Annotated in this window: 50 protein-coding genes (1 of these 50 running past the window's edge); 43 read left to right on the top strand and 7 right to left on the bottom strand. The window is 53.9% G+C overall.

Annotation, left to right across the window (positions count from 1 at the left end; genetic code table 11):
- Window positions 1-762 carry the 5' portion of a phytanoyl-CoA dioxygenase family protein gene (locus CHH67_RS10975; RefSeq protein WP_095265219.1) on the bottom strand. It extends 54 nt beyond the left edge of the window, so only the first 762 of its 816 coding nucleotides appear in the window; the start codon lies at window positions 760-762; the stop codon falls past the left edge of the window.
- 147 nt (window positions 763-909) lie between these two features.
- Here CHH67_RS10975 and CHH67_RS10970 point away from each other — a divergent pair, with 147 nt between their 5' ends.
- The 8 genes from CHH67_RS10970 to CHH67_RS10935 all read left to right on the top strand — a co-directional run bounded on the left by CHH67_RS10970 (window position 910) and on the right by CHH67_RS10935 (window position 11,882).
- Window positions 910-1,725, top strand: coding sequence for an AraC family transcriptional regulator (locus tag CHH67_RS10970; RefSeq protein WP_095265218.1), 816 nt, complete (start codon window positions 910-912; stop codon window positions 1,723-1,725).
- Window positions 1,726-1,842: 117 nt separating this feature from the next.
- Complete coding sequence (locus tag CHH67_RS10965; RefSeq protein WP_244908153.1) at window positions 1,843-2,838, top strand: substrate-binding domain-containing protein; 996 nt, start codon at window positions 1,843-1,845, stop codon at window positions 2,836-2,838.
- Complete coding sequence (locus CHH67_RS10960; protein ID WP_230875717.1) at window positions 2,835-4,301, top strand: sensor histidine kinase; 1,467 nt, start codon at window positions 2,835-2,837, stop codon at window positions 4,299-4,301. Before CHH67_RS10965 ends, CHH67_RS10960 begins: the two co-directional genes overlap by 4 nt.
- Window positions 4,276-5,826 (top strand): response regulator, encoded by a 1,551-nt coding sequence (locus CHH67_RS10955; RefSeq protein ID WP_095265216.1) that lies wholly within the window; start codon window positions 4,276-4,278, stop codon window positions 5,824-5,826. Before CHH67_RS10960 ends, CHH67_RS10955 begins: the two co-directional genes overlap by 26 nt.
- 38 nt (window positions 5,827-5,864) lie before the next feature.
- Window positions 5,865-6,983 (top strand): sugar ABC transporter substrate-binding protein, encoded by a 1,119-nt coding sequence (locus CHH67_RS10950; RefSeq protein WP_244908152.1) that lies wholly within the window; start codon window positions 5,865-5,867, stop codon window positions 6,981-6,983.
- A gap of 975 nt (window positions 6,984-7,958) precedes the next feature.
- Entirely contained in the window at window positions 7,959-9,023 is a 1,065-nt protein-coding gene (locus CHH67_RS10945; RefSeq protein WP_413773613.1) for a sugar ABC transporter substrate-binding protein, read from the top strand.
- Window positions 9,024-9,123: 100 nt separating this feature from the next.
- Complete coding sequence (locus CHH67_RS10940; protein ID WP_095265214.1) at window positions 9,124-10,644, top strand: sugar ABC transporter ATP-binding protein; 1,521 nt, start codon at window positions 9,124-9,126, stop codon at window positions 10,642-10,644.
- 119 nt (window positions 10,645-10,763) lie between these two features.
- Window positions 10,764-11,882 (top strand): sugar ABC transporter permease, encoded by a 1,119-nt coding sequence (locus tag CHH67_RS10935; RefSeq protein WP_230875725.1) that lies wholly within the window; start codon window positions 10,764-10,766, stop codon window positions 11,880-11,882.
- 297 nt (window positions 11,883-12,179) lie between these two features.
- Here the strand turns inward: CHH67_RS10935 and CHH67_RS10930 are convergent, their stop codons facing one another.
- Complete coding sequence (locus tag CHH67_RS10930) at window positions 12,180-12,821, bottom strand: HAD family hydrolase (RefSeq protein ID WP_196426430.1); 642 nt, start codon at window positions 12,819-12,821, stop codon at window positions 12,180-12,182.
- A 251-nt stretch (window positions 12,822-13,072) separates the two neighbouring features.
- On the opposite strand from CHH67_RS10930, the gene CHH67_RS10925 reads away from it, so the two are divergent.
- The 16 genes from CHH67_RS10925 (at window position 13,073) to CHH67_RS27035 (ending at window position 31,063) form a co-directional block, all read left to right on the top strand.
- Window positions 13,073-13,633 (top strand): GNAT family N-acetyltransferase, encoded by a 561-nt coding sequence (locus tag CHH67_RS10925; protein WP_095265211.1) that lies wholly within the window; start codon window positions 13,073-13,075, stop codon window positions 13,631-13,633.
- 327 nt (window positions 13,634-13,960) lie between these two features.
- Complete coding sequence (locus CHH67_RS10920; RefSeq protein WP_095265210.1) at window positions 13,961-14,383, top strand: Fur family transcriptional regulator; 423 nt, start codon at window positions 13,961-13,963, stop codon at window positions 14,381-14,383.
- Window positions 14,384-14,655: 272 nt separating this feature from the next.
- On the top strand, window positions 14,656-14,805 hold the full coding sequence (rpmG, locus tag CHH67_RS10915; protein WP_095265209.1) for a 50S ribosomal protein L33: 150 nt from the start codon (window positions 14,656-14,658) through the stop codon (window positions 14,803-14,805).
- 170 nt (window positions 14,806-14,975) lie between these two features.
- The gene (locus tag CHH67_RS10910) at window positions 14,976-15,683 is read left to right on the top strand and encodes a metal ABC transporter ATP-binding protein (RefSeq protein ID WP_095265208.1); all 708 of its coding nucleotides are present in this window, start codon (window positions 14,976-14,978) and stop codon (window positions 15,681-15,683) included.
- Window positions 15,629-16,489 (top strand): metal ABC transporter permease, encoded by an 861-nt coding sequence (locus tag CHH67_RS10905; RefSeq protein ID WP_095265207.1) that lies wholly within the window; start codon window positions 15,629-15,631, stop codon window positions 16,487-16,489. Before CHH67_RS10910 ends, CHH67_RS10905 begins: the two co-directional genes overlap by 55 nt.
- Window positions 16,476-17,753 carry a metal ABC transporter substrate-binding protein gene (locus CHH67_RS10900; RefSeq protein WP_095265206.1) on the top strand — a complete coding sequence of 426 codons (1,278 nt, stop codon included), beginning with the start codon at window positions 16,476-16,478 and terminating at the stop codon, window positions 17,751-17,753. The genes CHH67_RS10905 and CHH67_RS10900 overlap by 14 nt, the downstream gene beginning before the upstream one ends.
- Window positions 17,754-17,784: 31 nt before the next feature.
- Complete coding sequence (gene rpsN, locus CHH67_RS10895) at window positions 17,785-18,054, top strand: 30S ribosomal protein S14 (protein ID WP_095265205.1); 270 nt, start codon at window positions 17,785-17,787, stop codon at window positions 18,052-18,054.
- A 98-nt stretch (window positions 18,055-18,152) separates the two neighbouring features.
- On the top strand, window positions 18,153-19,214 hold the full coding sequence (locus tag CHH67_RS10890; RefSeq protein ID WP_095265204.1) for an ABC transporter substrate-binding protein: 1,062 nt from the start codon (window positions 18,153-18,155) through the stop codon (window positions 19,212-19,214).
- Between the two features lie 19 nt (window positions 19,215-19,233).
- The gene (locus CHH67_RS10885; protein WP_244908151.1) at window positions 19,234-20,193 is read left to right on the top strand and encodes a FecCD family ABC transporter permease; all 960 of its coding nucleotides are present in this window, start codon (window positions 19,234-19,236) and stop codon (window positions 20,191-20,193) included.
- Window positions 20,190-20,975 (top strand): ABC transporter ATP-binding protein, encoded by a 786-nt coding sequence (locus CHH67_RS10880; RefSeq protein WP_095265202.1) that lies wholly within the window; start codon window positions 20,190-20,192, stop codon window positions 20,973-20,975. The genes CHH67_RS10885 and CHH67_RS10880 overlap by 4 nt, the downstream gene beginning before the upstream one ends.
- Before the next feature lie 13 nt (window positions 20,976-20,988).
- On the top strand, window positions 20,989-21,921 hold the full coding sequence (locus CHH67_RS10875; RefSeq protein ID WP_218832015.1) for a magnesium chelatase ATPase subunit I: 933 nt from the start codon (window positions 20,989-20,991) through the stop codon (window positions 21,919-21,921).
- Entirely contained in the window at window positions 21,918-23,876 is a 1,959-nt protein-coding gene (locus tag CHH67_RS10870) for a VWA domain-containing protein (RefSeq protein ID WP_095265201.1), read from the top strand. Before CHH67_RS10875 ends, CHH67_RS10870 begins: the two co-directional genes overlap by 4 nt.
- Window positions 23,877-23,923: 47 nt before the next feature.
- Entirely contained in the window at window positions 23,924-27,625 is a 3,702-nt protein-coding gene (locus CHH67_RS10865) for a cobaltochelatase subunit CobN (protein ID WP_244908157.1), read from the top strand.
- A 307-nt stretch (window positions 27,626-27,932) separates the two neighbouring features.
- The gene (locus CHH67_RS10860; RefSeq protein ID WP_095265199.1) at window positions 27,933-28,418 is read left to right on the top strand and encodes a hypothetical protein; all 486 of its coding nucleotides are present in this window, start codon (window positions 27,933-27,935) and stop codon (window positions 28,416-28,418) included.
- Window positions 28,419-28,502: 84 nt separating this feature from the next.
- Entirely contained in the window at window positions 28,503-30,902 is a 2,400-nt protein-coding gene (locus tag CHH67_RS10855; RefSeq protein ID WP_095265198.1) for a glycoside hydrolase family 95 protein, read from the top strand.
- A 26-nt stretch (window positions 30,903-30,928) separates the two neighbouring features.
- Window positions 30,929-31,063 carry a hypothetical protein gene (locus tag CHH67_RS27035; protein WP_255222930.1) on the top strand — a complete coding sequence of 45 codons (135 nt, stop codon included), beginning with the start codon at window positions 30,929-30,931 and terminating at the stop codon, window positions 31,061-31,063.
- 13 nt (window positions 31,064-31,076) lie between these two features.
- On the opposite strand, the gene CHH67_RS10850 is transcribed toward CHH67_RS27035, so the two are convergent.
- Complete coding sequence (locus tag CHH67_RS10850) at window positions 31,077-31,640, bottom strand: GNAT family N-acetyltransferase (RefSeq protein WP_095265197.1); 564 nt, start codon at window positions 31,638-31,640, stop codon at window positions 31,077-31,079.
- Window positions 31,641-31,852: 212 nt separating this feature from the next.
- Between CHH67_RS10850 and CHH67_RS10845 the strand changes: the two genes are divergently transcribed.
- From CHH67_RS10845 to CHH67_RS10835, 3 genes are read left to right on the top strand one after another with little or no spacing between them, the layout of a single operon-like run.
- A complete protein-coding gene (locus CHH67_RS10845; RefSeq protein ID WP_095265196.1) occupies window positions 31,853-32,278 on the top strand; it encodes a DMT family transporter in 426 nt (141 codons plus the stop codon).
- 55 nt (window positions 32,279-32,333) lie between these two features.
- Window positions 32,334-33,032 (top strand): Crp/Fnr family transcriptional regulator, encoded by a 699-nt coding sequence (locus CHH67_RS10840; RefSeq protein WP_095265195.1) that lies wholly within the window; start codon window positions 32,334-32,336, stop codon window positions 33,030-33,032.
- A gap of 16 nt (window positions 33,033-33,048) precedes the next feature.
- On the top strand, window positions 33,049-33,531 hold the full coding sequence (locus CHH67_RS10835; protein ID WP_095265194.1) for a DMT family transporter: 483 nt from the start codon (window positions 33,049-33,051) through the stop codon (window positions 33,529-33,531).
- A gap of 35 nt (window positions 33,532-33,566) precedes the next feature.
- On the opposite strand, the gene CHH67_RS10830 is transcribed toward CHH67_RS10835, so the two are convergent.
- Together CHH67_RS10830 and fabF are read right to left on the bottom strand one after the other, a co-directional pair.
- Window positions 33,567-35,579 (bottom strand): PTS fructose transporter subunit IIABC, encoded by a 2,013-nt coding sequence (locus CHH67_RS10830; RefSeq protein WP_095265193.1) that lies wholly within the window; start codon window positions 35,577-35,579, stop codon window positions 33,567-33,569.
- 328 nt (window positions 35,580-35,907) lie between these two features.
- Window positions 35,908-37,155: a beta-ketoacyl-ACP synthase II gene (gene fabF / locus CHH67_RS10825; protein WP_095265192.1), complete on the bottom strand. Its 1,248-nt coding sequence runs from the start codon at window positions 37,153-37,155 to the stop codon at window positions 35,908-35,910.
- A 191-nt stretch (window positions 37,156-37,346) separates the two neighbouring features.
- Between fabF and CHH67_RS10820 the strand changes: the two genes are divergently transcribed.
- The 7 genes from CHH67_RS10820 to CHH67_RS10790 all read left to right on the top strand — a co-directional run bounded on the left by CHH67_RS10820 (window position 37,347) and on the right by CHH67_RS10790 (window position 45,577).
- Window positions 37,347-38,210, top strand: coding sequence for a helix-turn-helix transcriptional regulator (locus CHH67_RS10820; protein WP_176475420.1), 864 nt, complete (start codon window positions 37,347-37,349; stop codon window positions 38,208-38,210).
- Between the two features lie 40 nt (window positions 38,211-38,250).
- On the top strand, window positions 38,251-38,601 hold the full coding sequence (locus tag CHH67_RS10815) for an alpha/beta fold hydrolase (RefSeq protein ID WP_095265191.1): 351 nt from the start codon (window positions 38,251-38,253) through the stop codon (window positions 38,599-38,601).
- Window positions 38,602-38,934: 333 nt separating this feature from the next.
- Window positions 38,935-40,734: a sensor histidine kinase gene (locus CHH67_RS10810; protein ID WP_244908150.1), complete on the top strand. Its 1,800-nt coding sequence runs from the start codon at window positions 38,935-38,937 to the stop codon at window positions 40,732-40,734.
- A gap of 17 nt (window positions 40,735-40,751) precedes the next feature.
- Window positions 40,752-42,080, top strand: a complete 1,329-nt coding sequence (locus tag CHH67_RS10805; protein WP_095265190.1) for a response regulator transcription factor — start codon at window positions 40,752-40,754, stop codon at window positions 42,078-42,080.
- A 106-nt stretch (window positions 42,081-42,186) separates the two neighbouring features.
- A complete protein-coding gene (locus CHH67_RS10800; RefSeq protein ID WP_095265189.1) occupies window positions 42,187-43,110 on the top strand; it encodes a carbohydrate ABC transporter permease in 924 nt (307 codons plus the stop codon).
- Window positions 43,107-43,982 (top strand): carbohydrate ABC transporter permease, encoded by an 876-nt coding sequence (locus CHH67_RS10795; protein ID WP_095265188.1) that lies wholly within the window; start codon window positions 43,107-43,109, stop codon window positions 43,980-43,982. The genes CHH67_RS10800 and CHH67_RS10795 overlap by 4 nt, the downstream gene beginning before the upstream one ends.
- Before the next feature lie 188 nt (window positions 43,983-44,170).
- Window positions 44,171-45,577: an ABC transporter substrate-binding protein gene (locus tag CHH67_RS10790; RefSeq protein ID WP_095265187.1), complete on the top strand. Its 1,407-nt coding sequence runs from the start codon at window positions 44,171-44,173 to the stop codon at window positions 45,575-45,577.
- 93 nt (window positions 45,578-45,670) lie between these two features.
- Here CHH67_RS10790 and CHH67_RS10785 read toward each other — a convergent pair whose 3' ends face one another.
- Entirely contained in the window at window positions 45,671-48,562 is a 2,892-nt protein-coding gene (locus CHH67_RS10785) for a carbohydrate-binding protein (RefSeq protein ID WP_095265186.1), read from the bottom strand.
- Between the two features lie 534 nt (window positions 48,563-49,096).
- Here CHH67_RS10785 and hxlA point away from each other — a divergent pair.
- The 3 genes from hxlA to CHH67_RS10770 all read left to right on the top strand — a co-directional run bounded on the left by hxlA (window position 49,097) and on the right by CHH67_RS10770 (window position 50,781).
- On the top strand, window positions 49,097-49,729 hold the full coding sequence (gene hxlA, locus CHH67_RS10780; protein WP_095265185.1) for a 3-hexulose-6-phosphate synthase: 633 nt from the start codon (window positions 49,097-49,099) through the stop codon (window positions 49,727-49,729).
- A 6-nt stretch (window positions 49,730-49,735) separates the two neighbouring features.
- The gene (gene hxlB, locus CHH67_RS10775; protein ID WP_095265184.1) at window positions 49,736-50,299 is read left to right on the top strand and encodes a 6-phospho-3-hexuloisomerase; all 564 of its coding nucleotides are present in this window, start codon (window positions 49,736-49,738) and stop codon (window positions 50,297-50,299) included.
- A 62-nt stretch (window positions 50,300-50,361) separates the two neighbouring features.
- Window positions 50,362-50,781 (top strand): winged helix-turn-helix transcriptional regulator, encoded by a 420-nt coding sequence (locus tag CHH67_RS10770; RefSeq protein ID WP_095265183.1) that lies wholly within the window; start codon window positions 50,362-50,364, stop codon window positions 50,779-50,781.
- A gap of 252 nt (window positions 50,782-51,033) precedes the next feature.
- Here CHH67_RS10770 and CHH67_RS10765 read toward each other — a convergent pair whose 3' ends face one another.
- Window positions 51,034-51,894: an AraC family transcriptional regulator gene (locus tag CHH67_RS10765; RefSeq protein ID WP_342351954.1), complete on the bottom strand. Its 861-nt coding sequence runs from the start codon at window positions 51,892-51,894 to the stop codon at window positions 51,034-51,036.
- A 216-nt stretch (window positions 51,895-52,110) separates the two neighbouring features.
- Between CHH67_RS10765 and CHH67_RS10760 the strand changes: the two genes are divergently transcribed.
- The 6 genes from CHH67_RS10760 to CHH67_RS10735 all read left to right on the top strand — a co-directional run bounded on the left by CHH67_RS10760 (window position 52,111) and on the right by CHH67_RS10735 (window position 57,669).
- Window positions 52,111-53,901: an L-fucose isomerase gene (locus tag CHH67_RS10760; protein WP_095265182.1), complete on the top strand. Its 1,791-nt coding sequence runs from the start codon at window positions 52,111-52,113 to the stop codon at window positions 53,899-53,901.
- Window positions 53,902-54,053: 152 nt separating this feature from the next.
- On the top strand, window positions 54,054-54,722 hold the full coding sequence (locus CHH67_RS10755; protein ID WP_095265181.1) for a class II aldolase/adducin family protein: 669 nt from the start codon (window positions 54,054-54,056) through the stop codon (window positions 54,720-54,722).
- A 22-nt stretch (window positions 54,723-54,744) separates the two neighbouring features.
- The gene (locus CHH67_RS10750) at window positions 54,745-56,403 is read left to right on the top strand and encodes a rhamnulokinase (RefSeq protein WP_342351953.1); all 1,659 of its coding nucleotides are present in this window, start codon (window positions 54,745-54,747) and stop codon (window positions 56,401-56,403) included.
- 46 nt (window positions 56,404-56,449) lie between these two features.
- Complete coding sequence (fucU, locus tag CHH67_RS10745) at window positions 56,450-56,878, top strand: L-fucose mutarotase (RefSeq protein ID WP_095265180.1); 429 nt, start codon at window positions 56,450-56,452, stop codon at window positions 56,876-56,878.
- Between the two features lie 148 nt (window positions 56,879-57,026).
- A complete protein-coding gene (locus tag CHH67_RS27175) occupies window positions 57,027-57,209 on the top strand; it encodes a DUF1963 domain-containing protein (RefSeq protein ID WP_341037398.1) in 183 nt (60 codons plus the stop codon).
- A gap of 88 nt (window positions 57,210-57,297) precedes the next feature.
- Window positions 57,298-57,669 (top strand): iron chaperone, encoded by a 372-nt coding sequence (locus tag CHH67_RS10735; protein WP_095265179.1) that lies wholly within the window; start codon window positions 57,298-57,300, stop codon window positions 57,667-57,669.
- Window positions 57,670-57,671 lie beyond the last annotated feature (2 nt).

Genomic DNA, 57,671 nt, shown 5'->3' with positions numbered 1-57,671 from the left:
GACCTCAAGATCGACTGCGGTGCCGTCAGCACGGAACAGCGGACGATAGTGGGCGTTAATGCGCATGGCCGAAGCATTGGCGTAATGGCAGATGAAGGCGCGGCGAAACTGGTCCTTTGTCTTATTCCGGTACGAGCCGTGGATAAGGTTCCCGTTGAAGAACAGGACATCTCCGCGATCCATGATTGCGGGTATCGGGCTTGAATCCTTGGGCGGCTTGACGTAATGAGTCGTGAACGACTCACTTGCATCCGCCAGCTCCGGGCACTCGATATCGTGCGCACTCGTTTTCGGGACGACCAGCAATCCGCCGTTCTCCTGCGTCGCAGGATCAATAGCGGTCCAGGCGGCAATGCAGTTGCCAGGCTCTACCTGTAGATAGAAATTGTCCTGATGCAGGGCTTGCCCCCGCGCCCCCGGCGGCTTGTAATAGAACATGCTTTGGGCGGCCAGCGCCTCCTCGCCGTACAGATCCTCCAACACCGCCATGATCGGCGTATGAAGCATGAACCGCTTGGCGGTGTCGTTGAAACGATGCGGATGCATCACCCGGGGATAGCGCTTCAGCGGATCCTCCACAGCAGCGGACCGATCAGGCTCGAAATGTCCGGGAATCGTCTGATGGCTGATCGCTTCAAAAGCAGCGTCGATTTCTTGAAGCTCCGCTTCGGTCATCAAGCCCTTCACAATGACATACCCCTCGGTCAGGAAATGCTCCAGCTGCTCCTTCGTCAGTCGCTTCAGCTCCGGTGTGGATTTCATCTTGATCAGCTCCCTTAACATTAGAATGTTGCCCAATGGATATTCGGGTTGACAACAGCTTACCGGGATTCATAATAAATGAGAAGTCACATTCCTGCTGAAAACGACATGGATTCTGCTATTTTCAACTGAACAGGAGGCTTGGAGATGGATGCGAAACTGCCGGTGGATCTATATGAGGCTGCCGATTACCGAGACATTATTAGCGGACATATCAGCGCTGACTCTTCCTATGGGGTGATCCGGCCGCAGGGCAGGGGGGATTTGCTGCTTGCTTATACATTGCAGGGGAGAGGATACTTCAAGACGCCAGCCGGCACGCGGGTTGCGGAGGCCCATGAGCTGATATTGCTGCGGGAAGACGTTCCCCATCAATACGGGACGATGGACGGAGAGCAGGGCTGGTCGTTTCTGTGGGTGCATTTCCCTAAACTACCCGAAATCAGCTACCTTCCCCAGGAAGAGCTGCTGAGCGCAAGCATCCCCGAGGGGTATGGAAGGGAGCGGGTGCTCGCCGCGTTTCATCATATTTTCTACCATGCGGGCGAACGTTCGGATTACTGGCATGCGCTGAGCGAGAATTCCATCCGGGAGTTATTGCTCTTGCTGGCCCGGCAGCTTTCGAGCAAGCGCGACCCTCGAATCACGCTCGTGCTTGGAATGTTGTCGCAATCGAAGCAGGAGATCCGGGTGGATCATCTGGCGAAGGCAGCAGGGCTGTCCGTATCGCGGCTGGCCCATCTGTTCAAGGAACAGGTAGGTGAGGGGATTGTGGAGCATGCGAACCGGCTGCGCATCCAGCAGGCTGCCCGCTTCATGGAGCATATGGACCGGACAGCGACGGAGGCCGCTCAGGATGTCGGGTTCAACAGCTACAATCATTTTGCCGCATTATTTCGCAAGCAGATGGGGGTCAGCCCGAGAACATACAAACAGATGAAGTCTGCGCAGCAGCAAGGGTGAATCCAGCCGCCAGAAGGGGAACCGAACAACTTATCTGACAGAACAGGCTGTCTTTATTAATCCGGGATTTAATATTATACTTGTAAAAAAATGCATATTGATCTGAAAATGAACATTTTGGGGGGCCAACATCAATTGCGCAAAACGGCCATCATAACCATCATTGCGATGACGCTGATGCTATGTTACTTTACTTCTGCGTCAATCGTGAAGCTGTACCGTGCCGGAAGTCCGATGCCGGCGGCATTGCAGGAGCAGGAGGTACCGTACCGGCTTGTGCTTATTACACAGGAGATGGATACGCCATTCTGGGATCTGGTCGGTGATTCCGCGCTTGCAGAAGCGGAGAAGCAGGGGATCAGCCTCCAGATTTGGGGGAGCTACGGCAGCAATGAGGATGATTTTCTGAAGAAGATGGAGATTGCGATTGCCTCGAAGGTGGACGGCATTATCGTGCAAGGGCTGGATACCGAGGAATTCAACGAGCTGACGAAGATCCAGGCCGGACGGCATGGCATCCCGGTCATCACGGTGGCAAGCGATGTGCCGATGCAGGACAGCCTGAGAAGAACCTATGTCGGCTCCGATCATAAGGAAGCGGGAAGATTGGTTGCCAGGGAACTGCTCTCGGATATGGGACAGGCTGGCACGGTCATTCTGATCGGCGGCAGCCGGCAGCGGTACGATCAGGATCTGCGTCTTGCGGGCATTCACGACATATTGCAGCATTATCCGGATATTCACACTGTGTTTGCCGAAGCGCCCGACGAGCGGGAAAGAGTCGTCAGCGCCGCGAGGGATGTCATGAATCGCTACCCTGAAGCGGATGCGCTAATTGCCGTAAATTCCAACATTACCGAGACGCTTGTCCGGGAGATTGGAAAGCGCTATCAGCAAAGTCCGTTTCGCATCTACTCTTTTGATGACAGCCCCGAGACGATGGAGCTGCTCAAGGCAGGCAAGCTGGAGGGCATGATCCTCCAGTCTCCGGAAGAGATGGGGAGAATCAGCGTGGATTTGATGGTGAAATGGCTGAAGAGTGAGGCCGGGCCGCTGGACATGAGCGGCTATTATACGAACATCCGGATGGTGAAGGCGGAGGAACTGCCATGAAGATGAGCATTCAGCATAAAATATGGCTTCTCGCTGCCGTCGTCCTGGTCATTATGGCTTCCATCTGGGCGGCGCTAACGTACTATAATCAGCAAACGCAAGATCAGTATAACAATATCCTACAGCGGTATATTCAGATGAATGACGCCAGCATAGCCAGCAAGGAGCTGGTTGCCGCCTTGAACAATTACCTGGTGACGCCAGCTCAGGAGCAGCGGGCACTGCTCCAGGAAGCGATCGACCATATCCGCCAGTCGAAGTATGAGATGTATCGGCTGCGCAATACGGATAATGACGCTGAACTGAGCAGTGTCGTCCATCTAATGGACAGTCTCGTTGAGACGACGGATCGAACACTGCTGCTAAGATCGGAGAATGATCCGGAGGCGACAAGCACCACTTTTGCCGAGGCGACCCGCCTGTCCCTGTACATTTCCGAGATGACCCTGACGCTGATCGACAAGGAACTGAACACCTACAATCCTTTTTACCGGGGGATTATCGAACGGACCGAAGCCTTGAAACAGCTGGGTGTCTGGCTGCTGCTGCTCATCACATTTTTGCTTGCGGTGTTCACCTATTGGTTCTCCCACAGCATTACAAGACCGCTGCTGTCGCTTAGCCGTGCGGCCAAGGAAATTTCCCGGGGAAGATTCGATTTGAGAATCGAGGTGAATTCGAATGACGAAATCTCTTTCCTGGCCAAAATGTTCGAGCGCATGCGCGTGAACATCAACAACCTCATCATGGAGATTCAAGAAAAGGCGCAGCTCGAAAAGGAGCTCCAGCAAAGTCGGCTGCTGCTACAAGAAAGCCAGCTCCGCAGCTTGCAGAGCCAGATCAATCCGCATTTTCTGTTTAATACACTGGACACCATCTCCAAAAAAGCCTATCTGGAAGGCTCTGAGGAAACGAGCGATCTGCTCGTTAATGTCGCGGAGCTGCTGCGCTACAATCTGAAACGGCTGAACCGGTCGGTTACGCTCTATGACGAAGTGCGTGTGCTGCATCAATACATCGAGATCCAGACTGCCCGATTTGCCGAACGTCTTCAGTTTCAGGCGGATATCGATGAACGCTGCCTGTACATCCAGCTGCCGGGACTTACGCTGCAGCCCCTCATTGAAAACGCTGTCATTCATGCGGTTGAGCCGAGGGAGGAAGGGGGCATCATACGGTTTATTGTCAAGGACGAAGCGGAGCATGTCCGGGTTGTCATTGAAGATGACGGCCCGGGCATTCCGGAAGCCAAGATCAGATCGATTGTTGCTGGAGTGGACACCGGCAGCGGCGGGCATTCCACCGGCATCGGATTTAGCAACGTCGTTCAGCGGCTGAAGCTTTTCTATCAGGGAGCGGATGTCATTCACATTAAGAGTGCGCAGGGCGCGGGTACAACCATCATCTTAACACTGCCAAAAAGGGGAAATGAGGAGCATGTACAAAGTTCTGATTGTGGATGATGAGCGGATTGAGCGTGAGGGGCTGCATGCCATTTTGCAGCATGGCATTGCTGAGATCGCCATTGAGGAAGCCGCCAACGGCAAGGCAGCGGTAGAAATGGCTCGAACCTTCGAGCCGGATTTAATCCTGATGGACATTAAAATGCCGGGCATGAACGGGCTGGAAGCGATTCGACACATTTCGGAACTACGTCCCGAAACCCGGTTCATGATGGTGACCGCATTTGATACGTTCGACTATGCGCGGCAAGCGATCAAGCTTGGTGTCAAGGATTATCTGCTTAAGCCAAGCAAAGCGCGGGAGATCGTCGCTTCGGTCACCCGAGTGCTGGAGCAGATCGGCGCAGAGCGGCAAACGCGCGAACTGCTAATCCGTCAACAGGCCGTACTGAACAAGGCGCTGCCGCTTGTTGAGACCGATGTCGTGACCCAGCTCCTGTTCGATCATGTGCATGATGTGCATCTGGAAGAGCTTCTGACGCTCCTGGGACGAAGTGCGAACGAGGAGATGTATGCGATGAAGGTCACGCTGCCTGAACAGGCCGAGCATCTGTATGCTGCTGTCAAGGACAGGATCAGGCAGGAGGGAATATGCTGGATCGGAGCGATGTGCGGGCTGCAGATTCCGGTGATTGTGTTCCGCGAACGAGACCGGTCGTATCGGAACCAGGCGGTGGCGCTGGCCCAGGCGATTATGGCAGCAGCAGGCAACGGAAATCGGGAAGGATGGTTTGTAGGCATTGGCAATGTGTACGGCTCGCTGCATGATATCCGGCAATCGTACCAGGAAGCGATGATGGCCACGATGGATATGTCGGCTCCGGTGAAATACCGGTTCTATGAGGATATGCCTGTCCAGGGCACCGTCAGAGACTGGATGGACCGGCAGCAGGAGCGGGCGTATCTCGAAGATGTCCGGCTGGGCCGATGGGAGAGCGTGCTGCGGAGCATGATGGATGTCATCGAGCGGCTGGAGCATGAGCAGGTGCATGTTATCCAGGCCCAGCAGCGCATGCTGGAAATGCTGTGGATCGCTTCTAGGCTCTTGACCGAGATGGGCATGGCAGCGGAGAAGCCGATGTATACGTTCCAGGCGAGGGATTACCGCCAGTTCAGGGCGGAGACGATACGCATGGTTCAGACGATGCAGCAGCACTACGAGGATTATTGTCAGCAGACATCGCCGGAGTTGATCTATCGCATCAAGCAGTTTATCGAAGAACACGCCCATGCGGATATATCACTGGAAGTGATCGCCGAATGGGCAGGACTCAATCCATATTACATCAGCAAATGGTTCAAGGATCAGACGGGAATGAACTATATTGATTTCCTGACGGAATGCCGGATTGAGAAAGCGAAGCAGCTGATGCGCGACCCGAATCGAAGTCTCAAGGAAATTACATATGAGGTCGGTTATCACGATCCGAATTATTTCAGCAAAGTGTTCAGAAAAACATGCGGAGTGTCGCCTACCGAATATAGAAAGCAGCTGCTTCAGAGACATTCTGGTGCGAAGAACTAAAGATTTGATCAAAGATCCGGTCCAAGGAGGGACGACAGTTGAAACGATATCTCGATGCGGCCAGGCGAATGCCTTGGCGACCAGGCCTGTGGCTGCTTGTGGTCTGCGTGCTGACCACCTTCCACCTGCCGGTAAAGTCCGGGCTGTTCGCCCCGGATGAGCCAGTGGAGAGCGGCATGTCCGGTCCGGGGACCGTTCAGGCTGCGGCGGGGAGTGAGAGGCTGAAGATCGGCTTTTCCATGGACACGCTGCTGGAGGAGCGATGGTTAAAGGATCGGGATTTATTCCGGGCGGAGGCCGAAAAGCTTGGTGCCGAGGTCGAGGTGATGGCGGCGAACGGAGACGACGCCCTTCAGCTTGTGCAAGCGGAAACGCTGATCAGCCGGGGAGTGGATGTGCTCGTGGTTGTTCCCCATAATGCCGATGCGATGGCTGCAATTGTCCACCGGGCTCATGCGGCAGGCATTAAGGTGCTCGCCTATGACCGGCTCATCCGCAATGCCAGCGTCGATTTGTACATCTCGTTTGATAATGAGCGCGTGGGTGAACTGCAGGCCCAGGCCATTACGGAGCTGGTTCCACGCGGGAAATATGTCTACATCGGCGGTGCCGAGACGGACAACAATGCGCATCTGTTGAAGAAGGGCGTATTCCACGTGCTGCAGCCGCTGATCGATCGCGGTGACATTACGGTCGTCTATGATGAGTGGACGCATAACTGGAAGACAGACATTGCGAGAGAGAACATTAAGACCGCCCTCGATGTCAACGGCAATGACATAGACGCGGTGATTGCGGCCAATGATGCTACGGCGAACGAGGTGATCAAGGAGCTTGAGGCGAGGGGGCTCGCCGGGAAAGTGCCGGTCGCCGGCCAGGATGCCGACTTGACGGCGGCGATCCGCATTGTCGAGGGAACGCAAACGATGACCGTGTACAAGCCGATTCAGTCGATGGCGCAGACAGCGGCCGAAATGGCGGTGAAGCTGGCGAAGGACGAGCCGGTGGAAATCCACCGGACGATGAGCAACGGCAAGCTGGAAGTTCCGTCCCTGCTGCTGACGCCGATTGCGGTGAATCGGGAAACGATCGATGAGACGATTATTGCCGACGGTTTCCACAGCAGGGAGGAGGTCTATTCAGCCGCAAAGCGTTAGAAAGGGCAGCGAATTCAGCGAGCGAAGCGCTGGACTGTGACATAACCGCATCGGATGACTACAGGATGCCCGGCGAAGCCCGGGCTTTTTGACATTGTCGGATTCTCCTCTGACGCCTACTCCCCTATTGGAGGACGAACATGGGGACTGCAAAGGGGACGGAACTAGTAAGGGAATTAGCAAGGTAACTAGTAAGGTAACTAGTAAGGGGATTCGTAATTTGGCCTGGTAAGATTGATGCATTAAAGCTTCCACGTCAGGCGTTTCTTTCCTTCGAGAGTGACCGGGGGCCTTTTTCTAAGGAGATAATATTATACGCCAGAAGTTATAACTGTTCGGGTGGCATCGTCCGCCGCGAGGTTGTATGAACAGCATAAGATGATTTGTATGAGTGTTTTGTATGATTCGTCGTACAAATCACACTTTTATTCGACAAAATGGTCGGTTTTGTACGATTTTCCATACAAAATCAGAGGTTTGCATGAGTGGACGAGGAATTTTGTGTGATAAATCGTACAATTCACTTGTAACCACTGGGCTTAGCATAGTCTTTGTACGACAAATCGTACAAAGCCATCATGAAGCCACCGTACCACCAACGAGCCATTATGATTCCATCAGCCACCGTACCACCAACGAGCCATCATGATTCCATCAGCCGTCGTATCACCAACGAGTCATCATGAAGCCATCAGCCGTCGTACCACCGAGCCATCGTGTCGCCCAATGGGCAAATCCACGCCCCGATCCTTTCTGCCTGAGCAGGAGTGACCGGGGCGTTTGTCTTATCGTTTCGGACCCGCGCACACGGCACTGTCGTCAAAAAAGTCAAGATGATCTAAAAAGAAGACTAGTGATCATGACGATAACGGCGAAAACCCGGTGCTATAGTTAACGTGTCTTTTAGATTATCCATAACGAAAGAGGGGTTCGGCAATGACAAAACTTATGAAACCGATTGCAATGATGCTGATCATGGTCATGGCCGTGATGTTCACGGCTGCATGCAGCCAGAGCGGAAGCGGGAAAATTTCGGTGGGAATCGTTCTCCCGACCAAGGATGAGACGCGGTGGATTCAGGATGAACAGCGGTTCAAGGAGGCGCTGTCGGGCACGGAGTACACCACGGAAATTTTGTTCAGCCAAGGCTCGTCCGCGAAGGAAAAAGAAAACGTCGAAACACTGATCAACAAAGGCATCCAGGTGCTGATCATCTGTCCGCAGGACGGCGATGCGGCGGCGGCTGCCGTGGAGGCGGCCAAGAAGGAAGGCATTACGGTCATCGCTTATGACCGCCTGATCACCAATACCGATGCGGTGGATTACTACGTCACCTTCGACAGTGAGGCTGTCGGTGCCGCACAGGCGCAGTTCCTGGTAGACAACGCCTCCGGCAGCGGCGTGCCGCTGTATCTGTATGCTGGCTCAGCGGCTGACAACAACGCGTTCCTGTTCTTTAAAGGCGCTTGGTCTGTGCTGCAGCCGAAGATCGCTGACGGCACCTTCAAGATTGCCAACTCCAGCGAAGCCGTAGCGGTACAGGATACCGCCGAGTTGTCCCGGGATCAGCAGAGCAAAATTATCGGCCAGGTTACGACGAACTGGGATCCGAACGAAGCAAAGAACAAAGCGCAGACGCATCTGACAGCAGCCGGAGCTGATCTGAAGGGCGATGTAGCTGTACTGGCGCCGAATGACGGCACGGCCCGCGCCATTGCGGACGTATTCGCCTCCGACAGCGCGGTCACGAACTATGTCATTACCGGTCAGGATGCGGAAATAGCAACGATACAGTACATCATTGACGGCAAACAGTCGATGACGGTATTCAAGGACGTGCGTGTTCTCGTCAAGGATGCGATGGACATGGCGGTGGCGATTCTGGAGGGCAAGACCCCGGAAACAACCGGATCCTATAACAATGGCAAAATCGAAGTCAAAGCGAAGCAAACTGACGTCATCGTTGTACACAAAGACAACGTTCAGCAAGAGATGATTGATTCCGGCTACTACGAGGCAAGCGAATTCACCGGCTTGTAACTTGAGTAAGGAGACGCTTGTGAAGGGCAGGGATAGTCGAGGCTATCCCTGCTTGCGGCGTCATCCCTCAGACAGCTGCCCGGATGAAGGAGGCTATACGATGGGCGAGACCATATTGGAGATGAAGAGAATCAGCAAGGAGTTTATCGGGGTCAAGGCCTTGTCTGATGTCAATTTCAAAGTGAAAAAGGGCGAGATTCATTGCCTTGTCGGTGAGAACGGCGCAGGCAAATCAACGCTGATGAAAGTGCTCAGCGGTGTCTATCCGCACGGCACGTATGAAGGCGAGATCGTATTTGAAGGGCAGACGCAGCGGTTCCGGACGATCAAGGACAGTGTCAATGCAGGCATTGTCATCATCTATCAGGAGCTGGCGCTGTTTCCCGATCTGAGCGTGTATGAGAATATTTTTGCCGGCAATGAAGTGAAGCGGGGCAAGCTGGTCGACTGGAACCAGACGATTGTGAAATCCAAGGAGATGCTGCGGAAGGTGAAGCTCGATGTCAATCCGGAGACGCTCGTCAAGGATCTGGGTGTCGGCAAACAGCAGCTGGTGGAGATTGCGAAGGCGCTCAGCAAGGATGTAAAGCTGCTCATTCTGGATGAACCGACGGCGGCGCTGAACGAGGATGACAGTGAGAATTTGCTGCAGCTGCTGCGCGAGCTGAAGGATCAAGGAATCACCTGCATCATGATCTCGCACAAGCTGAAGGAAGTCATTTCGATTGCTGATTCGGCTACGGTGCTTCGCGACGGGCGGACGATCTGCACGCTGGACGCAGCCAAAGGCGAGATTACGGAGAATGCAATCATCAAGCATATGGTGGGCCGGGAGCTGAGCGATATTTATCCGAAAAGAGCTTCCAGCAGCTTCGGGGAGCGTGTGCTGGAGCTGGTTGACTGGAGCGCCTATGACTCCAGACTTGGTCGCCATGTCGCCAAAGACGTGCGTCTTCAGGTGCGCAAAGGCGAGATTGTGGGCATCGCCGGCTTAATGGGCTCAGGCCGGACGGAGCTGGCCTTGAGCCTGTTCGGCAATCCGAAGGAATACAGGCTGCAAGGAGAGATGCGGCTGGAAGGAAAGGCCGTGAAATTCAGCCACACCAGCGACGCCATCCGATCCGGCATGGCCTATGTGACCGAGGACCGGAAAGGGAATGGGCTGTTTCTGGCACAGGATATCAAGTCCAATATTACGGCCGCGCATCTACGTGCCATCTCCAGCAAGGGTCTGATCAACCACAATGAAGAAGTAAAGCAGGCCCTGGAATACAAGCAATCGATGGTGATCAAGGCCCCCTCGGTGGAGCAGCTGGTCGGCAAGCTGAGCGGAGGGAACCAGCAGAAGGTATCCATTGGCAAATGGCTGTTCACGGAACCGAAGCTGCTCATATTGGACGAACCGACAAGAGGCATTGATGTCGGCGCCAAATTCGAAATCTACTCGATCATGAACGAGCTGATTGCTCGGGGAATGAGCATCATTATGATTTCGTCTGAGCTTGGTGAAGTGCTTGGAATGAGCGACCGCATCTATGTAATGGCGGGCGGCAAGATCAAGGGAGAGCTGCCGGCCGATCAGGCGAATCAGGAAAATATTATGCAGCTGGCTACACAATAGGAGGAGTACCTATGGAACTGAATCAAGCACCTAAGCGCAATGCGTCAGCGCGGCAGGAGGGGCAGGGCCTTCTACAGGAAGCCCGGACTCTAATCAAGGAGAACATACGGGAATACGGCATGTACATCGCTTTGTTTGTCATTTTGCTCACCTTCAGCATTTTGACAGATGGGCTGTTCATGTCCTCCCGCAATATCAGTAACCTGCTGGATGCAACAGGGTATATCGCGGTGCTGGCCGTCGGGATGACCCTCGTTATTGTCATCCGGCAAATTGACTTATCCGTTGGCTTTGCCGCCGGATTTCTCGGGGCGATCGCAGCCATTATGCTGACGCAGGTCGGCGTTCCGGTCTATATCACGATTCCGGTCATTCTTGTGCTGGGGATGGGTCTTGGCCTGATCAACGGTGTGCTTGTCGCGAAAATCGGCATCCCTTCATTTGTGGCCACTTTGGCAGGCATGCTCGTCTTCCGGGGAGCGCTGCTGCAAATGACGGAGAAGACGGGAACCATTATTGTGAGCGATGAACGGTTCAACGCGATTGGCAACGGCTTTATTCCGGATCTGTTCGAGGTGAACGGCCTTCATATTCTGTCCTTGATACTCGGGTTACTGTGCATTGTACTGTATGTGCTGAGTGAAATGGCCAACCGCCGCAACAAAATCAAGTACCAGTTCGAGGTAATCTCGGGGCCGATATTCGCCTTGAAGCTTATCTTTATCTCCGCGATCATCGGTTATATTACGTGGATTCTGGCTGGATACAACGGCTTCTCCTGGACGGTAGTGATTATGCTGCTGGTCGTTCTGATCTATCATTTCCTTACGACCAAAACGGTGCTCGGACGTCATATCTACGCCGTTGGAAGCAATCCAGAGGCTGCGCATCTGAGCGGGATCAACGTCAAGAAGATCACGTACATCGTCTTCGGATCAATGGGCATGCTGTCCGCGCTTTCCGGTATCCTGTTCACCGCCCGGCTGCAGTCGGCTACAACGACGGCAGGCACATTGTTTGAGCTTGATGCGATTGCGGCCGCTTATGTTGGCGGCGTATCCTCTGCAGGTGGCGTAGGTAAAGTGACCGGCGCTATTATCGGGGCGATTGTGATGGCCTCGCTGACGAGCGGGATGAACCTGCTGGGGGTCGGCGTATCGTATCAATATATGATCCGGGGCGGGGTGCTCGCGGCGGCAGTCATTTTTGACGTGATGACGAGGAAGAAGAGAGCCTGATGGCATGATTGTAGCACGATATGGAATTGGGGACAGGCGCTGTATGGCAAGCCGAGGCTTGCCGTGCAGCGCTTTTTGGCATGCAGCGTAATTCGTCTTCATGATCTGCCTTCCCCTGGCATATCGATGATTAGAAATCATCGGATGGGCATGTGCGGATGTTTGGGGCTGTGCATGCGCGGGAAGGGTAGATCAATTTATCGCAGATGGAGGGTCTTAACTAACGGATTTAGGTAATAATCTTATGTTGCGAACAGCATATGACGGCAGCTATTGAACTGAAGCCTGTACGCTATGCTAAGCGCGAGCCCAGGTTTCGATGTACTGCTTGAAATCGTCAATTGTCGTGAACAGCTGATCCGGGTGATACGACCGCAGCAGCTCCGCATCGGAGGTGTCAGCCCAGGCAGCGGCCGCTACCGGAATACCGGCAGTTCTGGACGACTCGATGTCGCTTGGGGTATCGCCTACATAGAGCGCATCTTCGGGTTTCACATCAAGCTGCTGCAGCACATGCTGGATTCCCTCCACTTTTCGCGGTCCCTGCGGAGAACCGGTTTCGATCACGCGAAAATACGAGCGTATGCCGAAGAGATCCAGTGTAATTTCGGTGCTGCGGGCGCCTTTGCCCGTAACGAGCGCGAGGGCAACCTGAGTCGCTTGCGCCTGATCCAGCAATGCGGCGATGCCCGGAAAGGGAGCCGGGCACATGTGATGCAGCTCGCGATAAGCTTTAAGATAATCCTCAACGCCCTGATCGTAGTGATCAGGAATCAAGGCTTGCACAGTTCCCTCCTCGGAAGGGCCGAAGGTTGCGATAATCTCCTGATCAGTGAGCGACCGGCCTGCAAGCGGCTCTATCGATGCTTTGAAAGCGGCAATGCATAAAGGCAATGTATTTCCCAGCGTGCCATCGAGATCAAAAATGATACATTTCACACGACATGCTCCTCTCTTGTGTGTGCGTTCTGCCGAACCTGCATACAGGGTCATCCTTTATCGATATCGCAGGTTAGCATCCATTCCCTTCTAGTTTATCATGACATCCGCGCTGGGGCGATTTTCCTTTCCCCTTGCACATGGTGTTATTGGTATTGCCAAGCCCCGGTCTGTGGAATATAATGGTCGATAAAACTTGTGAGCAAGACGGATCAGGATGAATACCACACAGACAAAGGGAGAGAGTAACGATGAGACCATTGCCAACCATTCCGTTAGACCGACTGCTGCTGCGACCGTTCCGGCTGGAGGACGCCCCGGTTGTGCAACAACTGGCAGGCGATCCGTTCATCGCGGACATGACACTGTATATTCCTCATCCTTATGGGGACGGGGTGGCTGAACGATGGATCGGAACGCATGCGGACAACTTTGCCGCCGGGCGCTCCCTTGAGCTGGCGATTGTACATAAGGAAGAACAATATGTTATCGGTGCGATCAGCCTCGGCATCCACCGGAACTTCAATCTTGGGGAGCTGGCCTACTGGGTCGGCAGAAAGTACAACAATAACGGCTATTGTACGGAAGCGGCGAAGGGCATGATCCAATACGGGTTTGAAAAGCTCGACTTGAATAAGATCTTTGCGCGTTATTTTGGCAAAAATCCGGCATCCGGCCGGGTCATGGAGAAGATCGGCATGCAGTACGAGGGCACCCTGAGACAGCATGCGCGCAAGGGGGAGCATTATGAAGACCTGATTTACTATGGTCTGTTAAGAGATGAGTACGTTGCAAGACAGCAAACCATGTGAAGTCATCCACCGGATCGTAGCCGGGCTGCTTTGCTGAGGAAATCTCACCGAATCGTTGATGCGGTGGGATTTTTTTGTATGCCGAAGCGGGACAGGTTCTTGTTCTGTCAATCGATTTGTAGAAATGATCACCAGGGGAATATGAGCTTGTTTTTTTCTGCCTTGAACAGAAGCATGCCATGCCAGGACGAGGGGACATACACCGGTTTGAGTTTAAACTCTTATGTGGTTTATTGTATAATAAATAATGTTTTTGTCAGTAAAGCAGATTTGAGTTGCTTAAGCGGTGTGAAATGCCTTACGGAAACCGAAAAGGGGTTAAACGTGATGAATAAATCCGAACGAATCCACCAGATTACGGACGCGATGTCGAGAAACGGGCTGCGTGTCACCGACCAGCGGAGAACGCTGGCCCAGATTTTTACAGATGATGAAGGGTATTTGTCCCCAAAAGATGTGTATGACAAAATGAAGCAGCAGTATCCGAGCGTCAGCTTTGATACCGTATATCGGAATTTGCGGCTGCTTAGTGAGATGGGGGTTCTGGAGCAGTACTACTTTTTGGATGGCGGCTTGAAATTTAAAGGCTGCTGCTCCACACATCACCATCATCACTTGATATGTCTGAGCTGTGAGAAAACGCTGCCTCTTGATTACTGCCCGATGGACCAGTCTATTGACCTGCCTGCGAATTTCAAAATTTCCAATCATCGTTTCGAAATTTATGGATTATGTGATCAATGTCAGTAGCATGATCAGCCGAATCCTTGGGCTCGGTTAAGTTAATAATTAAATACGACCAAAGGAAACCGCGCATGGGACCGTGCGCGGTTTTGTATTTGTCCGATCGAGAAGAGCGTCCATGTATCCTTTGCTTGGGAAAGTACACTTGGTTTGCATCCAGAATATTTGAAATTTTGAATGGTTGTAGAAAATCAGTTGTTGACAGATTAGCGATTATTGCCTATATTCATACATGATATTAATCGTAATGGTTACGAATAAAAGGAGATGGAACAGAGATGAGAGTGATTGTTACTTTGGCATGCACCGAAACTGGGGATCGCAATTACACAACAACCAAGAATAAGAGAACGCATCCTGAACGTCTGGAAATGCGCAAATATTGTCCTCGCTTAAAAAGATATACGCTGCACCGTGAAACCCGGTAAGCTGCTGCAATCAGCCGCGGGGAAATGAGCGTTCATGCGATTCATGCTTCGTCTTAGATATTAGATAGGCGAGTGAGGAGAAGAGTCGCTTTAAAAATTAAGCTCAGATCGTAATTTTTACATGTTGATGTCGTTGGTTTGTTTTGAAATTTGCGAAAGGGGGAGGAGGGATGATTTTGTCTTCCATGCAGGACGTCGTGTTTGGTTACGGAGATGAAGCGGTCATTGAGAATTTGACGCTGGATATCTATGCCGGTCAATTCACTGCCATCTCGGGTCCCAATGGCGCGGCCAAATCGACGATGCTCAAATTAATGCTCGGCTTAATCAAGCCATGGCGCGGGACTGCCCGATTTACGCGTGTGCTGGAGGACGGGACGAAATTGTCGGTTGGATACGTACCGCAGCAGGTTGCGTCTTTTAATGCAGGATTTCCAAGTAAAGTCATTGAGCTTGTCCGTTCAGGACGTTACAACCGACTTGGATGGTTTCGACGGTTTACGGCGAGAGATCATGAAATGGTGGAACGGAGCCTGAAGGAAGTCGGCATGTGGGAGTATCGCAACCGCAGGATCGGGGAATTGTCAGGAGGCCAGAAGCAGCGGATATGCATGGCCAGAGCGCTGGCCCAAGAGCCGCATGTGCTTATTCTCGACGAGCCTACCACCGGGTTGGACGCGGCCAGCCGTGCGGATCTATACAGGCTGCTCAGCGGTTATGTTAGGGAGCAGGGCAAGACGGTGATCATGGTCACCCATTCCTTGGAAGAAATCGATCCCTATGTGGATCGTATCGTCCGCCTGGAGCGAAAGGAGAATGGGGGATGGCAATGCTCGGTTACGAATTCATGCAGCGCGCCTTTATCGCAGGAGGCCTGATCGGCATTATCGGTCCTGTACTTGGTCTGTTCCTGATGCTGAGACGGCAGGCATTGATGGCGGATACGCTCTCTCATGTGTCGCTGGCCGGGGTGGCGCTGGGCTCGCTCATGAATCTGAATCCAGTTCTAACCGGGTTCGCCGTGGCTGTTCTGGGGGCACTGATCATTGAGCAGCTGCGAAGGGTTTACCGTACATATAGCGAGGTTCCGGTGGCTATTATGTTGACCTCGGGGCTGGCGATTGCGGTTGTTCTGATGAGCTTTAGCCCTAATCTAAGCAAAAGCTTCAGCGCCTACCTCTTCGGCTCGATTGTTGCCGTCAGTGATACCCAGCTTCGGCTGATTGCGATCGTCGCTATGGCCGGAGTGCTGTTTTTCATCGGTCTGCGTAGACCGCTCTATCAATTTGCTTTTGATGAGGAGACGGCTTTCGTATCCGGAACGCCGGTCTCGCTGCTCTCATTTATGTTTGCTGTTTTTACCGGAATGACGGTAGCGGCTGCCATGCCGATTGTGGGGGTGCTTCTTGTGTCGGCGCTGATCGTATTGCCCGCCTCCATAGCGCTTCGGCTGGCATCTGGCTTTCTCGCGGCAGCTGTGATTGCCGTTGCTGTTGGTCTATGCGGTGTTTTCTCGGGGCTCACCGCTTCCTATTATTTAAATACGCCACCGGGAGCGACCATTGCCCTGATTTTATTAGCGTTCCTTGTTGCAGCAGTAATCGTCCAGAAACTGCTTGGTATCCAACATCGCAATCAAAAATTAAATCAATATCGGAGGTACAATGCATATGAAAAGCTTTAAGCGAACAATCACCGCTTTATCCTTATCCGCTGTGCTGGCGATTGCTGGCTGCGGTACAGGTAAATCGGCAAGTGAGGGGAACAATCCTTCTACCGATCATCCGTCAGAGACTACAGCCGCATCCTCACCGTTGAAAATTAAAACAAGCTTCTACCCGATGTACGAATTCACCCGTCAGGTAGCGGGCGATTTGGCAGAGGTAGAGAATTTGGTTCCAGCGGGCGTTGAACCGCATGATTGGGAGCCGACTCCTCAGGATATGGCAGGAATTGCAGAAGCAGATGTACTTGTATACAACGGTGCTGGCATGGAAGGCTGGATTGACCAGGTACTCGGCAGCATCAACGCCAGTGACCTGACCGTGATTGAGGCAAGTAAGGGGCTTGAAATTATTGAAGATCCGGACGGGGGACATTCCCACGACCACGGTCATGACCATGATCATGAGGGTGAGCACAGCCATGAGGAGCACGCACATGATCATGACCATGAGGGCGAGCACAGCCACGAGGAGCACGCACATGATCATGACCACGAAGGCGAGCACAGCCATGACGAGCATGCGCATGACCATGACCATGAGGGTGAGCACAGCCATGAGGAGCACGCGCATGATCATGATCATGAAGGTGAGCACAGCCATGACGAGCATGCGCATGACCATGAGCATGAAGGCGAGGACAGCCACGACGAGCATGACCATGGCGGAGAGAGCGGACATCATCACCATGATCATGGTGGATTAGACCCGCATGTATGGCTCTCACCCGTTCTGGCGATCGAGCAGGTGCGCAACATCGAAGCAGGATTGTCCGCAGCAGCTCCGGAGCATAAGGAAGCTTTCAAAGCAAACGCTGACGCTTACATCAGCAAGCTGGAGGCACTGGATCAGGAGTTTCGGGATGGCTTGAAGGATTCCAAACGCAAGGACTTTATTACCCAGCATTCCGCATTTGGATATTTAGCGAGAGAGTATGGCCTGACTCAAGTTCCGATTGCGGGTCTGTCTCCCGATCAAGAGCCATCCGCTGCCCAAATGGCGAGCGTGATTGAATTTGCGAAGGAACATGAAGTGAAGACCATTTTCTTCGAAACGCTTGTGTCCTCTAAAGTGGCAGAAGCGATTGCGGCGGAGATCGGCGCTTCGACTTCCGTGCTCAATCCAATCGAAGGATTGACGCAAGAGGACATCGCGGCCAATCTCGACTACATTTCCATCATGCGTCAGAATCTGGAGGCGCTGAAGACCGCCTTGAACGAATAATCAAAATAAGAAAAGGAGTTGTTACCCTACATTGGCCAAAAAATCAAAAGTAGTGAAAGAGGAGAAACGTCAGCAGTTGGTAGCTAAGTATGCAGCGAAACGCAGAGCCTTGATCGATCAAGGCGATTATGCCGCCCTGCAAAAGCTTCCCCGGGATTCGTCACCGACAAGGCTTCACAATCGATGCGCCGTCAGCGGCAGACCGAGAGGTTACATCAGCAAATTCGGCGTGTCTCGAATCGTGTTCCGTGAACTGGCTCATAAAGGGCACATTCCGGGCGTGAAAAAGGCAAGCTGGTAAAGAAACATTGCATTAAATCGTAATTTTTACATCACTATAGTGCGCCAGAATCCGTGATTTGGGTTTAAAAGCATACATCTCAGGGGGAGAACAGGTCCATGTTTATACGAACTCATCAGCAAAAGAAGAAATCTTACCTCACAGCCGTAATTATACTTCTCGTGTGCTTCGCGATCATGATGTCGGCATGTGGAGGCAGTGAAAGCCCAGCCACTTCGGGATTAAATGACAGCTCTCCAGAAACGCACAATGAAGCTTCTCCGGAGCTCTCCGAATCGGATTCAACAACGGCTGAGGGACCGTTCATGACGTTTCAGGATGCGGCAGACCGCACCATAACACTTCAGCATCAGCCTGAGCGTATTGTCGTCCTCTCACCCGAGTACTTGGATCTGTTATATGCCGTTGGCGGCAAGGCAGTGGGTCGGATGGATGCTACCGGCGTATCCATTCCGGGTGAGGCAGAATCGATCACCTCTGTCGGTACAGTCAGTCAGATCAATCTTGAGCAAGTGGTGGCGCTAAGGCCGGATCTTGTCATCGGTCAGACTCGGTTTCACAAAGATCTGATTCAAGCGCTGGAGAGCAGCGAGATTCCGGTCGCTTTGATGAGCCTGTCCAGCTATGAGGACATGAAATCCAAGGCTGAGTGGATGGCGAAAATCGCCGGCACAGAAGACCAGCTGCCAGAGAAGCTGAAAGCATTGGACGAGAGGGTGGACGCTGTATTGGCTCAATTGCCGAAGGAGAAGCGCACCTTCATCAACCTGAATGTTACACCAGGCGGGATCTCCATTCAGAAGAATGGCACGACCGGGCTTGAAATTGCGAAAATGCTCGGCTTGACCAATGCAGCCGAGACGCTAGAACCATCTCCGAACAGTCCGACAACGACACCATACAGCATGGAGACGCTGGTCCAGCAGGACCCCGATTATATCTTTCTCATCATTCATGGGCAGCGGGCTGCTGGTGAGCAAAAGATCCAGGAAGAACTGGAAGGCAACCCAGCCTGGGCGTCCATCAGGGCGGTTAGGGAACAGCGTGTCATCCTTGTTCCGTCCGACCTGTTCTTGACCAACCCGGGGCTTCAATATGATGAATCTCTGACGTATTTAGCGTCCATGGTGTATCCGGAGCTCTTTGGTGATGCTCAATAAGTCCATCCGGCGTGTATCCATGCTGATACTGTTTACGGCAGCTGCCATGGCAGCATGTTTATTCAGCATCTCGACCGGGGCTGTTATGGTACCGCTGCGAGATATCGTAAACAGCATCCTGCAGTATGATCTGTCTGGTATGCATCGGGATATTATCTGGAATATCCGTCTGCCGCGGACACTGGTGGCGATGGTTGTTGGCGCGAACCTGGCCGTCTCCGGCGCGCTGCTGCAAGGAGTCATGCGCAATCCGCTGGCAGACCCACACATTATCGGGGTCTCCAGCGGAGCGGGGTTATTCGGAATTTTTCTGCTTGTCGTTGTACCCCAGTATGATTACCTTTTGACCCCAGCAGCTTTTGTTGGTGCGACTCTTGCTGCTTTTATTATCTATTTACTGGCCTGGAAAGACGGTGTCAGTCCGCTCAGGATCGTTCTGGCGGGCGTCGCCGTCTCTGCTTTCTTGGGGGCCGGCATCTCGGCAATGCTTACTTTTTACAGCGATCGGGTACATGGCGCCCTTATCTTTATGGTTGGAGGTCTCGCGGCCAAAAGCTGGCCAGACCTCGCCATCATTCTGCCATATTCGATCATCGGCCTTGGTCTGGCGATGATGTTCTCCAAGCAAATGAACATTATGATGCTGGGTGATGTGAATGCACGCAATCTGGGGACCCGGGTGGAGCTGTCACGCTTGTTGATCACGGCAACCGCTACGCTGCTTGCGGCCAGTGCTGTCAGCATTGCGGGCTTGCTGGGATTCGTCGGTCTGGTCATTCCACATATCGCCAAGCTCTTAGTCGGCTCTGATTACCGGATGCTTATCCCATCTTCGGCCCTGTTAGGGGCTGCGGTGCTGACGTTCTGCGACACGCTGGCAAGAATTATGTTCTCGCCGATCGAGCTGCCGGTTGGAATCATAATGGGGGCGATTGGAGCGCCTTTTTTCCTGTATCTGTTAAGGAGGAAGAGAGCATGAATCGCTTGGAGACCGATCGTCTATCGCTCAAGTATAGTGACAGAATCATTATTCAACATTTGAACATCGCCTTTGAGGCGGGGGCGGTGTACAGCATCATTGGGCCGAATGGCTGCGGGAAGAGCACGCTGCTGAAGGCGCTGGCCCGGCAGCTGAAACCGGCGGCTGGTCAGGTGCTCCTGGATGGCAAGGCGATGTCCAGTCTAAGCGGTAAGCAAGTGGCCAGGCAGTTATCATATATGGCTCAAACCCAAGAGCAGATCGAAGTTACGGTCAAGGAGTTGGTGGGGTATGGAAGAACACCGCATCAGCCTTATTGGAACCGCGTTAGTGCGAAGGATCGGGAGATTGCAGATTGGGCGCTGGAGGCAACAGGGTTAACCACTTATGGGGATCGTTTGCTGCACACGCTCTCAGGCGGAGAGAGACAGCGGGCCTGGATTGCAATGGCGCTGGCGCAGCAGCCGGAACTGCTGCTTCTGGATGAGCCGACCACGTATCTGGATATTGCCCATCAGCTGGAGATTCTAGAATTGGTTCGAGAACTGAATCAACAATTTAAGATGACGGTGATCATGGTGCTGCATGATATGAATCATGCGTCAGTCTATTCGGACTATATTCTAGCTATGAGATCAGGAGAGATCGAGGGCTTCGGATCTCCAACCGAAGTGCTGACACCAGATCTGCTTGGCCGCGTCTTTGGCGTGAAGGCACATATTGAGGCTGCGCCGGAGCACGGGAAGCCGATCTGCCGGATTACGGGTTTAATACAGAAATAAGGAGAGGAACGCAGTGGAGCATATACAGCAGCAATATCCTTTTACGGCTATTGTAGGTCAGACACGCATGAAGCTGGCACTCATTCTGAATGTCATTAATCCGAGGTTAGGAGGCGTGCTGATTCGAGGTGAGAAAGGAACAGCCAAGTCCACCACGGTCCGCGCTTTAGCAGGCCTTGTACCTAATCTGAATGTCGTTAATCTGCCCGTCAGTGCAACGGAAGATCGTGTGGTCGGAGCGCTGGACATTGAGCATGCAATCAAAACGGGGGAAAAGAAATTTGAGCCCGGATTACTGGCTGCGGCGGACGGCCACATTTTGTATATTGATGAAATTAATCTGCTGGACGACCATATCGTGGATGTCCTGTTGGACGCAGCTGCGATGGGAGTCAATACGGTGGAGCGGGAAGGCATCTCTTATTCGCACCCATCTCGCTTCATCTTGGTGGGGACGATGAATCCGGAAGAGGGGGACCTGCGTCCGCAGCTTCTCGACCGATTTGGTCTCTCTGTTGAGATTGGCGGTGAACGGGATGTTCAGGAGCGCGCGCAGGTGATTCGAAGACGAATGGATTATGAGCGTGATCCTGGCGCATTTGTAAAGCAATACGCGTTAGAGCAGGAACAGATGCTGAACCAGATCCTTCAGGCCCGGAATCGGCTGGATCAGGTTCGGATACCAGACGATATGCTCGAACTGGCTGCAAGCATTGGCATCGCCCTAGAGGTGGAAGGCCACCGATCGGACATCACCCTGATCAAAACGGCTGCAACGCTAGCGGCCTGGCATGGACAAGAAACTGTCAATCCTGCTCATATGCAGGAAGCCGCTTATCTCGTCCTGCCTCACCGCATGCGGAGGAAGCCGTTTGAAGAGGCCGGCGGCATGGAGCAGAAGCTGCAAGGCGTACTAAATTCAGCAGGATCGGTACAGGCAAGATGAAGGCGAAGGAGCTGATGCATGCCGCTCCCGTGTATCCGTTTAGCGCTATAGTAGGACAGGAGAGGGCGAAACGGGCGATCCTGCTCTATTTCATAAATCCGGCTAGCGGCGGCGTTCTTCTCAGCGGTTCTCCCGGTGCAGGCAAAAGCTTGCTTTTGCGCGGGGCAGCTGCTCTTCTGGGAACCCGAAGAAGCATATCCGTACCCGCAAATGTGACCGCAGACCGCCTTCTTGGTGCATGGGATGCAGCCGCCATTGTACAAGGCAGAACGATGACTCACCAGCCTGGGTTGCTCGCGGAAGCTGACGGACAGCTGCTCCTCACGGATCATCTGAATCTGCTGCCGGAAACCATCATCAAGGAAATCGTTCGTGCTTTCAGCATGGGTGTCATTCATTTGCATAGAGAAGGGATATCTGCCGTCCGAAGCAGCCGCTTTATGCTTCTTGCAGCAATGGATGCGGAAGAAGGAGGGATACCTTCTCCCATTCTGGACCATTTCGGTTATGGCATCGCATTGGATACAGCCGAATCCTTGACGTCCAGAGTCGAGATCATTCGCCGTCAGCTTCAATATGAGCGCGATCCGGATGCGTTTGTACACCGGTATCGGGCACAGGATGAAGCGCTTCGGCAACGAATGGAGGCCGCAGCGCGCACGCTGCCCCGCATTAAGGTGGGGGCGTCAATGCTCCAATTGGCGGCTTCCATCGCCAAGGAAGCGGGCATTGCCAGCTCCCGGGCCGAGCTGGCTCTTATTGAAGGTGCTAGAGCGGCGGCAGCCTGGGATGAACGAGGGGAGGTCACTTCTTCCGACATTCGAGAAATTGCGGAGTGTGTGCTGCCTCATCGCATGAGTGCAGTAGCTGATGAGTCTCGTGCTGCAGACCATTCTCCGGCAGCTCCAGATTCCGCAGAGCAGCCAGGCCATTCGCCGGAGGATGATACCTCACGCGATTCACGTTCCCCAGACGGCTCCCCGGATCACGCGGCGAGCGGCTCCGGCCGAATGACAACCACATCCAGTCCGGCTTCAGACCCTTCTGCGTCCAGGGATGAGGATGAGGAAGGGCAGCGCTTATCCGCTTCAGAAGACCGGATCATCCTTCCGGACGACGGTTTCCGGCTTCAGCCCCTGGATTATAATCTTCGGCGGAAGATGGCTGATGGAGGACTGGGCAAAAGGGGGCGAGCCCATGCCAACATGAATAAAGGACGTGTCGTAGGTGCTGTGACTCCGCACCGAAAGGTGCAGGCAGATGTCGCTTTTGATGCTACGATTCGTGCAGCTGCTCCCTTCCAGACGATTCGCGAGAAGAGGGACGGGCTTGCGTTCGCAATCGAGCCCGGAGATTTGCGTCAGAAGAAAAAAGAAAGCAGCGTGGGCGCCTCGCTGCTGTTCGTGGTGGACGCCAGCGGCTCGATGGCAGCTCGGAAACGAATGGCCGCTGTAAAGGGCGGCATTCTGTCCCTCCTTCAGGATGCCTACGTTAAGCGGGACCGTATCGGCATGATTGCCTTTCGAAAAGGAGAAGCCGAGTATGTGCTCCCGATTACGCGCAGTGTTGATGCAGCATCCAAGCATTTGCGGGACATCCCTACGGGCGGAAAGACACCGCTGACAGCCGGGCTTGTCAAAGCTTACCAAACGCTGGAGCTGGAGAAGCGCAGAAACAATGACACGCTGCCGATGATCATTCTTGTCACTGATGGCCGGGCCAATGAAAGTCCAAGCGGTCTTACTTCCTATGCCGACGTCTGGAAGGAGTGCCTCAGTGCTGCCGAGCCTATTCGCGCTTCCGGAATTCCATGTCTCGTGCTGGACACGGAACAGGGATTTGTCAAATTGGGACGCTCGAAAGAGCTGGCGCAAGCGCTGGGTGCTGCATACAGGAAGCTTGAGAATATGGACGAAGAAGGCGTAGCTACCGCAGTTCGTCTGACCAAACGATGACCGGGTACCGCTTCACATCCAGAAAGGAGGCAACAAGATTGAAGATCGTGATCTTTACAACTTCGCATGCGGCCATGAAGGATTTATCGCTGATGTATACCAACATGGAGACATCGCTTCGCAGTCGTATCGCGTTATCCATTTTTAATATTGAAGGAGAGTTATCGGAGGAAGAATGGGAGCGGGTGAAAGCTAGGGCCGAGGAGGCCGAGTTTATTATTCATGATCCGCACGGCACGCCTGCTCAGACCCTGTCTCGTCTCCATAGAATATGCGCAGCTCTCGATACGGAGCAGGTCATTGTAGGGGGGAATGCGGAAGGGATTCAGGAGCTGTTCCGGTTAGGCTCATTGCGTTACGATGACATTGCCGGCAAGCACCAACACGGAAAGCCGCACGCTTCTGCCGATCAGGCTGAGTGCCGAGAGGATCTCGAATGCTACCGATCGCTTGTTGAATACTGGAGACATGCAGGCATCCATAATATGCAGCATATGCTCGGTTACATTGCAGCTAGGCTAGGGAAAAAGCTGGATTGGCCGGCGGTGGAGCCGCCCGCTGCACTTAAAGCGGCAGGCATCTATGACCCGTGTCTGAAGCGGCCCTTCGATTCAATAGAGGCCTATCGCCTCACCGTGCCTGTCCGGAAAGAACTGCCGACGGTAGCCGTGCTGTTCATGGGCTACAGCTATCCGCTCCATACAGGTGACATTGTAGGCAGCATCATACAGGACATCCGGCCCTTCGCCAATGTTCTGCCCGTTGCATTCGCTTCCCTCGTCCGCGTGGACCCGAAGAGGTTGAAGGATTTGCTCATGCACGGCGGGACCTCTGGCAACAAGGTGGACCTGATCGTCAATTTTGTGCCATTCCGGCTGGGGGCAGGGCCTACCGGGGGCAAGAGCGAAGAAATGTTGTCCATGTTAAAAGAGCTGGAGGCGCCGATGCTGCATCCCTTTTTCCTGACACGCAGGGAACGTTCCGACTGGGAACTATCCGCCCAAGGCCTGACCCCTTCCGAATTCCTCGTGCAGATGATGCTGCCTGAGCTCGACGGGAGCATAGATACACTGCCGGTTGCTGCCTTGAGCACGCGTGACTATGATGAGGAGATGCAGCTGCATACCAAGGAGCTGCAGCTGATCGAAGAGCGGGCACACCGATTGGTCAGCCGGATCCGGCGGTATTTGGCGCTGCGCAGCAAGCCGCAATCGGAGAAACGAATTGCTATTATCGGATACAATTATCCGCCGGGAGAAGGGAATCTTTTTCAAGCCTCATTGTTAGATACATTCGAGTCGATCTCCAGGTTGACAGCCGCACTGAAAGCGCATGGCTACGAGACCGATACATTTACCGGTGCAGAATTAAAGGAGCGCTTCCTTCGGGAAGGGCTGATCAATTCCGGTGACTGGGCGGATGAGCGCTGGTCTGAATCTCTTCCCAGGATCAGCACCGATCAGTATGTGAAGAATAACCAGGTATTTGCCAAACGAGAAGATGAGCTTCGTGAGCAGTGGGGAGAGGCGCCGGGAAGCATAATGACGATCGAGAACGAGGCGTTCAAAATCCCTGGTCTGATCAGCGGGAATTTGTTTATCGGACTGCAGCCGAGCCGGGGCGTGCATGAAAATCCCGAAGCGGCCTACCATGATAAAAGCCTGCTGCCGCACCATCAGTATTTGGCCTTTTACCAGTATATCCGGGACGAGTTCAAGGCGGATGCCATCCTGCATGTCGGGACCCATGGCACGATTGAGTTTATGGCAGGCAAGGAGAGCGGCATGTCCGGAGACTGTGTGCCGGATGCCATGATTTCGGATCTTCCTCACTTTTATGCCTATTATGTCGGGAATCCTTCGGAGGCGATGATTGCAAAACGAAGAACCCATGCTGTCCTTCTCGGCTATCAATCCCCGCCATTTACAGCTAGCGGCCTGTATGGGGAATATGCAGCGCTTGAAGGGCTGCTGCACGAATACAGGGAAGCGGAGCGGCTGAATCCGGCGCGGCTTCCGGGGCTGTGGAGAAGGCTGCAGGAGCAGGCTGAAGCGCTGTCGCTTGAAGCCGATGATCTGGAGCAGATCGAAAGCGAATTGTACCGAATGCGAAGATCCTTGATCCCCGAAGGACTGCATGTTCTGGGTGAGGGCTATACCCACGAGCAGGCGGCAGGTCATATGAGAATGATCTTAAGCCATGATAACCGTGCGCTTGGCTCCTTGCAGCGAATCTATGCCACGACACTCGGCTGGGATTATGATCAACTGCTGGATGGGCAGCATATTGATAAGCTGCGAACGGTGGATGAGCATGTCGAGCAAGCCGTGCGGTCCTTCATGCAAACGTCCAGTATTCCGGATGCCCCCGGCGGGCTAAACGAGGAGCTTCAGGCACGCTGGCAGGAACTATGGGAGAAAGGGATGGCGGCGTACCATTCCACAAATGCAGAGCAGGAAATCCAGCAGCTCTTGTCAGCGCTCGATGGGAAGTATGTGCCGGTACGCCTTGCCGGAGATTATATTCGGAACCCGGAGGTTCTCCCGTCAGGGTACAATCTGGTGCAGTTCGACCCAAGAGCCATCCCCACACAAACAGCCGCTTCCAGTGGATGGAAAATCGCAGAGAATACACTGAAACTGTATTATAAGTCTCGCCATCAATATCCGGATACCACAGCGCTTGTGATGTGGGGGCTGGAAACATCGCGAACACAAGGCGAGACGCTGGGCCAGATTCTGGCGTATCTCGGCGTCAGAATTAAAGAACGGGGAGCTATGATGCCGATGGCGTATGAAATTGTTCCCCTGGCAGAGCTGAATAGGCCGCGGCTGAATGTCATCGTACATATTTGCGGTTTCTTCCGGGATATGTTCCCTGAGCAGATGATTATGCTGCATCGGATTTTTCAAGACATTTCCGAGCTGGATGAGCCAATGGACCAGAATCTGTTCAAGCGACACTCGGTGAAGCTGTATGAACAGCTTCGCTTGGCTGGCGCAGGACATAACGAAGCATGGGATCTGGCATGCGCACGCATATATGGACCTGCCGAAGGGGAGTACGGCACATCGGTCACCAAGCTCATCGAGACGAAGCAGTGGGAGGATGAAAGCCAGCTGGGCGAGGCCTTTATGAGCAGTCTGAAGCATGTATACAGCTCGAAGTACAGGGGCGAAGACATGTATGACCTCTACAAGGCGAATCTGGCTGCGGTGGATATTGTTTCGCAAATCCGCAGCAATCACGAGCACGAAGTTACGGATTTGGACCACTATTACGAGTTCTTCGGAGGATTGGCCAAATCGGTAGAGATCGCCAAAGGGACAAAAGCAGCGATATACATCACCGATTCGACGGGTGAGCGGGCATTGACCGAGGAAGTGCGGAAGTCGGTGCAGCGCGGGGTTCGCACCCGGCTGCTGAATCCCAAATGGATGGACGGCTTGCTGAAGCATGATTATCATGGCGCGCAGAAAATCGCGGATCGCATCGAAAACCTGCTGGGTCTGGCGGCGACAACCCATGAAGTGGATTCCTGGATTTTCTCAGCGGTTCACAAGGAATACGTGGCTGATGAACAGCGCAGCAAGCAGATGCGGGACAATAATCGCTGGGCTTATCACAGCATGCTGGAGACTTTGCTGGAGAGCCATCAACGCCAATACTGGCAGGCTTCAGATGAAGAGTTGCAGATGCTGCACGAGCGGTATTTGGAGCTTGAAGGTGAACTGGAAAGCAATGAATGATGACATAAGCAGCTCATTTTGAGCTGCTTTTCTGCGTGATATCCGGATCGGTGGCGAGCACGGACGTGAGAAAGTGACCGCAACCATAGATGGAGCCTGTCAGCACAAGCACCGCATGCCTACCCGGATGCATAAAGGCGAGGATGATTGCAGGCTTCATATATGCGGCTTCTTGAAATTGCCGTATTCAAGCCGTTGAGCAGCCCTGGAATCATACGAAATGTACCCTCCGCTCAAAAAGGTACCTATTCAAAAAGTGGCACATCCAGTAACATGGAACCTATATAGAAAACCGGATTGGCCAAAAATGATAGCGCTATCAAGAAAAAAGGGGGGAGTCCAGATTGTTGAAACGATCATTCGCGGCAACCGGTTTGAACAGATGACCATGAGCGCCATTCTGGTTGCAGGCGACGCCAATTCTTGGTATGAGTCGGGTGCCGTTCGAAATATGCTCATTGCAGACCACGTGTTTATTGGCTGCGGCGGTGCGGGGCATCCGGTCATTCGAATTGCGCCCGAGAACGAGGCGGGCTCCGGTGCTGATCCGGTGCATCGCAATATTCGCATCGAGGGGAATCGGTTCGAGGGTACAGCAGCACTTCTGCTGTCAGTGCATGGGACGGAAGGGCTGGTATTTCAGGGCAATGAGGTGGACGTGACGGGAAGCCGGACCGGGACGCTGGAGTCGCTTGGGCTGATCACGGTAGAAACATGCCGGAACGTTGACATTAGCGACAACGGGCTCTTTTACATGCAAGATCTGGACATGGTCCATCGACCAGATGGTTAATCATGGATCTGATATTTAGACATCGCAAGAGAAAACAAGGCAATTCAATTCCATCTACTGAAAGAGAAACGGAGGTAGTTAAGCATGCAAGAGAACAAAAAACTGATGTACGGCAAACCCGCCTCGGTATGGACCGAAGCGCTGCCGATCGGCAACGGCCGTCTGGGTGCGATGATCTACGGCGGCGTGGAGCGGGAGACGATTAGCTTGAACGAGGATACGCTATGGTCGGGATATCCGAGGGACTGGAACAATCCGGCTGCACGGGAGGTTCTCCCGGTTATTCGGCAGCTTACGCGGGAGGGGCGTTATGCCGAAGCGGACCAGCTGGGCCGGAAGATGCTGGGGCCCTACACGGAATCCTATATGCCGCTTGGCGATCTGCGTCTGAGCTTTGATCATGGCCCGATCTTCCATTCCTACCGGCGCACACTGGATCTTACGCGCGCTGTTCATCGGACCGAGTACAGTGTCGGTCAGGTTGCTTATGTTCGCGAGATGTTTGCATCATTCCCGGATCAGCTGATTGTGCTGAAGCTGCGTGCCAGTGTACCTGGAGCGCTGGATGTCCATGCGCGGCTGGAGAGCCAGCTCCGTCATGTTCTGCTGATGGAGGATCAGGCCTGCAAGATACGCGGACATGCGCCTGCACGTGTGGAACCAAGCTACGTGTCAGCCGACAAGCCGGTTCGGTATGCGGATTCCGGACCGGGCAAGGGAATGGCATTTGAAGGACAGCTGCATGTCGCAAGCACGGACGGTCAGGTCTATGCCGATGCCGGAGGCATCCATGTGTATGGAGCGACCGAAGCGGTTCTGGTTATCAGTGCGGCGACCAGCTTCAGCGGCTATGACAAGATGCCTGCCGGCCCGGACGTTGCAACAGCTGCTTGTGAGCGGCATCTGGCAGCGGCGCTGCAGCATGACTATTCACAGCTGCTTGAGCGGCATATGCAGGATTACCGCCGTCTGTTTGACCGTGTCGATCTGCGGCTCGGGGACAGCGTGGCCGGCAGCGCTGAAATGGACACGGAAGAGCGCATTGTGCAGTACGGGGCTTCGGATCCGGGGCTGGTGGAGCTGCTGTTCCACTATGGGCGATATCTTCTCATCTCCAGCTCGCGTCCCGGCACGCAGGCAGCGAATCTGCAGGGCATATGGAATGCGTCCATACGCCCGCCGTGGAGCAGCAACTGGACACTGAACATCAATGCAGAGATGAACTATTGGCCGGCCGAAGTCTGCAATCTGGCTGAATGTCATCGCCCGATGCTCGATATGATCGGCAATCTGGCCCAGAATGGTGCCGTAACCGCCGCGGTTCATTACGGAGCCAGAGGTTGGGTCGCTCATCATAACACCGATCTATGGGGGCAGACTGCGCCCGTGGGCAATTACGGGGACGGTGATCCCACCTGGGCATTGTGGCAGATGGGCGGCATCTGGCTGACCCAGCATCTGTGGGAGCACTATACGTTTGGCGGAGATCTGCAGTACTTGCGGGATGAAGCCTACCCTATTCTGAAAGAATCTTGTCTGTTCGCCCTGGACTGGCTCATTGAAGGGCCGGATGGCTATTTGACGACATCCCCGTCTACATCGCCGGAGCATAAATTCCGCACGGCTGACGGAACTTATGCGATCAGTGAAGGGGCAACAATGGATTTGAGTCTGATCTGGGAGCTGTTCACCAACACGATCGAGGCCAGCAACATCCTCGGCATGGATGATGATTTCCGACGAGAGCTGAGCAGCACCCGGGAACGACTGTTTCCGCCGCAGATCGGGCGTTACGGCCAGCTGCAGGAATGGGCAGCGGACTTTGAAGACGAGGATCCGTTTCACCGGCACACCTCCCATCTGGTGGGGGTATACCCGGGGCGGCAGCTGACCGCTGAAGAGACGCCTGAATGGTTCGAGGCAGCGAGGGTGACGCTGCAGCGGCGCGGGGATGAAAGCACCGGCTGGAGCCTCGGCTGGCGAGTTGCGCTCTGGAGCCGCTTTGGCGACGGGAATCGGGCTTATCAGCTGCTTAAGAACATGCTGCGACTGGTCAAAGACGGGGAGGGAGAGCGCTATAACTATGGGGGGGTCTATGCAAGCCTCCTGGGCGCGCATCCGCCGTTCCAGATTGACGGCAATTTTGCCGCCTCGGCCGGCATTGCCGAAATGCTGCTCCAATCGCATCGCCCTGCGATGAAGCTGCTGCCTGCGCTTCCGGACGGGTGGCGGGAAGGGGTGGTGCGCGGTCTTCGCGCCAGAGGCGGCTTTGAAGTGGATATTCGCTGGGCATCCGGCTCGTTGATCGAAGCTCGCATATACTCGAATCTCGGGAACCGATGCATCATCGACACGAGCGGCAGCGGGATAAGTTATGCCGTGTACTGCAAGGATGAAAGGTTCGAAATCACGCCGGATGAACAGGGGTACTGCGCTTTCTCAACAGCGCCGGGACTAACGTACAGATTGGAGCCGTTAAAGTAATCGGGGAAGGAGCAAGACGAATATGAATGCTGTGGCGCTACCTGATGATTGCCGAATTGTTCCTGGAGGAGACCTTCACATTCTCTCTTCATCCGAAGAATAGTCATTGTGAGAAAGCGAATAACCCGGAGGGTGGCTTGACCGCTCCTCCGGGTTATTAATGTTGAAGCCCTCTTACGAAGGGTTCCGAAAGGATTGCTGATGAAACGAAGTAATATCGTGAAACAGGGAACGCCCGTCGTCCGTGATGCGAAAATCAGGGGACAGCGGCAGTGCCAGCGCGCGATAGGGCTCCGGAACCCAGATGTACTGATGCACATAAGGGGTTTCGATGAAACCGCAATGATGCCAGAAAGCCAGGCGGTTCCGATTTGTTTCCGTATCCATCGCTTCCGCTTCGATGATCATGGCTTTAACTTGATGCTCGCGTACAGCCCAGTCGCGAATGTGCATGAAAAAGCGTGTGCCGAAACCTTTTCCCCGCCATGTGTCACGGACAGCCATATAGTCGAGGATGAGCCGCCTGTTGCCCAACTTGCCGCGAAATCCGCTCACGGCCATGGCAATGGCCTCGTCCCCGACCATTCCGGCATGCAAGCAGGCAATCCCGCGCTCCAGCATGCTCCGCAGCACGCGTTCCGGCTTGGCTCCGTGTGTAAAGGCCTCCTGGTAGATGGGGCCAAGCTTATCCCACCACGCCTCGCTCCATTCCGTTAATGTCTTCATGTCCAGCCGCATGGCGCGCCTCCTGTTCAGATGTCTTGAATCTGCTATTATTTTATACGGGACAAGGAGTTGCGACAACCTGACTATAACGCAGTCCATAAGGCTGTTTATCATCAGAGGTTCGTCATTCAGGACATATGTCCTTTCCAAACGGATGAAGTTCATCTTTAATTAGAAATTGACATGAAACAGGAAGCAAGTCGGAAGGAACAAGGAGAGAGATTATGAAAGGTTTGCTGTTTGCTTTTTTGGCAGGGGCTTTTATAACGATTCAGGGCGTCGCCAATACACGGATCAGTGTAGATATCGGCACATGGCCGGCTGCGGCGCTAACCCAGTTTGTCGGTTTTGTAGCTGCGTTCGTGATCTGGACCATGATCCGTGACGGAAACCGAAGTCAGCTTGCGCAGGTCTCCCCGCTTTATTTAAGCGGCGGTGCACTGGCCGCGATCATTATTTTTGCGAATGTGACGGCGATACAGAAGGTCGGTGTTACGCTATCGATGGCGGTGGTATTGATTGCGCAGCTGCTGATGACGTTTCTGATTGACAGCTTTGGCTGGTTCGGTGTGAAGCAGAAGCGAATGCGGCTGCCGCAATTTATCGGTATCGGACTGATGATCGCGGGTGTCGTCATATTGAAACTTTAAGTGCAGTGAAATAATGGTTCTTGGAGCAGCTGATGGATAGGAGAAGGGGGCAGCCATGAAAGAAATCGCGGATCGCAAGCAATTCCAGCACTATATGGACAAGTACGGATTGGGTGAGGTGTTTACCGAGGCGCTGACCCCTTATTTAAAGCTGTACAGTTGTGACCAGGGAGAGCTGATATGCACGCAAGGCGAACCGGCCACTGCATTGTATGTGCTCGTTAAAGGGAAACTGAAAATCTACAACACCTCCCCGGAGGGACGGACGCTGATCGTCACCTTCCAGAATCCGCTGGAGGTCGTTGGCGACGTTGAATATATCCGGGCTGGTGAGATCATCAACACGGTGGAGGCGGTATCGCCGGTTCATATGATTGGCGTCGAATATCGCTGGCTGCGAAAATATGGAGGCGATCATTCTCCACTGCTGCATTTTCTGCTGGACATCATTACGAATAAGTTCTACACGAAATCAACCTCGATGAGCTTCAATCTGCTATATCCGGTTGAGATCAGACTGGCGAGCTATCTGTTGTCCGTTTCATTTGACGAGGGCGATAGCCAGTTCCGGGGCAGTCTTAGCACGGCCGATCTTGCCGACGCCGCGAATCTGATCGGCACCAGCTACAGGCATCTGAACCGGGTGCTGCGCAAATTCACCGCGCATGGCTGGGTCGAGCGAAGCCGCAGCGGCATCGTGGTGACCGATCGGGACGGCCTTCGCAGGCTGGTCAGCCGGAATATTTATGAATAGAAAAGAGGGACCTTAGATGGTGTTGGGATTATTCTTGGCGCTGATCGCCGGCTCACTGGTCGGCCTGCAAAATGTGTTCAATACGAAAGTGAACAGGCATACGGGGACGTGGACAACGACGACGCTGGTGCTTGGATTGGGCTTTGCTGCTTCATTCATGATCGGAATGTTTGCGGATCGAGAGGGCATGACCGGATTTCTGCCTCATATGCAGACCTGGTTCTGGTTCAGCGGTCTGATCGGTGTCGGGGTCGTTACCTGTATGGTGCAGGGAATGAGGCTGCTCGGACCGACGTTTGCTGTAGCGATCACAATGACCTCACAGCTCGGGCTTGCGCTGCTGTTTGATACGAGGGGATGGCTGGGGCTTCAACAGGTGCCATTCACGCTTCATCAGCTAATCGGCGTTCTGGTGTTTGTGGCCGGCATCTTTGTGTTTAAACTTGGGGGAGCGCGGGAGCGTCTTAAGGAAACGGTCCGCCGTCCTGGAATGGAGTAATCCCCCAGGCCTTGAATGGCCTGGGGGCTTGGTCTTTATTGAATCTGCTCCAGCAGTCCAATCACTTCTTGCTTGGTTTCTGCATGGAGCAACTGGTCGCGGAAGCTGTCATCCATCAGCTTGCGCGAGAGCATCTGCAAAATCTTCAAATGCTCGTTGCCCTTGTTCTCTGCGGGAACGGCAATCATAAAGATCAGCTTGGCTGGCGTGCCATCAGCACTGTTCCAGTCGACCCCTTCACGACTTATGCCGAAGGCGACGCGAGGACTGAGCACGGCATCTGATTTTCCATGCGGAACGGCGACATTCATCCCGATGCCCGTCGAGCTTTCCTGCTCGCGACGCATAATCGCCTCTCGGAACGCTGCGCCGGAGGTCAGCACTTCTTGGGCTTCCAGCTTGCTGATCATTTCATCAATGACTCCATCGCGCGTGGAGGCGGACAAGGAAGTATCAATCAAATCCAGACTGATGATATCGGTCAGCTTGCGAATGGGCCGCTGCTTCTGCTCCGATATCCCGTTGGCCCGAGGGAGTTCCGAGGCTTCGGCTGCTTCTGTGGGGTTGTTGAAATCGTTCGTCTGCACAGGCGTCCCCGAGGCAGGGGAGACCGTGCCTATACTTTCTCCGGCTACGGCCAGCTGCTGCTCAATCTGGTCCTTCTTCAACAGCTTGATCATCAAGGCGGTGACAATCGCACCGACGATGACAGCGACGAAGAACATGAAGACGTTGTCGATGGCGCCAAGAACGGCTACAATCGGGCCGCCGTGAGCCACCCGGTCGCCAACGCCGCCGAGCATCGCGATGACGGATCCGGCCATCGAGCCGACCATAATGCTCGGGATGACACGCAGCGGGTCCTGTGAAGCAAACGGAATCGCGCCTTCGGTAATGCCGAACAGGCCCATCGTGAAGGCAGCCTTGCCGGATTCACGCTCTGTCTCATGGAACTTGCGTTTGAACAGAAAGGTGGCCAGTCCCAGACCAATCGGCGGAACACAGATCGCAACCGCAATCGGCCCCATAATGCCATAATTGCCCTCTGCGATCATGGCGGAACCAAACATGAACGCCACTTTGTTGACAGGACCGCCCATATCGAAGGAGATCATGGCGCCGAGGATGAGGGCCAGCAGAATCGAGCTGGTGCCTTGCATGCCGGACAGCCAATTGGTCAGTGATACGAACACCTGAGCGACCGGTCCGCCCAGCAAATATATGAACGCCAGGCCGACGATCAAGGAAGCCAATACCGGTATAATAATGATAGGCATGATCGGGTGGATAACTTTCGGCACCTTCCAGTTCTTGATCCACAGCGCTACATATCCCGCCAGGAAACCGGCGATAATTCCGCCGATGAAGCCGGCACCAGCCTCACTGCCGTAGAAACTGCCATTGGCCGCGATGTAACCGCCGATGATGCCCGGAGCCAGACCCGGACGGTCGGCGATGCTGAAGGCGATGAAGCCGGCCAGAACAGGCACCATGAACGTAAAGGCTGCAGCGCCCAGCTGTTCGATGGTTTTCCAGAACGAGTCTTCTGGAATTTGCAGCCCGCCGGGTGTCGGCTCGCCGCCAATCGATAATGCGATGGCAATCAACAGTCCGCCGACAACGATAAACGGGATCATGTAGGATACGCCGCTCATCAGGTGGCGATAGAACGAATTTTGCGGTTTTCCGGAAGCGGCAGCCTTCTCGGCTGGCACATCTTCTTCGCTGTGCCCCTGATACACAGGTGCTTCGCCGCGGATCATGGTGTTGATCAGCGCTTCGGGCTGGCGAATTCCTTCCTGCACCCCGGTGACGAGCAGCCTTTTGCCGATGAAGCGGCTCTTATCCACCGTCTTGTCTGCTGCGATGATAATGCCGTCAGCCTCGCGGATATCCTCTTCGGTAAACTGGTTTTCCACACCGATGGAGCCTTGTGTCTCCACCTTTATCGTAATGCCGAGCTTGTCAGCGGCTTTCTGCAGGTTTTCCGCCGCCATATACGTATGTGCAATCCCGTTGGGACATGAGGTAATAGCCAACAGTTTCATTGTTCCATCCTCCTCTTTTTATTGCACTTGTAATCCCTTACCCTCATTATCTTATCGCAAATAATCGAAGAAAATATCTTAATTATTAACCGAAGGCTCTGGAATATACGGATGATTTCCGTGATCAATCTGCTCGTCTAGGCGAAGCACCTGATATCAGGGATTGCTGGATGACAATGTGATGGAACGGTTTAGAGAAATAGGCGAAAAGTAAAAGTATGAGATATCCGCCGATGTGACTGAAACTCCTGAAGGCTGGCTGTATCGGAGTTCGTAACAGGATCAAGAGAAGCCCCCGGCTCCCCGGGGGCTTCTTCTTGTATAAAGGTCACTTTCCGTCGTGTTCGAAACGCTTCAATACAATGGCCGAATTATGTCCGCCAAATCCGAACGAATTGGAAATTCCGATTCGCAAATCCGAATAACGGGCCGTATTCGGGACATAATCGAGGTCGCATTCCGGGTCAGGATGATTCAGATTGATCGTTGGCGGAATAAGTCCTTGCTCCAGCATTTTAACAAGAGCAATCGCCTCGGCTCCGCCGGATGCGCCGAGCATATGCCCGGTCATCGACTTGTTGGCCGTCACCGGGACACGGTAGGCATGATCGCCGAATACCTGCTTGATCGCAGCTGTCTCTGACCGGTCGCCAACGATGGTGCTTGTCGCATGAGCGCTAATGACATCAATATCGGCCGGAGCGAGCCCGGCTTCTGCCAGCGCGGCCTGCATGGCCAGCGCGGCCCCTTGACCGTCTGCCGGGGTAGCCACCATATGGTAGGCATCCGAGCTTGCTCCATAGCCGATGACCTCAGCCAGGATAGGAGCACCGCGCTTCAGCGCATGGGAGAGCGATTCAAGGACCAGGATGCCCGCTCCTTCGGCCATGACGAAGCCGTCCCGATCCCGATCGAATGGACGGCTCGCCTCCGAAGGCGCACAAGCGCGAGTGGAGAGGGCTGTTGCATTCGCGAAGCTGGCGAGCGAAATGTCGGTAAGCGCAGCCTCGGTTCCGCCCGCAATAATCACGTCGGATCGCCCGGCCTGAATGTGAAAAAAAGCTTCGCCGATGGCGGTATTGCCGATGGAGCAGGCGGTTACCGGAGCCAGCGTAGGCCCGCGCGTACCGTAGGTGATGCTGATCAGGGCAGCGGCCATGTTCGGGATCATCATCGGGACGAGTGTAGGGCTGATCCGTTCCGGCCCCCGTGCGGACAAGGTCTCCGTCTGGGAGATGAGCGTCTGTATGCCGCCGATGCCGGACCCAACATATACGCCCATCCGCTCCTTGTTCACCTGGTTCAGGTCCAGTCCGGAACGGGTGACCGCCTCATCGGCTGCAGCCAGCGCAAACTGACAGAAACGGTCCATGCGCCGGGCTTCCTTCGCGCCGAAGCGTTCGTTCGCATCAAATGCGGAGACGGAGCCCGCGATTTTAACTTTATGCCTGGTCGTGTCCAAAGTATCTATAAGTGAAATGCCCGACTCGCCTCTGGACAGTCGGGTCCAGAATGTTTCTACATCGTTGCCGAGCGGTGAAATGATGCCCATGCCGGTAATGACAACTCTTTCCATGAGAACGTCAGCCTCCTTGTTTATCTTCTATATTGGAGAATATAAGGCTATAATGTCACTAGATGTATCCTATTACAAGCTACCGTTTATCCTAGTATAAATTATGATAGTTTAGGCTTGGTACTAAATCCAGGTACTAAAGGGTTAATCCATCTAAAGGGTTAATCCAGGTACTAAAGGGAGGTGCGCGCATGGAGTCCCCAACGCGTCGTCATATGTTAATTCGAAGACAGGCATTGTCAGACTTTCTTAAAGGGCAGCGGGCGAAAATCTCGCCAGAAGCAGCCGGGCTCCCTCCCGGTGCGCGGCGGCGAACGCCGGGACTGCGCCGGGAGGAGGTTGCTCAGCTGGCTGGAGTGAGCACCACCTGGTATACCTGGCTGGAGCAAGGCCGTGACATCCAGGTATCGTCATCGGTGCTGGACAATGTAGCCAAGGCGCTGCAGCTCAATGCCGATGAGCGGCGTTATCTGTATTCGCTGGCCATGGACAGCGGGGACAGCGGCGCTGCTTACCCCGTTCGTCAGGGCGAGGTCCAGCTCAGTCCGTCCCTGCAAAAAATTATGAGTGAGCTGAGGCTCTGTCCGGTCATGATTTCGGACCGAATGTGTAATATTGTAGGCTGGAACCGCGCGGCCTCGATAGTGTTCCTCGATTTTGACCAGATCCCGCCGGAAGAGCGGAACATCATTCGGTTGCTGTTCACACGCCGGGAGTTTCGGCGGCTGGCTGTGAACTGGGAGCAGTTTGCCAGCGGTTTTCTGGCAATGTTTCGCACGTATTACGGTCAATATGTGGATGATGAGTGGTATGATCATTTTTTGGAGGAAATGAAGCGGCAGCACCCGGATTTCAAGCAGATGTGGGAACAAAGCCAGGTCAGCTATGCGCCGGAAGTGCATCTGGAATTTCGGCATGCCAAGGCCGGGAAGATGGTGTATGAGCTGACCTCGCTGAAAGTATATGGCGATGCTGACCTGCGCTGCAGCATTTACACCCCTGCGCCGGATACGAATACAGAGGCGAAGTTGCGGCAATTGATGGAGGAAGAATAGCATCAGGGCGGAGAATAGGATTGCGGCTCATTGCGAGAACTTGTGCAAATCAACGTTCGTGCACAGTGGCATTCGAATCAGCTACCATATCGGTGGAAGCCATGAACCTGCCTTGATATTGCTGCCTGGCGCGATTGGCAACGGAGAAGCTTTTTTCCTGCATATGCTTGAGCTTGCACAGCGGTATACGGTCATATCATTTTACTATGGGGAAGCCGCCTCGATGGATCAGATTGCAGCCGGAGTATTGGCGGTAGTATTGCGGTATCATGGAGCCGCTCATCTGGAAATCAGGCAAGGCGGTCATCTTAGCCTGATCACCGACATGGATTTATATGTGGAGAGGATCATTCGCTTTATGGACGGTGAAGGAACTGTAACCGATGCATAACTCCAGCTTCACCGCTGCAGGCGGTACGCAGATTCATGTCAGCCGCGAGGAATCGCGGCTTTTTCGCATGCAGTGAAGATGCAGAAGGGATCTTGATCCGCGGAGCAGGGTGCTGTTTGCCGATGAGCTAAGGGATCAAATCGCCGTTTTGGCAAAAAACGCCGGAGGAAGTAGAATGAAGCTAATGAATGAACCGATATGCGGGTCATCAGGAGGTGCAGGATGGGGTGATCGCACTGCAGCAGTGTGTGGAAATGCTCATAATCATCGTAGAAATGCACATATAGGGCTTATTTAGGAACTGATATATTGAAAATAAGCCGGAGGTGGCGAATGAAGTTTCGAAACCCGTTAACCCAAATGAATGTCAAGCAGCAGCTCGTCCTGCTGTTTCTTGTGCTTGTCATTCCGCTGTTCATTCTAAACAGCTATGGCAACAGTACGGCCGGGCAAATATTGAAGCGTCATGTGACCAATGCCTACATCGAGCTGAACCAGCAGAACTTCAAGCTGATCAGCAGGGACATTGAGACGATTAACAAAGTAACTTCCACCGTGGTGCAGAACGAGTTCATACAACAGCTCAGCACGATCGGGGAGGAAGATGTTCTAACCCGGGTCAAACATTATGAGAAAATCGAAGTGATGCTGAATACATACTCCCAGGAATCGGATGAAAGGGAACCGCTGTACTACTCGCTTTACGTGTATGACCCGGATAATGCGTATTTTTTTGCCCCGTATTATCCCGATCCGTTGAAATCGGGTGTATATTTCTTTTCCGATGAGTTGCAAAAGCCGGAATGGTTCGATGAGGCAGTGGCCCGCAAGGGAAAAGGGTACTTGAGGCTCACTGATTATTACTCCCCGTCGGTCCAGGCACCGGAGGAAACGAATGCGCTGCTGTATCTTCGGGCAGTCAACAATATTTATAAAGACGGCACGATCGGCGTACTGGCCGTCTCGAATGTCGAGGCGAAAATCGAGGAATCTTTGAAAACGGTATCATTGCCGGAAGGAGAGCTATATTTTACCGATTGGAACAATTTGATCCTCACATCGACCGTGCCCGGGGAGGAAGGTTATCTTGCGCTGCCGCCGGAGCTGGATCCGGGCAGCTCTGCGATCGGCGTGAAGGATGCGATCACGAAGGATTTCATCTATGTTGCCGATTACAACTACGTGCTTCAGCAGAAGCTCGTGTACAAGGTGCCGGTCAAGGCGCTGCTGCAGCAGCAGGATGAGATGAAGCAGGTCATTCTTCTGATCTCGGTCGCTTATTTTGTGGTTGGGCTGATCATCATTCTGTATTTCTGGCGCTCCCTGATGGCCCCGCTGCAGAAGCTGGTCCATTTCGTGCGCCGCTACGAGCCGGGAAGCATCGTGCCTGAACCCCCAAGCCGAAAGCGCAGCGACGAGGTGAGTGTGCTCATCTCCACCACCTATGATATGGCGCGAAGGCTGAATGATCTGATTCGTGATCAATATTTGATGGAGCTTAAACAGAAGGAGACCCAGCTCGCGCTATTATACCAGCAGATCAACCCGCATTTGCTGTACAACACACTGGAGAGCATTTACTGGAAAAGCGTAATGGAAGGGAACACTGCCTCGGCGGCAATGATCAAGGATCTGTCGAAACTGATGAAAATCAGTCTGAGCCGCGGCCGCGAGCTGATTACGCTGGAGGAGGAGCTTCAGCATGCGACAGCCTATATCAAGCTGCAGCAGAACCGGCATGATTACACCTTCCGCGTGGAGTCGGACATTCCCGCTGCGCTGCTCGATGTGATGATTCCGAAAATTACGCTTCAGCCATTAATAGAGAACGCCATTATCCATGGCATTAAAAATATGGGCGAGGACGGGGAAATCCGGATCAGCGCCGAGGAGAAACAAGGAGCGCTGTATGTTCGCATATCCGACAACGGATTTAAAACGGTGGATTACGAGGCGATTGCCAAGGTGCTGAACGATGAATCGCCGAATCCGTCATCGGGTTATGGCATTCGCAATATTCATCAGCGGCTGCAGCTTCATTATGGCCCGGAATACGGGCTCACGTATGCCAAGCGGCCTGGAGGAGGCACGATGGTGACGGTGAGGCTGCGGGTGATTCGCCAGAGCGATTAAAGGAGGAGACGATAGCGATGTACAACATTTTAGTCGTGGATGATGAGCCGCTCATTTGCAGAGGGCTGGCCGGGCTGCTGCGAGCATCCGGACTTGGCATCGGTCAGATTATGACGGCTGCCAGCGGGGAAGAGGCGCTGGATTATATTCGTATGGAAGATGTCGATCTGCTGATTACCGACATCCAGATGGGCGAGCTATCCGGGATTGAACTGATGCATCAGGCGAAAATGGCAAAGCCTTGGGTGCAGGCGATCATTATCTCCGCCCATGAGACGTTTCAATATGCCCAGATGGCGATCCGGCTCGGCGCCAAAGACTATCTGATCAAGCCGCTGAACAGCGAGCAGTTTCTTGACTCGGTCCGGAGTGTGCTGCTGAAGATGGATAAGCCGCTGCCTCGAACGGAAGAGGTGCTGTCCGCCGGGCATGAGGACTTTCGGATGGAGGAGCCTGGGCCAGCATACAGCGAGCCGCTCAACCAATTGCTGGAGGAGCCTGTGGATCGATTGGATGAGCCTCACCCGAAGACCGCGTATTATGAACATCTGGGCTTGAAAGGCCCGTATTTCTCGGTGATCAAAATCCGCCTAGCTTTAAGCGAAGCGGAGGATGCACGCTATTCGGAGCAGGATGCCCGGCTGCTGCAATATGCGGCCTTGAACATCGTCAAGGAGCTGCTGGATCAGCAATGGCATGCCGATGTCTTCTACGGCCGGAACCGGGACATCCATGTGATCGTCCAGTGGAGCGAGGAGGAATACGCCGAGCTGCAGGCCGGGCGAATTCATCAGCTGGAGATGATCGGCAGAAGCATGCATCACCATATCGTCAAGTATTTAACGCTATCGTGCACGGTCGGCATCAGCCAAATCTTGAAGGGGCTCTCGTTCCTGAACGTATTGAGCCGGCAAGCGGATAAAGCGATGCTGTGGAGCCGGGAGCACAAGGATTACCATGTATTCTATTACGGCGATTTCAGCTGGCATAACTACGAGCGCGACCCGGATGCCGATGAGCTCTCTACCCAGAGCAACCAGATCGTGGAGCAGGTCAAACGCTACATCGATGAGCATTACCATCAAAAGGGGCTTACCATACATGAAGTGGCCAAGCGAAATCATGTCAGCCCGAATTATTTAAGCTATCTGTTCAAGAAAATAACCGGCTCCAACCTGTGGGAATACGTGGTGAAGCTGCGCATGGAAGAGAGCCGGTCGCTGCTCCTTCACACCGATCTGCGCCGGTATGAGATTGCCGAGCGGGTCGGATATGAATCGCCGGAGCATTTCAGCAAAATCTTCAAAAAATATTACGGGGTCAGCCCAAGCGACTTGAAAAAATAAGGGGAGTAAGATCAACCATCATTCTCATAGAACTAGACATGTTCCGCCCTTTCTCTCTTCTCTACAATGATGTTGATTGCATACCAACATGAAATGAGGGAGAACAATGGGGGAGCCAGAAACGGCGCTGCAGCCCGTCTTGCAGAAGCGGTCCGGCAAGCCGAGAGGCCGATTCAGAAAACATCTGTGGGGATATTTGTTTCTGCTGCCGGCGGTCATCATTTTTATTCTGTTTCTATGGGTGCCGATCGCCAAAGGGGCGCTGTACAGCTTCTACAGCATCGACTTTGTGAACGGCAATACGTTTGTGGGTGTCGATAACTATGCGCGCGTATTTCAGGACCCGGACGTGTGGACGGCGGTCAAGAACACGCTTTATTACATGCTGCTCACGGTGATCATCGGCTTCTGGGTGCCGATCGTGGCTTCGATCGCCATCTCCGAGCTGCGCTATTTCCAGGGCTTTGCGCGCATCGCCGCCTATTTGCCTTTCGTTGTGCCGGGCGTCGTGCTGTACGGCATGTGGAGATGGATGTATGATCCGGTCGGTCCGATCAACGGGCTATTGATCACATTTGGCGCGGATCCGGTGTCCTTTATATCCGACAGCCGATGGTCGATGATTGCGATTGTGTTCATGGAGACGTGGCAGCAGTTCGGCTCAGCGATGCTGATCTATCTCGCCGGCGTCTTGAGCATACCGAAGGATTGGTATGAGGCCGCGGAGATTGATGGTGCAGGGGTGTGGAACCGGATCCGGTATATCACGCTTCCTTCGATGCGAACGCTGATTGCATTGATGTTCATTCTCCAGGTCATCAGCACTTCACAGGCCTACCAGTCCCAGCTGGCCTTGCTGGATGGCGGACCGAACAATGCCACGCTGACGTATGCGCTGCTGATTGTGAAATACGCCTTCACACGTCTGGATTACGGAACAGCGACTGCCATGGGCATGCTCATGTTTGCCGTATTAAGCCTGGTCGGGATCATCCAGTACAAGCTGAACAAGGGGGATGATGGAGCTTGAGCAAACCTTATGAACGGGGCATTCTCTCGGATGCCGATCTGCAGAAACCGTGGAACAAGGTTGTCTACGGCTTCATGGTGCTGTGTATTGTTGTCATGATTGTGACGATGCTGTATCCGATCCTGATGACCGCATTTAACGGACTGAAGACGAATCAGGAGGTCAACACCTTTCCGCCGCGGTTTTTGCCGCAGACGTGGAATTGGAGCAACTTCAAGGAAGGCTGGGCCTACATTCAGCTGCCGATGTTTCTGAAAAACACGCTGTATGTATTTGTCGGAAATCTGGTGATGACCATATTTGTGCTCGGGCTTGCGTCTTTCAGCATCTCGCGCCTGAAAGTGCCATTTCACCGCGGGATTTATTTCTTCATTCTGATGACTTTGTTTATCCCGGCTTCCAGCTATATGATTCCGAATTTTGTTAATTTGAAGGATTTGGGGCTGCTGAATACGTTCTGGGCATTCTGGCTGCCAGCGGGGGCGAATGCCTACTTCTTTTTGCTGATGAAAAATTTCTTCGACGGGATTCACCCGGAAATCTTCGAGGCGGCGCGGATCGACGGAGCCTCGGAGATGAACAGCTACATCCGGATCGCCGTACCGCTGTCCATTCCGATCTTCGCTACGCTGGCGATCTTTATATTCTCAAATGCCTGGAATGACTGGTTCTGGCCGTCGCTCGTGCTGCACAGTGAATCGAAATACACGCTCGCCACCGCGATCTATAAATATGTGATCAATGCCCGCAGCATGGACAACAACATCAAGTTCACGATTCTGTTCATGGTGATGGTGCCGCCGATCCTCGTCTTTCTCGTGTTTCAGCGCTTCATTATGCGCAGTGTCAGCCTGGCAGCGGTAAAAGGATAGGTCGAGGTGATCAGGGCAAGGGCGCGCTGAATATCCGGGAGGCCCGCGTGCAGGCGGGAATTCGGTCATGGAGGCAACATCGTAGGCCTGCACATGAAGGGAATATGATAACACATCGTTCGAAGGAGCGAGCTCTTTTATGATGAGAAAGAAGCAACAACCATTCTGAAGGGAAAAGGGGAGTTTTCATGCGCAAGTATTCAATGCTGCTGCTCAGTTTGATGCTGCTGGCTGCCGTTCTGGCTGCCTGCAGCGGCAATGGAGCGACAGAGGACAATCCAGGCGGGGAAGCGGCAGGCCCGGATGACGGCTCGCAGAGCAAAATTACGATCAAAATCCATTATCCGCTGCCGGATCAGAAGGAGGCCAGGGCACAGGAAGATGACAAAATCAAGCGTTTCACCGAGATGTATCCGAATGTGACGATTGTGAAGGACGACTGGCAGTATAATGTCAACGAAATCGGCATTAAAATGGCTTCGAATGAAGCGCCGACCTTCTACAACACATTTGCAACCGAAGCACAAATGCTGGTGGAGCATGGCTGGGTGGCTGACATCAGCGAGCTGTACAACAGCTGGGAATACAAGGATGAGATGAACTCGCTGCTGCAAAGCCAGTTTATCGTGGACGGCAAGGTGTATGGCATTACGCAAAACGGCTATGTAACCTCAACGGTGATCAACAAAGGCTTGTTAGACGAGAAGCAGATTCCGCTGCCGGACATGGACTGGACGTGGGACGATATGTACAATACCGCCAAGGGCGCAGCAGATCCGAAGAAAGGCATCTCGGGCATTGCTCCGATGGGCAAGGGTAACGAGGCCGGATGGAACTGGACGAACTTCCTGTTTGAGGCCGGCGGGGAAATCCAGGAGATCGAGAATGGCAAATATACGGCCATCTTCAATTCCGAGGCGGGAGTAAAAGCGCTGGACTTCTACAAGAAGCTGCGCTGGGAAGCTAATGCGATTCCGCAGGACTGGGCGCTAGGCTGGAGCGATGCCATCAATGCGTTTCAGCAGGGACGGACCGCGATGGTGATCGCCGGTGCATCGGATATTATCGACTCTGCGCTGAACCAGGGCGGTCTTAAGCCGGAGAATGTCATCGCCTATCCGATGCCGGCCTACGAAAAGGGCGGGAAGCATATCGGCATTCTGGGAGGCAATTACTTGGTTATCAACCCGAATGCAACGAAGGAAGAGCAGGAAATGGCGTTCCGGTACATCACCTTTGATTATTTCACGGATAAAGGGCTGGAGGCGCTGGAGGCGAATATTCAGGAACGGAAGAGCAACGGCAAGTATTATGTCCCGGCACCGCTGAACTATTTCAGCGATGATTCCGAGTATGCCCAGAAGCTGAATGCGATTTACGATAAATACGACAATGTGTATCGTTATGATGAGCGGATGCTGAGCCTGATCGACGGCAAGCCGGAGGCCCAGTACGGAACGCAGGATTACTACGGCGTCATGGCCAACGTAGTGCAGGAATCCTTCTCGAAGGAAGGGACGGATTCCAAGTCCCAGCTGGATGAAGCGGCCAAGACGGTGCAGACGAGATTTTTTGACAAGATTGAAGCGCCATAACGTTGTTAGGATGCAGGAAGCTCCGCGGATCCCAAGGATCTCGCGGAGCTTCTTCCGTTGTACTATCGATGAGGAAATGGAGCGGGCTGTCGTCTACCAGTTGTTGCCGGACACCCGGATCACGCGGAAGTTCGGGGTTCTGTCTTCCCCGTATATGGCGGTGATTCCCGGGTTGTTCACTCGGACATTGGTGAAGCTTGCTTCTCCGACGACAGGGCCTTGACCTGCTTCTGCGCTGACCACCAGCTTGATGCCGTAGCGAGGCGCATGATGGATATTGATATTCTCAAGGCGAACGTTCTCCATCGGCAGATTCTCCGGTGATTTGGTCTGGAACATCAAACCGAAGTAGACCGGGTTGTTGATATCTACATTTTTCACCACAATATTTCGGAAGCTTCGGTCACCGGCAAACAGCCAGATCGCTCCGAAGTTCTGATAATCATTGATTTTGTCATCTGCACCGACGCTGGTCCAGAAATCGCCGCCTGTGCGGTCCAGGGTGACGCCATCGATGACGGTGTCCTGATCGCCAAAGCCGAGCGTGTTATAGCCAAAGCTCAAGCTGCTGATCGTTAAGCCCGGATATGTCAGCGTATCGGCACCGTACAGATTCTGGAACAGGTTGCCTTGACCGCCATATACCGCAAATGCGGCTGCGCGTCTCACATTGGTGGCCGTCAGATTGGTATATTTGTTGCCGACATTGTAAGAGCCGCCTGCATCAATGGCGCTGAACAAAGCAAACGCGTCATCGCCTGTTCCGCGGGCATAGTTGTTGTCGATGACATTGTAGGATGAACCGTTGGTCATGTTGATGCCGTCTGCAAACATGTTCTTGATCCGGTTGTTCGTAAACGTGTTGTATGAAGAGTTCACGCCCCAGTAGAGACAGACAAAATGCTCAGCCCACACGTTATCAACGGTCACGTTTCGCATGCCGTTTCCGTCGATAAATTTCCCGGGACCGTCCTGTCTGTAGACATAATTGCCCCAAGCCGACAGATCCCGGATCGTTGAGCCGTTTGCTTCCTGTCCGATGTTGAAGCCGATATCGGTATTCGTCTGGTTTTGCGGAGCGACGAGCTTCGTATGCCATGGCCCGGCGCCGATAATTTCCGTTGCCCGGCCGTACAGATGGATCTTGGACGATAAGGTCCATTCGCCGGCGGGAATGAAGATGCCTTTCTTCGAAGGATCCTGCCGGAATTCATTAAGCGCCTGCTCGATCGATTTCGTGTTGGATACCTGGACATACAGGTTGGGGTTCGGGTTGGATGCCGGCGGCGCGACATTCTCGGTTTCGATCATATCGACATAAATCCATGGCACATCGCCGGCGTCCTTTTGGATTCGAATCTTGGTTCCGGCCGGATATACCTGATCCAGCATAAGCTGACTGTCCTCATACAGCCAGTAGGCTTTGGAGCCGGCATTGTCGTAGCCGAGCCGGTCGAGCGTGGTCGGTGTTGCATACACGTAAGAAAATTTGGAGGTAACGGTAAAGTTGCCTTTATCCACATCGTCGACGTACAGGCTGATCGTTCCGGTTGTATTCTCGGCAACGGCGTTACGCAGGACGAGCGCGTTGGCGGGTGCGGTCAGCGTGAACTCGACATACTGGCCGTTGCGGTCCAGATATACGGCGGAACGGCCGGAGGCTTCGCCGGCAAAATCGCCGAGGATATAGTTCGGTGTAAGCCGTGTGCCGTTCGTTCTGTTCGAAGGTGCTTCGGCTTCAAGGATGGTGAACGGCATGTTCGCGCCCCGACCGCTATCATTGCCGCCTGAACCGTATCGGGTGACGGTGTTGCTGGGCGGGGAAGTATTGCCGATGGCATCCTTGGCAACGACATAGTAGCTTACGGTGGCGTTCTTAGGCTGTTGATCAGTATAGGTGAGGGTCGATCCGCTCACACTGCCGCGAAGCAGGCCATTGGCATAAATGTCGTATCCGGTGACGCCCACATTATCGGTGGAGGCTCCCCATGCGAGGCGAATCGTGTCTGGCGCCGGCTCCGTATAGGTCAGATTGGACGGGGCTGTAGGAGGTATACGGTCGGCATTGTCAGGGGCAAACTGTACCCAGTTGATGTTGAAATCATGCCCGCTGGCATATAGACGGAGCGTTTGCTGACCCGCGCTCAGCGTGACATAGTCGGTGACCGTCTGCCAATTCTGCCAGCCGCCGGTATTCGGGACCGCCGTCGTGGCCAGCGTCGTGGTGCCGGAACGCAGCTGGATCTGTCCGGTGGAGGCATTGCTGGCCACTCGATAATCTACAGCATACGTGCCGGCGCTCTGAACATGAACATTGTATTCGAGCCAGTCGCCGACATCAATCCAGCCAACGTTCAGACCGCCGCCGATGTCGGATGTCGGCTCAGTCTGGATGCCGTGCATGGCACTGTAGCCTTCGGCTTCAATCTTGCCCGGAATCGGCCAGGTGACCACTTCGGATTGGCCGTATACCTCAAGCTCTGACAGCTGTGCTGCGGGCCAGCCCGTGTTGGCGGTTACGTGGATTCGAATGTATCTCGTGCTGACCGGGCTCCATTCAATGGTGACGGAGTTGCCGGCCGCCGGATTAAAGGTGTAGCTGGCGGATGACTTGAGGTCGGTGAAGCTGGAACCGTTGGCGCTGCCTTGAACGGACAACGTCTGGGCGCGGGTCTCCCAGCCCGGAGGAAGCTTCAGCACGACCTGATGGACAGTTGTCTGGCTGCCGAGGTCCACCTGCACCCATTGCGGGAAGGCATGGTTGACGCTTTCCCAATAGGTCCCCGGATTGCCATCGGTCACATTAGCTGCCACGTACACATCGGCATGGCCCGATGCGGTCACCGGTTTGCCTGCAGCGAGATTCTGCAGTGCAGCGGCATCGGCGGTGCGGGGTGTGCCGAGGGAAGAGAGCAGCGTCCCCAGCAGCAGACTGAAGGCACAGACTAAGGCGAGCATTCGTGTGTGGCTGTTCACAATTCTCATTCTGTTCATAAACCTCCTTTATTTAATGGATTTGTAAAGGATTGCATATTGATCATAGGCAGGTTTGGACGATAAATGAAGTCGCGATTCTATGGACATTGTGTGCAGGATTAAGCAGTGAATTGGGTATCGGCTAGATACGATGAAGCGGGATGTGGGAGCGGCAGTTTCTGCGAAGTGCGGGCGGGGACAAGTTCGGCGTGATTTTTCAAGTTAATATGGATGAGCAGGCATCGGAGCAATAATCGTTTGGAAAGAAGCTTGAGGCCATGATGGCAACCTAACAAGACCTTCGTATTGAAGGTCTTTTTCTTATGTGCGCATTCAGGTGTGAATTTGGGCATGCTACTAATGGCCGCGGGACCGGGATCAAGAAATTCTCGAATACGAGGCGGCAAAGCCCTTGTCGTTGCCCAATACTTACTTCCACGTAAGTATCTCACTTTCAAGTACGTACTTCCGCATTCTAAAGTAACTGCTCTACAATGAAAGCTGTAATCTACACCAATACGCTCATAAGGAGAGATTCATAATATGGAACTTCAATTGGCACTCGATTTGGTAAATATCCCGGAAGCAAAACAAGTGGTGGCCGAAGTGGCCGAGCATATCGACATCGTAGAGATCGGAACGCCGGTGGTCATCAATGAGGGGCTTCATGCGGTTAAAGCGATCAAGGAAGCATTCCCGCATCTGCGCGTGCTTGCTGACCTGAAAGTTATGGATGCCGGCGGTTACGAGGTAATGAAAGCATCCGAAGCGGGCGCAGACATTATTACGGTGCTTGGTGTATCGGACGACGCCACCATTAAAGGCGCTGTTGCGGAAGCCCGCAAACAAGGCAAACAAGTGATGGTGGATATGATCAATGTGAAGAACATGGAGGAAAGAGCGCGGGAGATTGACGGTTTCGGAGTCGACTACATCTGCGTGCATTCCGGCTACGACCACCAGGCAGAAGGCAAGAATTCCTTCGAGGAATTGGCTACGATCAATCGGGTGGTTCAGCAGGCAAAAACCGCTGTTGCCGGGGGCATCAAGCTCGAGACACTTCCTGAAGTTATTGCAGCAAAGCCGGATCTTGTCATCGTAGGCGGCGGCATTACAGGCCAGTCCGATATGAAAGCTGTAGCTGCGGAAATGAAGCAGCTCGTACAGCAGGCGTAAGCATCGATGAGCGCCATCATGTTCAAACAGGCAGCCGTTATTGCTAGTGAGATCGCAGAATCGGTCGAGAAAATCGACGGCACCCAGGTGGAGGCACTGATTGAACGGATATTGAAGAGTGAAGCGGTGTTCGTCGCCGGAAGCGGAAGATCCGGGCTGATGATCCGGGCGTTTGCCATGCGGCTGATGCAGATGGGACATCGGGTTCATGTCGTGGGCGATACGGTAACGCCTGCAATCGGAGCTCGGGACTTACTTATCATCGGATCCGGCTCCGGTGAAACGCAAAGTCTGGTCGCTATGGCCCAGAAGGCCAAGCAGATCGGATCGAGTCTGGCCGCAATCACGATCAAGCCAGAGTCTCGCATCGGAGCACTGGCAGATGTCGTCGTTCAGCTGCCGGGAGCCACGAAGGATCAGCAGCAGGATTTCCTGACGACGGTCCAGCCGATGGCTTCCCTATTCGAGCAGACGATGCTGGTGGTGCTGGATGCAGCCATCCTGAGGCTGATGGAGAAGAGCGACCAGCAATCGGACCGCATGTTCGGGCTGCACGCCAATCTGGAGTAGATCTGTTTTTTGAAGTTATTGCCCTGACCGTTGTATACTATAGAGTAAAGGGGTGAAGCATTATGGCAAATGAAGTCAAGCAGCGCATCAATCTGAAAGAAATAAACTGCCATAAGGAGTTAACCCTTGCGGTCATCGGCGGTAAATGGAAACTGATCATCCTGTGGCATCTCGGTCTGGGCGGCGTTAAACGATTCGGTGAGCTGAATCGGCTCATTCCGCATATCACACAGAAAATGCTGACCAATCAGCTGCGCGAGCTGGAGGAAGATCAGCTGGTACACCGCGTCGTGTATCCCGAGGTCCCGCCAAGAGTGGAGTATTCGCTCACACCTTACGGCGAGAGTCTGATGCCGATCCTCAAGCTCATGTATGACTGGGGCAAGGATTACGGCCAGAAGGTGATCTGGAAAGACGGAGATATGCCTCTGGATGCAGCCGACGAACAATCTGTGAAAACCGGGCAAGCAGTGGCTGAATAGCCGTATCTGACTAAGACAAGCCTAGGCACCTTCGATAGATAGATTCAGAATAGAGCCATTAGTTTATACCAGATCGAATCATAACAAGGTACGACTTGCTGCACAATCGCTGTGCGATAGACATACACCATGCAACGGGTTCAAGCCTCCGGATTTTATGCCGGGGGCTTATTTAATGATGGGATATCCTTGTTCGGACATAAAGGCGCGTGATTGCCATATAGCCGGGGAGTGAGATAGCCGGGGCGCACGTTACTTCGGTTTCTCTGAATCCCGGTAGGCGCTGGGCGATTGGCCGGTTACTTTTTTGAACAGCATGGAAAAATACTTGTCATTGCCGTATCCAACCCGGAAAGCGATTTCATGAATGGGTGCATCACTGTCCCGAAGCAGGCGCTTAGCCTCTTCAATCCGGCGCTTGATTAAATAGTTCACGGGCGAGTCGCCGAGCTCCTTTTTGAACAGATGGGACAGGTAGTGCTGGCTCACGTACAGCGTGTCGGCAATCTCTTTCAGCGTAATGCTGCGGGTGTAGTTTTTATCAATGAACTGTTTGGTGCGGACCGTAATTTCATTCTTGTCCTTTAGCGGGTCAAACGGGTGCTTGACGTCAATGATCCGGTACAGCAGCGTGATCAGCGACATGAGCAGGTTGCTGCTGAGCGTTTCGTAGCCGAGCACCTGGGAATCGCATTCCTGAAGGATCTCGGACAGATAGCTCTCCACCTTGTAGGCGTATTTCTCGCATGGAACGACCGGCTCCACGGAGGCGGGAAGCAGATGCCCGAGCGGCACCCCCTCGATATGCACATGGCTTACACCGCAGTAGATGAGCTTGAACGGCTCGGAACTGCTGGAAAATTCCTCATGCGGGACACCGGCATTGTAGACAGCCACATCGCCGGGCCGCACCTCATATGACTTGCCTCCGATCCGGAATGTCCCGGTGCCCTCTACAATGTATATAATTTCGCAATAATCGTGAATTTGCGGCGGGGCGTAGAAGCGGCATTCATCCACAACCTGGCCTGCAAATAACAGCTCCGGTCTCTTCTTGAACCGGAAGCGATCGCTTTTGCGATGCGGAATTTCGATTTTGGGCACGCCTTGCATTCCTCCCCCGGCAAATAGATACCTCTATTATAGCTCAATTTGAAACCGATGGAAAAAGGAAGAGAGCCCGCGGCTTCGTCACACACTAAGCGAAGGCACGGGGTTCACTTTTTTGTTGTTTTGGGTTTGGAAAAAGGCAATATAGTAGGTTCTCGCCCCACGCTTCCTCCAATTAGAATAAGGGCATATTCCAATAGCCAAGGAGGCAGGACAGGCATGGTTGAAAACGGTTACAGATGGAGAAACGGATTTCCGAAAATCGGCATTCGCCCGACCATTGACGGCAGAAGAAGAGGGGTCCGCGAATCGCTGGAGGAGCAGACGATGAATCTGGCGAAGGCGGTGGCGCGACTGCTGAGCGAGCAGCTGCGCTATCCGAACGGTGAGCCGGTTGAATGCGTGATTGCGGATACATGTATCGGGGGAGTGGCAGAGGCGGCTGCCGCGGCCAAAAAATTCAAGCAGGCCGAGGTCGGCCTGTCGATTACGGTGACGCCGTGCTGGTGTTACGGCACAGAGACGATGGATACCGATCCGGTAATTCCGAAAGCGGTCTGGGGCTTTAACGGAACCGGACGTCCGGGAGCGGTGTACCTGGCGGCGGTATTGTCTGCCCATGCGCAGAAAGGGCTGCCGGCATTCGGCATTTACGGGGAGGATGTTCAGGATGAGGGCGATGACCGGATTCCGGAGGATGTGCAGGAGAAGCTGCTTCGCTTCGCCCGGGGCGGTCTGGCGGCAGCGATGATGCGCGATCAGGCCTATCTGTCGATGGGTTCTGTATCGATGGGGATTGCGGGCTCGATGGTCAATGATTCCTTCTTCCAGGAATATCTTGGCATGCGCAACGAATATGTGGACATGAGCGAATTCACACGGCGGATTAACGAGGAGATCTACGATCCGGAAGAGTACAAGCTGGCTTTCGAATGGGTGAAGCGGAATTGCCAGGAAGGACCGGACAACAATCCGGAAGACCTGCAGACGTCCAGGGAGCGCAAGAACAAGGAATGGGAGACGGTGGTGAAAATGACGCTGATCGCGCGCGACCTGATGATCGGCAACCCGCGGTTGGCCGAGCTGGGCTTTGAGGAAGAGGCGCAGGGCCATCATGCGATCGCTTCCGGCTTCCAGGGGCAGCGGCAGTGGACGGACCATTTTCCAAACGGCGACTTTATGGAAACGCTTCTTAATTCGTCCTTCGACTGGAACGGGACAAGGGCGCCTTATATTGTAGCAACCGAGAATGACAGTCTGAATGGGGTTGGCATGCTGTTCGGCTACCTGTTGACGAATACGGCGCAGATATTCGCGGATGTGCGCACATACTGGAGCCCAGCGTCCGTAGAGCGGGTGGCTGGCTACAAGCTGGAGGGGCGTGCAGCCAACGGCATTCTGCATCTGATCAATTCGGGCTCAGCCGCGCTGGACGGCACAGGCGAACAGACGAAAGACGGGGCGCCTGTCATCAAGCCGCACTGGGAAATCAGCGATGATGAGGTCGAGCGGATGCTGAAAGCGACGCAGTGGCGTCCGGCTTCGGTTGAATATTTTCGCGGCGGCGGCTTCTCAACCGACTATCTGACCCGGGGCGGCATGCCGATGACGATGGCTCGGCTGAATCTGGTGAAGGGCCTGGGTCCGGTGCTGCAGATTGCCGAGGGCTACTCGGTGGATCTGCCGGAGCATGTGCATGACACGCTGGATAAGCGGACGGACCCGACCTGGCCATCGACCTGGTTCGCTCCGAACCTGACTGGCAGCGGCGCATTCACGAGCGTCTACAGCGTGATGGATCATTGGGGGGCGAACCACGGTGTGATCAGCTATGGGCATATCGGTGCCGATCTGATTACGCTGGCATCGATACTGCGCATTCCGGTGAGTATGCACAATGTGCCGAAAGAGAGCATTTTCCGCCCGCGGGCATGGGGGCTCTTCGGTACCGAGGAAGCGGAAAGCGCCGATTTCCGCGCCTGCGAGACGTTCGGGCCGCTGTATCGATAACGCCCGCCGCCGGCTGACGGCCAGTGACGGCCCATGACCGTGTCGGCCTAGGATGCAGGCTGCCACAGTGGTGATGCACTGCGGTCGGTAACCGGTTGGCATAGTGATGGCAGGCAAGGATCAAAAAAAGCAATAAAGGAGAATCGCAAACCATGAGCAACGATAATGCCAGAGAGGTGCGCCAGGAGTTGTGTAAATACGCTCGTAAAATTGTGGAGGGCGGTCTCGTCGTAGGCCCGGGTGGCAATATCAGCGCGCGGGCTGGTGACAAAATGTATTTGTCGCCAAGCGGCTTCGCGCTGGAGGAGATTGAGCCGGAGCAGTGGATCGAAGTGGATATTCCGACAGGGGAAGTGACCGAGACCGGGCTGCGTCCCTCGTCGGAGGTGCTGATGCATCTGTACGGATACCGCAAGAAGCCGGACATGGGGGCCATGGTGCATACGCACCCGCCGCATTGCATCGCCTTTACACTGATTGAGCAGGAGCTTCCGATCATGTTTCCGGATCAGGCCGCGCTGGTCGGACGGACGGCGTTCATTCCTTACCTCGTGCCGACCACCGATCTGTTGGCCGATGCGGTGGCTGCGAAAGTCAATGAGGCATGCTCGATTCTGCTCGGAAATCACGGCCTGGTAACTACCGGACGCAATTTGCGGGAGGCCTTTTACCGGACCCAGGTTGTGGAGGAGAGCGCAAAAATTTATTTAAGTGCCCGGGCGGCCGGGACACCGGTGCCGCTGACCGATGAGGAAGTGGCTGAGATTGCCGCGCTGGAGAGTGAAGACTACCGAATCCAGCTGCTGCAAAAAATGAAATGACGGAAGGGGCGTGAGGTTGTCCATGACCGTGAATGAACGACGGATTCCTTGCGTGTTGGCGTTTGATTTAGGTGCCGGCAGCGGACGCGCCATCATCGGCGAGATTGTCGAGGAGCCCCCTTGGACGACAGACGGGCCAGGAGAAGGCGGGCGCAATGGCACGGAGCGTGACCAGGACGCGGCGGTCCTGCTTGACCAGGCCGGTGAAGAGATGCACTTGCAGTCAAGCGGATTGGCGGAGGAAGCTGTGCGCAAACTCCGGATCACGGAGATTCATCGGTTTCCGAACCATCCGGTTCAGATCGGCCGCCATTTGCACTGGGATACCCCGATGCTGCTGCAGGAGATTAAGAACGGGATTCGCAAAGCGTTTCAGGCAGGCTATGAGCCGCAAAGCTGTGCCATCGATACCTGGGGCGTCGATTTCGGGCTGCTGGACCGTAACGGCGAACTGCTGGGCATCCCGTACCATTATCGCGACCGGCAAACCGAAGGGGTGGTGGAGGAGGTGTCCGCCCTGGTCGGATCGGAGCGTCTGTTTCGCGAGAGCGGGCTGCAGTTCATGCCGTTTAATACGATCTATCAGCTGTATGCTATGAAAAAGGCCGCTTCCCCCAAGCTGGACGTTGCCGACACCTTGCTGCTCACGCCGGATTTAATGAATTATTTTCTAACTGGCAAGCGCTGCTGTGAATTTTCAATGGCAACAACGACCGGGCTATATGACCCGGGAAGAGGCGGTTGGAACGTTCAGCTGCTGGAGGAGCTGGGGCTGCGCAGCGACATGTTCCTGGAGCCGGTATCACCGGGAACGGTCATCGGATCATTGACGTCAGAGGTGTGTGCGGAGCTGGGAGTGCCGCCGATGAACGTCGTTGCCGTCGCTTCGCATGATACGGAGTCAGCCGCGGCGGCTGTGCCGGCATCCTCAGCTTCCTTCGCCTATCTGGTCAGCGGCACCTGGTCGCTGCTCGGCACGCAGATGCCCGCGCCCTTGCTGACGTCATCGGTATTCGAGCATCAATTCTCGAATGAAGGCGGTGTGGACGGCAATTATCATTTGCTTAAAAATATTATGGGCTTGTGGATTTTGCAGGAGTGCAAGCGCAAGTGGGAGCAGGACGGCTGCAGCTTCACCTATGCCGAGCTCATTGAACTTGCAGAAGCGGCCGAACCGCTGCGCACGCTCATTGATCCGGATGCGCTGCGGTTTATGAACCCTCCGGATATGCCGGAGGAAATTCGAAGCTACTGCCGGGATAACGGCCAGCTTGAGCCGGACTCAGTCGGCAGCATGGTGCGCTGCATCCTGGAAAGCCTGGCCTTCCGGTACCGGCAAGTGCTGGAACAGGCCGAGATGCTGACAGGCTCAAAGTTCGCCGGACTGCACATGGTTGGCGGCGGCATTCAGAATGAACTGCTGTGCGCCTTGACGGCGAATGTCATCGGCCGCCCGGTCTGGGCGGGGCCGGTCGAAGCAAGCGCGATCGGCAATGTGCTTGTCCAGCTCCGAACGTCCGGCCATATCAACGATATGCGGGAGGGGCAGGAGCTGGTGAAGGCTTCGTTCCCGCAGCATATCTATGAGCCGGATGAAGCCGAGCGTCGTGCGGTGTGGGAAGCAGGCTACACGCGATATCTGCGGCTCATCGAGTCGGACATTCGCAGTGGTGCCGGTTAGAGTGCGGAGCCGAGGTTAATCCAACCTGTGAAAGAGGAGGAAACGCATGCTTAAAGGAATATCGCCGTTGATCTCGCCGGAGCTGATCAAACTATTGATGGAGATGGGGCATGCCGACGAGATTGTGATCGCGGATGGCAACTTCCCGGCAGCCAGCCATGCGCAGCGGCTCGTTCGCTGCGATGGTCATGGCGTTCCGGAGTTGCTGGCCGCCATTCTGCCGCTGTTCCCGCTCGACTCCTATGTCGAGCGGCCTGTATCTCTGATGGCCGTCATGCCGGGAGACAATGTGGAGACGCCGATCTGGGATCGTTACCGCGACATTGTGCGGGATCACCATCCGGGGAGCGACCTGTTTGAGACGGTCGAGCGGTTTGCTTTCTATGAACGGGCAAAAAACGCCTACGCTATCGTAGCCACCGGGGAAACCGCGCTGTATGCCAACCTTATTTTAAAAAAGGGCGTGGTCGTTTAAACCCCTTGGATGTGTCGCGTTATCGCATACAGACGGTTCACGGTTCATTTGACGTGACTGAATGTTTGCTGAAGTTGAAGTGAAGTTGATATGAAGTCGGAGGACGTCCAGCGGGCGTTCTCTTTTTTATTATGGGTGTAGTAAATTATTGGTTTTTATAGATTTCGAAAGGGAACGTACGTGCTATCGTTGCTGCTACAAATCGATTCGGAAAAAGACAAGACAGGGGTCTCGTGGGGGGGATGCAGGCCGAATCTATTTTTGGATTCATGAGGATGATCTTGCAAGCCTGTGTTTTGACCGGGTCGTATGTGAAATGCAGTGCACCTAAAATTTTGATTCTTTACTTACAATGCGGTTATAATCCAAGTATTCAATACGATGAAGCACTCGTATATTTTCCTGATAGGAGGAGCGGCATGGAGGTTTTTGCGGAATATTTAAAAGGGATCGATCATCCGGATCACCGTGAACGAACAGAAGAGGTCTTGAAATGGGTAACTCATAAGTTTCCGCAATTAGAGCCGAAAATTGCATGGAATCAGCCGATGTTCACCGATCACGGCACGTACATCATTGGTTTCAGCGTATCCAAGCAGCATATGGCTGTGGCTCCGGAAAGAGTAACGATCGATCGGTTCTATGATGACATTGTACAGGCAGGTTATAGTCACACCAAGGAATTGGTGCGTTTCCCGTGGAAGGGTGAGGTGGACTTCACGCTGCTTGAGAAAATGATCGAGTTCAATATTATGGATAAGGCGGACTGCTCAACATTCTGGCGGAAATAAAC

Source organism: Paenibacillus campinasensis, from assembly GCF_002272015.1.
GTDB lineage: Bacteria > Bacillota > Bacilli > Paenibacillales > Paenibacillaceae > Paenibacillus_AQ > Paenibacillus_AQ campinasensis.
The sequence above is the reverse complement of the archived record's forward strand: the minus strand, read 5'-3'. Positions and strand labels throughout refer to the sequence as shown.

What these genes read in the sequence shown, in the direction of transcription:
- CHH67_RS10970 (WP_095265218.1), top strand. Translation starts at nt 910, where the DNA reads ATGGATGCGAAACTGCCGGTGGATCTATATGAGGCTGCCGATTACCGA.
- CHH67_RS10960 (WP_230875717.1), top strand. Translation starts at nt 2,835, where the DNA reads ATGAAGATGAGCATTCAGCATAAAATATGGCTTCTCGCTGCCGTCGTC.
- CHH67_RS10955 (WP_095265216.1), top strand. Translation starts at nt 4,276, where the DNA reads ATGTACAAAGTTCTGATTGTGGATGATGAGCGGATTGAGCGTGAGGGG.
- CHH67_RS10945 (WP_413773613.1), top strand. Translation starts at nt 7,959, where the DNA reads ATGGTCATGGCCGTGATGTTCACGGCTGCATGCAGCCAGAGCGGAAGC.
- CHH67_RS10940 (WP_095265214.1), top strand. Translation starts at nt 9,124, where the DNA reads ATGGGCGAGACCATATTGGAGATGAAGAGAATCAGCAAGGAGTTTATC.
- CHH67_RS10935 (WP_230875725.1), top strand. Translation starts at nt 10,764, where the DNA reads ATGTACATCGCTTTGTTTGTCATTTTGCTCACCTTCAGCATTTTGACA.
- CHH67_RS10925 (WP_095265211.1), top strand. Translation starts at nt 13,073, where the DNA reads ATGAGACCATTGCCAACCATTCCGTTAGACCGACTGCTGCTGCGACCG.
- CHH67_RS10920 (WP_095265210.1), top strand. Translation starts at nt 13,961, where the DNA reads ATGAATAAATCCGAACGAATCCACCAGATTACGGACGCGATGTCGAGA.
- rpmG (WP_095265209.1), top strand. Translation starts at nt 14,656, where the DNA reads ATGAGAGTGATTGTTACTTTGGCATGCACCGAAACTGGGGATCGCAAT.
- CHH67_RS10910 (WP_095265208.1), top strand. Translation starts at nt 14,976, where the DNA reads ATGATTTTGTCTTCCATGCAGGACGTCGTGTTTGGTTACGGAGATGAA.
- CHH67_RS10905 (WP_095265207.1), top strand. Translation starts at nt 15,629, where the DNA reads ATGGCAATGCTCGGTTACGAATTCATGCAGCGCGCCTTTATCGCAGGA.
- CHH67_RS10900 (WP_095265206.1), top strand. Translation starts at nt 16,476, where the DNA reads ATGAAAAGCTTTAAGCGAACAATCACCGCTTTATCCTTATCCGCTGTG.
- CHH67_RS10890 (WP_095265204.1), top strand. Translation starts at nt 18,153, where the DNA reads ATGTTTATACGAACTCATCAGCAAAAGAAGAAATCTTACCTCACAGCC.
- CHH67_RS10885 (WP_244908151.1), top strand. Translation starts at nt 19,234, where the DNA reads ATGCTGATACTGTTTACGGCAGCTGCCATGGCAGCATGTTTATTCAGC.
- CHH67_RS10880 (WP_095265202.1), top strand. Translation starts at nt 20,190, where the DNA reads ATGAATCGCTTGGAGACCGATCGTCTATCGCTCAAGTATAGTGACAGA.
- CHH67_RS10870 (WP_095265201.1), top strand. Translation starts at nt 21,918, where the DNA reads ATGAAGGCGAAGGAGCTGATGCATGCCGCTCCCGTGTATCCGTTTAGC.
- CHH67_RS10860 (WP_095265199.1), top strand. Translation starts at nt 27,933, where the DNA reads ATGATAGCGCTATCAAGAAAAAAGGGGGGAGTCCAGATTGTTGAAACG.
- CHH67_RS10855 (WP_095265198.1), top strand. Translation starts at nt 28,503, where the DNA reads ATGCAAGAGAACAAAAAACTGATGTACGGCAAACCCGCCTCGGTATGG.
- CHH67_RS27035 (WP_255222930.1), top strand. Translation starts at nt 30,929, where the DNA reads ATGCTGTGGCGCTACCTGATGATTGCCGAATTGTTCCTGGAGGAGACC.
- CHH67_RS10850 (WP_095265197.1), bottom strand. Translation starts at nt 31,640, where the DNA reads ATGCGGCTGGACATGAAGACATTAACGGAATGGAGCGAGGCGTGGTGG.
- CHH67_RS10845 (WP_095265196.1), top strand. Translation starts at nt 31,853, where the DNA reads ATGAAAGGTTTGCTGTTTGCTTTTTTGGCAGGGGCTTTTATAACGATT.
- CHH67_RS10840 (WP_095265195.1), top strand. Translation starts at nt 32,334, where the DNA reads ATGAAAGAAATCGCGGATCGCAAGCAATTCCAGCACTATATGGACAAG.
- CHH67_RS10835 (WP_095265194.1), top strand. Translation starts at nt 33,049, where the DNA reads ATGGTGTTGGGATTATTCTTGGCGCTGATCGCCGGCTCACTGGTCGGC.
- CHH67_RS10830 (WP_095265193.1), bottom strand. Translation starts at nt 35,579, where the DNA reads ATGAAACTGTTGGCTATTACCTCATGTCCCAACGGGATTGCACATACG.
- fabF (WP_095265192.1), bottom strand. Translation starts at nt 37,155, where the DNA reads ATGGAAAGAGTTGTCATTACCGGCATGGGCATCATTTCACCGCTCGGC.
- CHH67_RS10820 (WP_176475420.1), top strand. Translation starts at nt 37,347, where the DNA reads ATGGAGTCCCCAACGCGTCGTCATATGTTAATTCGAAGACAGGCATTG.
- CHH67_RS10810 (WP_244908150.1), top strand. Translation starts at nt 38,935, where the DNA reads ATGAAGTTTCGAAACCCGTTAACCCAAATGAATGTCAAGCAGCAGCTC.
- CHH67_RS10805 (WP_095265190.1), top strand. Translation starts at nt 40,752, where the DNA reads ATGTACAACATTTTAGTCGTGGATGATGAGCCGCTCATTTGCAGAGGG.
- CHH67_RS10800 (WP_095265189.1), top strand. Translation starts at nt 42,187, where the DNA reads ATGGGGGAGCCAGAAACGGCGCTGCAGCCCGTCTTGCAGAAGCGGTCC.
- CHH67_RS10790 (WP_095265187.1), top strand. Translation starts at nt 44,171, where the DNA reads ATGCGCAAGTATTCAATGCTGCTGCTCAGTTTGATGCTGCTGGCTGCC.
- CHH67_RS10785 (WP_095265186.1), bottom strand. Translation starts at nt 48,562, where the DNA reads ATGAGAATTGTGAACAGCCACACACGAATGCTCGCCTTAGTCTGTGCC.
- hxlA (WP_095265185.1), top strand. Translation starts at nt 49,097, where the DNA reads ATGGAACTTCAATTGGCACTCGATTTGGTAAATATCCCGGAAGCAAAA.
- hxlB (WP_095265184.1), top strand. Translation starts at nt 49,736, where the DNA reads ATGAGCGCCATCATGTTCAAACAGGCAGCCGTTATTGCTAGTGAGATC.
- CHH67_RS10770 (WP_095265183.1), top strand. Translation starts at nt 50,362, where the DNA reads ATGGCAAATGAAGTCAAGCAGCGCATCAATCTGAAAGAAATAAACTGC.
- CHH67_RS10765 (WP_342351954.1), bottom strand. Translation starts at nt 51,894, where the DNA reads ATGCAAGGCGTGCCCAAAATCGAAATTCCGCATCGCAAAAGCGATCGC.
- CHH67_RS10760 (WP_095265182.1), top strand. Translation starts at nt 52,111, where the DNA reads ATGGTTGAAAACGGTTACAGATGGAGAAACGGATTTCCGAAAATCGGC.
- CHH67_RS10755 (WP_095265181.1), top strand. Translation starts at nt 54,054, where the DNA reads ATGAGCAACGATAATGCCAGAGAGGTGCGCCAGGAGTTGTGTAAATAC.
- CHH67_RS10750 (WP_342351953.1), top strand. Translation starts at nt 54,745, where the DNA reads ATGACCGTGAATGAACGACGGATTCCTTGCGTGTTGGCGTTTGATTTA.
- fucU (WP_095265180.1), top strand. Translation starts at nt 56,450, where the DNA reads ATGCTTAAAGGAATATCGCCGTTGATCTCGCCGGAGCTGATCAAACTA.
- CHH67_RS10735 (WP_095265179.1), top strand. Translation starts at nt 57,298, where the DNA reads ATGGAGGTTTTTGCGGAATATTTAAAAGGGATCGATCATCCGGATCAC.